General features: G+C 61.9%; 40 protein-coding genes (2 of these 40 only partly in view). 18 read left to right on the top strand and 22 right to left on the bottom strand.

Going from position 1 to position 57,671, the window contains the following annotated elements; genetic code table 11:
• On the bottom strand, positions 1-961 hold the 5' portion of the coding sequence (locus tag Pan216_RS17980; RefSeq protein ID WP_419192680.1) for an MFS transporter. Its footprint begins 326 nt before the window's first position; the window shows 961 of its 1,287 coding nt (coding positions 1-961); it begins with the start codon at positions 959-961; its stop codon lies off the left edge, out of view.
• Positions 962-1,111: 150 nt separating this feature from the next.
• Positions 1,112-2,011, bottom strand: a complete 900-nt coding sequence (locus Pan216_RS17975) for a tyrosine recombinase (protein ID WP_145259981.1) — start codon at positions 2,009-2,011, stop codon at positions 1,112-1,114.
• A 188-nt stretch (positions 2,012-2,199) separates the two neighbouring features.
• On the opposite strand from Pan216_RS17975, the gene Pan216_RS17970 reads away from it, so the two are divergent.
• Positions 2,200-3,162, top strand: coding sequence for a UDP-glucuronic acid decarboxylase family protein (locus tag Pan216_RS17970; protein WP_145259979.1), 963 nt, complete (start codon positions 2,200-2,202; stop codon positions 3,160-3,162).
• Positions 3,163-3,248: 86 nt separating this feature from the next.
• Here Pan216_RS17970 and Pan216_RS17965 read toward each other — a convergent pair whose 3' ends face one another.
• Complete coding sequence (locus tag Pan216_RS17965) at positions 3,249-3,452, bottom strand: hypothetical protein (protein WP_145259977.1); 204 nt, start codon at positions 3,450-3,452, stop codon at positions 3,249-3,251.
• A 353-nt stretch (positions 3,453-3,805) separates the two neighbouring features.
• Here Pan216_RS17965 and Pan216_RS17960 point away from each other — a divergent pair, with 353 nt between their 5' ends.
• Positions 3,806-4,804 carry a 3'-5' exoribonuclease YhaM family protein gene (locus Pan216_RS17960; RefSeq protein ID WP_145259975.1) on the top strand — a complete coding sequence of 333 codons (999 nt, stop codon included), beginning with the start codon at positions 3,806-3,808 and terminating at the stop codon, positions 4,802-4,804.
• A gap of 8 nt (positions 4,805-4,812) precedes the next feature.
• Here the strand turns inward: Pan216_RS17960 and Pan216_RS17955 are convergent, their stop codons facing one another.
• The 5 genes from Pan216_RS17955 to Pan216_RS17935 form a co-directional block, all read right to left on the bottom strand.
• The gene (locus Pan216_RS17955) at positions 4,813-5,313 is read right to left on the bottom strand and encodes an NUDIX hydrolase (protein WP_419192679.1); all 501 of its coding nucleotides are present in this window, start codon (positions 5,311-5,313) and stop codon (positions 4,813-4,815) included.
• A 36-nt stretch (positions 5,314-5,349) separates the two neighbouring features.
• On the bottom strand, positions 5,350-5,637 hold the full coding sequence (locus Pan216_RS17950; protein ID WP_145259971.1) for a hypothetical protein: 288 nt from the start codon (positions 5,635-5,637) through the stop codon (positions 5,350-5,352).
• 118 nt (positions 5,638-5,755) lie between these two features.
• Positions 5,756-6,154 carry a hypothetical protein gene (locus Pan216_RS17945; protein WP_145259969.1) on the bottom strand — a complete coding sequence of 133 codons (399 nt, stop codon included), beginning with the start codon at positions 6,152-6,154 and terminating at the stop codon, positions 5,756-5,758.
• A gap of 195 nt (positions 6,155-6,349) precedes the next feature.
• Positions 6,350-8,776: a DnaB-like helicase C-terminal domain-containing protein gene (locus Pan216_RS17940; protein WP_145259967.1), complete on the bottom strand. Its 2,427-nt coding sequence runs from the start codon at positions 8,774-8,776 to the stop codon at positions 6,350-6,352.
• A 519-nt stretch (positions 8,777-9,295) separates the two neighbouring features.
• The gene (locus Pan216_RS17935; protein WP_145259966.1) at positions 9,296-15,631 is read right to left on the bottom strand and encodes a hypothetical protein; all 6,336 of its coding nucleotides are present in this window, start codon (positions 15,629-15,631) and stop codon (positions 9,296-9,298) included.
• An 830-nt stretch (positions 15,632-16,461) separates the two neighbouring features.
• Between Pan216_RS17935 and Pan216_RS17930 the strand changes: the two genes are divergently transcribed.
• The 11 genes from Pan216_RS17930 (at position 16,462) to Pan216_RS17880 (ending at position 36,205) form a co-directional block, all read left to right on the top strand.
• The gene (locus Pan216_RS17930) at positions 16,462-17,772 is read left to right on the top strand and encodes an excinuclease ABC subunit UvrC (RefSeq protein WP_145259964.1); all 1,311 of its coding nucleotides are present in this window, start codon (positions 16,462-16,464) and stop codon (positions 17,770-17,772) included.
• Between the two features lie 206 nt (positions 17,773-17,978).
• Complete coding sequence (locus tag Pan216_RS17925) at positions 17,979-18,389, top strand: type III secretion system chaperone family protein (RefSeq protein WP_145259962.1); 411 nt, start codon at positions 17,979-17,981, stop codon at positions 18,387-18,389.
• Between the two features lie 357 nt (positions 18,390-18,746).
• Complete coding sequence (gene polX, locus Pan216_RS17920) at positions 18,747-20,468, top strand: DNA polymerase/3'-5' exonuclease PolX (protein WP_145259960.1); 1,722 nt, start codon at positions 18,747-18,749, stop codon at positions 20,466-20,468.
• A 255-nt stretch (positions 20,469-20,723) separates the two neighbouring features.
• Positions 20,724-23,201 carry a S41 family peptidase gene (locus Pan216_RS17915; RefSeq protein ID WP_145259958.1) on the top strand — a complete coding sequence of 826 codons (2,478 nt, stop codon included), beginning with the start codon at positions 20,724-20,726 and terminating at the stop codon, positions 23,199-23,201.
• Between the two features lie 421 nt (positions 23,202-23,622).
• The gene (gene nusA, locus Pan216_RS17910) at positions 23,623-25,083 is read left to right on the top strand and encodes a transcription termination factor NusA (RefSeq protein WP_145259957.1); all 1,461 of its coding nucleotides are present in this window, start codon (positions 23,623-23,625) and stop codon (positions 25,081-25,083) included.
• Positions 25,084-25,381: 298 nt separating this feature from the next.
• A complete protein-coding gene (infB, locus tag Pan216_RS17905) occupies positions 25,382-28,273 on the top strand; it encodes a translation initiation factor IF-2 (RefSeq protein WP_419192678.1) in 2,892 nt (963 codons plus the stop codon).
• Between the two features lie 611 nt (positions 28,274-28,884).
• Positions 28,885-29,334, top strand: a complete 450-nt coding sequence (gene rbfA, locus Pan216_RS17900; protein ID WP_145259952.1) for a 30S ribosome-binding factor RbfA — start codon at positions 28,885-28,887, stop codon at positions 29,332-29,334.
• Between the two features lie 201 nt (positions 29,335-29,535).
• A complete protein-coding gene (locus tag Pan216_RS17895) occupies positions 29,536-30,321 on the top strand; it encodes a hypothetical protein (protein WP_145259950.1) in 786 nt (261 codons plus the stop codon).
• 214 nt (positions 30,322-30,535) lie between these two features.
• On the top strand, positions 30,536-31,834 hold the full coding sequence (locus Pan216_RS17890) for a glucose-1-phosphate adenylyltransferase (RefSeq protein WP_145259948.1): 1,299 nt from the start codon (positions 30,536-30,538) through the stop codon (positions 31,832-31,834).
• Between the two features lie 213 nt (positions 31,835-32,047).
• Positions 32,048-34,873 (top strand): glycosyltransferase family protein, encoded by a 2,826-nt coding sequence (locus Pan216_RS17885; RefSeq protein ID WP_145259946.1) that lies wholly within the window; start codon positions 32,048-32,050, stop codon positions 34,871-34,873.
• A 135-nt stretch (positions 34,874-35,008) separates the two neighbouring features.
• A complete protein-coding gene (locus Pan216_RS17880) occupies positions 35,009-36,205 on the top strand; it encodes an FHA domain-containing protein (protein ID WP_145259944.1) in 1,197 nt (398 codons plus the stop codon).
• A 362-nt stretch (positions 36,206-36,567) separates the two neighbouring features.
• On the opposite strand, the gene Pan216_RS17875 is transcribed toward Pan216_RS17880, so the two are convergent.
• The 8 genes from Pan216_RS17875 to Pan216_RS17840 all read right to left on the bottom strand — a co-directional run bounded on the left by Pan216_RS17875 (position 36,568) and on the right by Pan216_RS17840 (position 44,242).
• The gene (locus Pan216_RS17875; RefSeq protein ID WP_419192677.1) at positions 36,568-37,047 is read right to left on the bottom strand and encodes an RrF2 family transcriptional regulator; all 480 of its coding nucleotides are present in this window, start codon (positions 37,045-37,047) and stop codon (positions 36,568-36,570) included.
• Positions 37,048-37,099: 52 nt separating this feature from the next.
• Positions 37,100-37,540: a hypothetical protein gene (locus Pan216_RS17870; protein ID WP_145259940.1), complete on the bottom strand. Its 441-nt coding sequence runs from the start codon at positions 37,538-37,540 to the stop codon at positions 37,100-37,102.
• Between the two features lie 329 nt (positions 37,541-37,869).
• On the bottom strand, positions 37,870-38,484 hold the full coding sequence (locus Pan216_RS17865) for an RNA polymerase sigma factor (RefSeq protein WP_145259939.1): 615 nt from the start codon (positions 38,482-38,484) through the stop codon (positions 37,870-37,872).
• Between the two features lie 258 nt (positions 38,485-38,742).
• A complete protein-coding gene (locus Pan216_RS17860; protein WP_145259937.1) occupies positions 38,743-40,116 on the bottom strand; it encodes a hypothetical protein in 1,374 nt (457 codons plus the stop codon).
• 28 nt (positions 40,117-40,144) lie between these two features.
• Entirely contained in the window at positions 40,145-41,896 is a 1,752-nt protein-coding gene (locus Pan216_RS17855; RefSeq protein ID WP_145259935.1) for a serine/threonine protein kinase, read from the bottom strand.
• A 13-nt stretch (positions 41,897-41,909) separates the two neighbouring features.
• The gene (locus tag Pan216_RS17850; protein ID WP_145259933.1) at positions 41,910-42,542 is read right to left on the bottom strand and encodes an FHA domain-containing protein; all 633 of its coding nucleotides are present in this window, start codon (positions 42,540-42,542) and stop codon (positions 41,910-41,912) included.
• Positions 42,543-42,732: 190 nt separating this feature from the next.
• A complete protein-coding gene (locus tag Pan216_RS17845; RefSeq protein WP_145259931.1) occupies positions 42,733-43,533 on the bottom strand; it encodes a hypothetical protein in 801 nt (266 codons plus the stop codon).
• Positions 43,534-43,717: 184 nt separating this feature from the next.
• A complete protein-coding gene (locus tag Pan216_RS17840) occupies positions 43,718-44,242 on the bottom strand; it encodes a hypothetical protein (RefSeq protein ID WP_145259929.1) in 525 nt (174 codons plus the stop codon).
• A 265-nt stretch (positions 44,243-44,507) separates the two neighbouring features.
• Between Pan216_RS17840 and Pan216_RS17835 the strand changes: the two genes are divergently transcribed.
• On the top strand, positions 44,508-45,992 hold the full coding sequence (locus tag Pan216_RS17835) for a transglutaminase-like domain-containing protein (protein WP_145259927.1): 1,485 nt from the start codon (positions 44,508-44,510) through the stop codon (positions 45,990-45,992).
• 483 nt (positions 45,993-46,475) lie between these two features.
• Positions 46,476-47,078: a hypothetical protein gene (locus Pan216_RS17830; RefSeq protein ID WP_145259926.1), complete on the top strand. Its 603-nt coding sequence runs from the start codon at positions 46,476-46,478 to the stop codon at positions 47,076-47,078.
• Positions 47,079-47,340: 262 nt separating this feature from the next.
• Here the strand turns inward: Pan216_RS17830 and tnpA are convergent, their stop codons facing one another.
• Together tnpA and Pan216_RS17820 are read right to left on the bottom strand one after the other, a co-directional pair.
• Positions 47,341-47,793 (bottom strand): IS200/IS605 family transposase, encoded by a 453-nt coding sequence (gene tnpA, locus Pan216_RS17825; RefSeq protein ID WP_419192676.1) that lies wholly within the window; start codon positions 47,791-47,793, stop codon positions 47,341-47,343.
• A gap of 1,071 nt (positions 47,794-48,864) precedes the next feature.
• On the bottom strand, positions 48,865-51,315 hold the full coding sequence (locus tag Pan216_RS17820) for a multiheme c-type cytochrome (RefSeq protein WP_419192675.1): 2,451 nt from the start codon (positions 51,313-51,315) through the stop codon (positions 48,865-48,867).
• Between the two features lie 478 nt (positions 51,316-51,793).
• On the opposite strand from Pan216_RS17820, the gene Pan216_RS17815 reads away from it, so the two are divergent.
• On the top strand, positions 51,794-53,167 hold the full coding sequence (locus Pan216_RS17815) for a dipeptidase (RefSeq protein ID WP_145259922.1): 1,374 nt from the start codon (positions 51,794-51,796) through the stop codon (positions 53,165-53,167).
• A gap of 260 nt (positions 53,168-53,427) precedes the next feature.
• On the opposite strand, the gene Pan216_RS17810 is transcribed toward Pan216_RS17815, so the two are convergent.
• The 4 genes from Pan216_RS17810 to Pan216_RS17795 form a co-directional block, all read right to left on the bottom strand.
• Entirely contained in the window at positions 53,428-54,513 is a 1,086-nt protein-coding gene (locus Pan216_RS17810; RefSeq protein ID WP_419192674.1) for a phosphotransferase enzyme family protein, read from the bottom strand.
• 209 nt (positions 54,514-54,722) lie between these two features.
• Complete coding sequence (locus Pan216_RS17805; RefSeq protein ID WP_419192673.1) at positions 54,723-55,808, bottom strand: phosphotransferase enzyme family protein; 1,086 nt, start codon at positions 55,806-55,808, stop codon at positions 54,723-54,725.
• A gap of 394 nt (positions 55,809-56,202) precedes the next feature.
• Complete coding sequence (locus tag Pan216_RS17800) at positions 56,203-56,397, bottom strand: CDGSH iron-sulfur domain-containing protein (RefSeq protein WP_145259916.1); 195 nt, start codon at positions 56,395-56,397, stop codon at positions 56,203-56,205.
• Positions 56,398-56,411: 14 nt separating this feature from the next.
• Positions 56,412-57,074, bottom strand: coding sequence for a site-2 protease family protein (locus Pan216_RS17795; RefSeq protein WP_145259914.1), 663 nt, complete (start codon positions 57,072-57,074; stop codon positions 56,412-56,414).
• Positions 57,075-57,211: 137 nt separating this feature from the next.
• Here Pan216_RS17795 and Pan216_RS17790 point away from each other — a divergent pair, with 137 nt between their 5' ends.
• Positions 57,212-57,526, top strand: a complete 315-nt coding sequence (locus tag Pan216_RS17790; RefSeq protein ID WP_145259912.1) for a hypothetical protein — start codon at positions 57,212-57,214, stop codon at positions 57,524-57,526.
• Positions 57,527-57,609: 83 nt separating this feature from the next.
• On the top strand, positions 57,610-57,671 hold the 5' end (the start) of the coding sequence (locus tag Pan216_RS17785; protein WP_145259910.1) for a hypothetical protein. The gene runs 385 nt beyond the window's last position; only the first 62 of its 447 coding nucleotides appear in the window; it begins with the start codon at positions 57,610-57,612; its stop codon lies off the right edge, out of view.

Genomic DNA, 57,671 nt, shown 5'->3' with positions numbered 1-57,671 from the left:
CGAGTAGGGTGCTTGCACCCGTCGTCGCGATGCGTTGGCTCGCCATCGTCTTGCTCATGCGGCGAACGATTCCCCCTTGGCAGATGGTCAGGATCAAGCCGACGTACGCGAAGAGGTAGAAATTCGACTGATCGTCGAGACCGAACGCGTCGAGCGTGAGCAGGGGCAGCGTGCTCTCGAACTGGGCGAACGCGAATGTCGTCATCGCGAAAATGAGAAGCAACGCCCCCATTCCGGGCAGTTGCAGGGCTCGTCGCAGATGCCGCTGGTCGAACCAGTGATGTTCGGAAGTGCGTCCACCCTTGGGGAGCGACTCGGGAAGCACGAAGATGGCGAGGACCAGTGCGAGTCCCGACAGGCCGGCGGCGGCGTAACCGGGCCACGGACTCATCGACGACGCGGTCGCGTCCGCCTGGGGTTGCGGAAGCTCACTTTCGACGAGGACTTGATCTTCGGTCACCGGCAGCTCGACGACGGTTCCCGGTTCGAGCAACAGGGCCGAAGCGCCGAGGATCGGCCCGAGCGTGAACCCGATCCCGAAGGCGGCACCGATCAGGGCCATCCCCGCGGTTCGGCGCTCGGGAGGCGTGACGTCCGCGATGTAGGCTTGGGCGGTCGATATCGTCGCCCCGGCGATCCCCGCCCCGATACGCGAGACGAACAAGAGCGTCAGGTTCGCGATGGAGGAGGCATACCCGAACAGCGCGTAGAAGACGACCGAACCCGCGAGACCGAGGATGAGAATGGGCCGGCGTCCAACCCGATCGGAGACTCGTCCCCAAATCGGGGCGAAGAGGAACTGCATCGCCGAGAAGCTGGAGAGAAGAAGACCGAGAATTGCCGGCCCGGCCTCGAGAGCCTTGCCGTAGCGTACCAGGATGGGCATGACGATGCCGAAACCCAGAAGGTCGATCATGACGGTGAGGAAGACGATTCCAAGGGCACGGCGGCTCGCGGTCACGGGAGATCCTTGCTGACTGGTTGGTGGTCGATCGCACGCGGAGACGTCAGGCGATTGCGCCCGCGTTCGCTCCGCTGGAGGAGTTCTTCCAACGCTGTTCGGTGGTATCGGTGCATTGTGGGGAGGCTAGGGGCGAGGAACAAGCGTTTGTCACGCTCGAGGGTGAAAGCGGGAGTGAATCTTCTTGAGGCGACTGGAGTCGACGCGGGTGTAGTGCTGCGTGGTGGCGATGTTCGCGTGCCCCAAGAGTTCCTGGATGTGACGCAGATCGACGCCCCGGGAAAGCAGATGAGTGGCGAAACTGTGTCGCAAGGTGTGGGGGCTGACGCGATCACCCACGCCGATGCGCCGCGCGTACTTCTTAACAAGTTTCCAGATGTCGACGCGGGAGAGGACCTTGCCACGTTTGGAGAGAAAGACCTCCTCGGGCTCGCTCTGATCGCCGACGAGGGCCGGACGGAGTCGACGAAGATACTCCTCCAGGCAGCCTTGGGCGGAAGGGCCGAACGCGACGATCCGCTCCTTGTTCCCCTTGCCCCGACAACGGCAGTAGCGTTCTTCGAGCAAGAGATCGGCGACGCGTAGCGACGCGACCTCGGAGGCTCGAGTTCCGGTGGCGTACATCATCTCAAGCAGCGCACGGTCCCGGTAGTAGAGTCGATCTTGCGGTCGAGGGGAGGCGAGGAGTTCGTCGACTTGGCGATCGCTGAGGACGAAAGGAAGTCGCTCCCAGAGGCTCGGGCGGTTGAGAAGCTCGGCGGCGCTGGCGGTGATGTGACCATCGAGGACCAGGAACCGGAAGAAGACTTTCAGCGAGGCGACGTGGCGGGCCACGCTCGGTGGCGCCAGCGATTCACCGTTGAGAAAGTCGAGATAGTCGCCGAGATGGACGACGGTCATGTCGGCCCAACGAGCGACAGAAACAGTTTCGAGCCACTCGAAGAACCGGACCAAATCGCGCCGGTAAGCGTCGACGGTATTGTCGCTGAGCCCACACTCGTGGCGCAGGTAGGTCTCGAACAGCGATGCGGAAAGGCTGGTATTGATCACACGATGAGGATCGTCGGATCGGTGGTGTCGACTTGCCCGGAAGCGGGCGTTCGACGCTTTGGAGTTGGTGGAATAGGTTGAATCGGCTTGCTTTTGCGAGTTGTACCGCCTATCCCAGAGATGAATCGCCTGGGAAGGCGGACCCGATCCCGCCGAAAAGCGCCGCAAGGTCTCATGGGCAGAGGGACATGTCCAAACGCAAACGCATACTCGTCACCGGCGGAGCCGGTTTTCTGGGATCTCATCTTTGCGATCGGCTCATCGAGCAGGATCACGAGGTCATTTGCCTGGATAATTTCTTCACGGGAAGCAAACGCAACGTCAGGCACTTGTTGCACGACGATCGTTTCGAGCTGATCCGGCACGACGTCACGAAGCCGATCCTGCTTGAGGTCGATTGGATCTTCAATCTCGCCTGTCCCGCGTCTCCGATCCACTACCAGTACAACCCGATCAAGACGATCAAGACTTCGGTCGTCGGGCTGCTGAACATTTTGGGGATGGCCAAGCGGGTCAAAGCCCGCGTCCTCCAAGCCAGCACCAGCGAAGTCTACGGCGATCCGGAAGTCCATCCGCAGCCCGAGACCTACTGGGGCCGCGTCAACACGATCGGCGTTCGCTCATGTTACGACGAGGGTAAGCGGTGCGCCGAGGCGCTCTGCATGGACTACCACCGCTCCAACGGCGTCGACGTTCGCATCGTTCGGATCTTCAACACTTACGGCCCACGAATGGCGCTCAACGATGGACGGGTCGTGAGCAACTTCATCGTCCAGGCACTGCGAGGCGAACCGCTGACGGTGTACGGCGATGGTACCCAGACTCGCTCGTTCTGCTATGTCGACGATTTGATCGAAGGCATCTTGCGGTTGATGGCGTACGAGGGGGAGCAGTGTCACGAGCCCCACAACATCGGCAACCCCGGCGAGTTCACGATGAACGAGTTGGCCGAGATGGTCAATGAACTGGTGGGGAGCACGCAGCCGATCATCCACAAGCCGCTTCCCTCGGACGACCCCAAGCAGCGTCAACCCGACGCGTCGCGGTCGAAGAAGAATCTCGATTGGGAGGCTCGCGTCGCGCTGCGTGAGGGGCTCTCGAAGACGATCGAGGACTTTCGCAAGCGATTGGCCGAAGAGGACGCGGCGTAGGCGATCCAGGTTCCTGAAGAGCATCCGTGATCGGAATCACCAGGGCCGCTCGTGTCGCTCGGCCCCCGGAGGGATTGGATCCCGGCTCAGTAGATCGGAAGCTGGAAGGCCTTGCCGATCAGGACATCAATCCAGATCGCGGCCATGAGGATCGCCACCGGGATGAGTCCCAGACGCGTCCACTTTCCCATTCCCGAGGTCTTCTCCTGAAGCGTCGCGCTCACGGCGATGTATCCACCGATCAGCAGGATCGAACCGGCGAAGGCGAGCGCTGCCATAGTCGCAGGCATGGTTTCCGTACCTCCTAGTTGGTCGCACTGTCCCAAACAGATGTGTCTTTTCGTGGGCGCTCGGTTCACGATTCCTCGCGAGTTCCGTCGAACGCCTCAAGCGGATTTCCCAACGCTCCATGGCGTCGGGGTGATGCATCGTAGTGGCGACCCAAGTGGGAAGTCGAGATGCCGAGGCGAGATTTCCCCTCTCCAATGACAACTCGAGGTATGACCGAAACGCTTGTGATGATTAGGCACCCTCTCACGCCGAGGAAGGCTGGGTTTTCGACCCCAAAGAAGGTAATCTCGGGGAGCTGATTGAGTCATGGGGATCGTGACGACTGGATAGCTTCCGCCCTTCGGAGGGGACTGTGGTAGAGAAGGTGATTCTCGGTGAGATGCGGCCCGGGCAACAGGGCGACTTCTTCGTCCTGCTGGTCGAGAAGACCCGCCGAACGACGCGCGACGGCAAGCCGTTCTATTCGCTTCGCTTTCGGGACCAGACCCGTTCGGTGAGCGTTCCGGTCTGGGAGAATAGCCCCCTCTTCGAACCTTGCGAGGGGGAGTGGGAGTCGGGGCAGCACTTTAAGATTCGCGGCGTCTACTCCGAACACGAACGCTACGGATCGCAAATTGATATTCAGAACATTCGCCCGGCGGTTCCCGAGGACGCGGCCGATGGCTACGATCCCGACGCCTTCGTGCACTCGACCCGATTCAACGTCGACGAACTCTTCGACCAGATGATCGCCGATGCCGAGTCGATCGGCGATGAGCCACTACGACAGCTCGTCCTCGGCCTGCTCAAGCGACACGAGGAGGAACTCAAGAGCTGTCCCGCGGCCTCGAGGAATCATCACGCCTATCGTGGCGGCTTGATCGAGCACACCGTCTCGGTCGTCGCGACGGGCCGCTACCTCGCGGAGAAGTACCAAGCGTACTACCCCGATCTCGAGCCGCCGCTCAATGCCGACCTGATCATCGCGGGCTGTCTGCTCCACGATATCGGCAAGTTGCGTGAGCTTTCCTGGGGGACGGAGACCGCGGCGTACACGATCGAGGGAAACCTCATTGGTCACATTCTCATCGGACGCGATATGATTCGCGAGGCGGCCGCGGAGATTCCCGAACTCAACCCGGAGCTGCTTCAGTACCTTGAGCACATCATCCTTTCCCATCAGGGGACGCCGGAATGGGGTTCGCCGCGCGAGCCGATGATGCCCGAAGCGCTCCTCGTTCACTTCGCCGACGACGTTGATGCCAAGATGAACATCTTTGTCGGGATTCTCGACGCCGCCGACGGTTCGACCGAGTTCACCGATGGCTCGAACGTCCTGAGGCGCAAACTGATCAAGGCGCGAAAGGTGTGATGTCGGCTCTACGATGAGGTTCGCGAATCGAGGAGTAACGGCTCGCGTGGCACACGTCCTTCCGCGAGCTGCATCAGGAGACCGACGACTCCCTGTGGCATCACCGGGAGTATGCTCTCCGGCAGCTCGTCCAGTTCCCACCAGCGATGTCCGACGACGTAGAGGCGTTCTTCCGCGTTCAAGCCACTGTCGTCAATCTCCGCCACCTGCGTCGTTGCGACATAGTATCGCTCGCGAAAAAGAGTCTCCTCGCCCTGGATGAGAAAGGAGCGTTCGCGAACCGCTACCTGGGAACCCAACTCGATCGCCAAGCCCGTTTCTTCCATCAGCTCCCGACGAGCGGCCGTCGGATAGTCCTCGCCGGGTTCAACCCCGCCCCCAGGCGTCGCCCAGTACTCGATGAGCCACGGCCGAAGCGGATCGGGTGGCGAGGAGTCGCGGTGACGAAAGAGGAGAACCCGTGATCGGGGATCGAAGAGGATCACGCGGACTGTTGGTCGAACGTTCAATGCTCGCAACCTTCCGGGACGCTTCGGGTTCAGGATTCACTTCGAGGCGTTTCGGCGGTCTCGCCAGGTGTGGACGAGCACCACGATGCGGCGGGAACCGCGTCCGAACCAGTAGAAGACGACCGTTCCGACGACAAAGATGCCCACGCCGGTCATGATCGTGTAGCGGTGAATCTTGCCCTCGATGATCGCTTCGAGGATGCCGGTGGCGATGCCGATCACGCCTAACAGCACGGGCATGCCGAGCAGGTAGAGAAGAACACAGCCCCAGCCGGCAAGCTGCTCGCTTTCCTTGGGATCGATTTGTTCCGAGTCGTCGAGCATTGGCAAATTCACTCGCTTGAGGGGACGCGCAATCTCTTCGGCGGAAATCATACGGAAGCGCGGCCGGAAATCTTGTCGGACGACTTGCTGACAGGTATCCGCCGGGAATCGCCTGTTTTCAAGTTGCCGTGAAAGGAGGCCAGCGTTCGCCGTCGACGAGGACGTCCTGGATGGTCTCTTCGGGAAGGCTGCCACGCAGACTGCTGGCGAGTCGTTGCTTGCCGACATTGGCTGGGGAGAGCCAAACGGAGAGTCCACGGCTCGAACGCCACCGCGTCGACTCGTAGGAGGAATCCTCCTCGCTCTCGTGGGTGGATAGTTCTTCCTCATGTCGCAGTGCCAGTGGCTTGGGGAGTTCGCCCGCTTCCAGATCGAGCAGGGCGTCCTCATCGATAACTGCCCGGAGGCCGACGTCGCGCTGTTCGGAGCACCAGCGGGAAAGGGCTTCGCCGAGAACCTTCAGTTGGTCCGGAAACGCGTCATTGCGGGGAACAATGAAGAATTGAATCGCCTGCATGGATGAATCCCGATCCTTGGGGAAGATGGTCGATCATGGCGCGACCCGCGCGAGCGTGGATGGCAGGGAACGAAGCCTCGGAGGTCCGTCTACCTCGAGGACTCATGAAGATACCGTCGGCGGCTTGTCAGCCAGTGTTGACGCGGCGCGTCAAAGGCGGGCCAATGGCCCACCCGACTCCCTGATCGTTGTAAGTTAGCCGGCATCGTCGGCATTGTCTCGGATGAGGAGGTACTTTCCGATCAAGTAGAGCGAGGCCCAGGAACCCGCCGCGCCGAAGGGATTTTTGAGCGCTCCGACTTCAAAGAGCGTGGTGTCGGGGACATCGTGCGACTTTTCGGCGCCAACGCGGTAATCGGCCGCGTAGTTGAGCAATCCGAGGACGAAGTCGGCCTCTTGATCCGAACCGTCTTCCCGGAGGTTGGCGAGGACCGGGCGCGCGCCACGAATGATGTTGATCGAGTCCTTGAACCGTTCGGTTCGGCCGACCTTGGTCCGGACATCGGCCGGCACGGTGTCGTAGGCGATCTCGGTTCCCGCGACGACGGGAGCGTAGACTTCGCTGGAGAGCGACTTGAGCCGTCGAGAGATTGCGACCATCTCCTTCTCTTGCCCGCCGGCATTGGAAGAGGGGGCGATTCGCTGGAGAAAATCGACGAAGATGCCTCCGATCGGCCCCTTTTCCTTGAGCATGCGGGCGTAGGCGGCGATCTCGTCGACTGTCCAGGCGGGACGATAGACGATCTGGATCCGGCCTTCCCAGGAGCGAAGCCGTTCCTTCGCTGCCGAAAGGGACTTCGGATCGGGCCACTCCGACTTGAGTTCCCGCACCGACGGATCGCGGAGATAGCTGGCGATCTCGCCGACGCTCCATCCGTCGCCCGCCTCGACCGACAATATCGACAGGAGGCGATGGTAGATGCGCACCTCGGGCTCCGCCGCGGTGTAGAAGATGAAGGAATCGTCCCGACCCGCGTCGTCGGACATGCGCATCCAGTTGGCCAGAAGCCCGATAAGGAACGCGGTCTTGCCATGCCCGGGACGCGCCGCGACCAGCGAGAGTTCCCCGGGCTTGAAGCGAATGTCCAGCGTGTCGAGCGCCCGCCATCCCGAGCGAGAGCCGGTCGGGCCCTCGGCACTTTCGCGATCGAGACGTTCGACCGAAAGCGCCAAGGGAGCTTCCTGGCGGACCTGAACCGCCGAGAGATCGACGGAGACCTTGTGGGCGAGCTTGAGCACGTCGATCTCGGGACGCGACAGCTTCAGCAAGGCGTCCCGCAGGACCTTGTCGACATGACGGCGGACGCCATGCTGCGTGGCGAGGTCGACGAGGTGCTCGTACGCATAGCCGGTGCGCTCGGCCGCGGAGCGCAGCAAGTCCTCTCGCTCCAAGATCGCCCATTCGCCGCGGAGCGATCCGGTGTAGTCGAGCACTTTTTCGATTGCTTGGCGCCGTTGGATCTCCCCACTCTCGGGTGAGACGTCGCCCATCATTCGCAATCCGCAGTAGACACTGCTGCTCACCGAGCGGCTCAGATGCTGCTTCCATGCCCCGATGCCCGACTCGACAACCAGGCGTTCCGGATCGAGGTGGTTGGGGAGGGAAGGGGCGACGTAGGTCATGATCCCCGCGTCGGAGAGTCGGTTGAGCGACTCGAAGAGGGCGGTGTCGCCTCCTCGTCCCGATTCGAAGCAGAGAGTGACGCTGCGAACCTTGTGACGTTTGAGCGTTTCGACTTGGGGGCGCGAGAGTTCTTCCTCGCCGCTAGCGACAACTCGGGTATCGCCGCGCGCTTGGAGGATGAACGCGTCGAAGACGCCCTGGACGAGGACCAAGTCCTTGTGTCGATGCCGCAGCGACAGATTGAAGCAGAGCGGAAAGGCGCGCGCGGCGTCGGGAGTCGCGAGGCCGGTGCTCTTGGTCGTTCCCTTCGGGGGACTCTCGCCGGGCCAGCGGGCGTAGAAGGTCACCGGGCGACCGTGCTCGTCGGCCCAGGGGACGATGATGTGATCCTCGAACGACTTGTCGAGCAAGCCGACGTTGTCGATGTCCTCGGAGGCGTGGGCATCCTCTTGGAGCGACTGGCGAACTTCGGCGACTTTGCCGAAGAGGCCGAGCTGAAAGTCCTGAATTTCATCGTCGGAGAACCCGCGCGCGTCGCGCAGGTAGTTTCGCATCGCCTCCCCCTGGGGAGACCAGAGTCGACGCTGCCCGTCGGCGATTACCGACTCGAGGATCGCGTGGCGTGACTCGCGCCGCCTGGCTCGTTCGACGACATCCTCGCGGAACGGCTTTCGTGGCATGCTGACGCCGGCGGCTTGGGCCAGACGTTTGACGGTTTCGAGGAATTCCTCGCTCGTCTTGGGCGTGGAGCCTTTGTTGACGTACCCGACGAGGGAGACGGTGTGGCCGCACTTATTGATGCGGTAGCACTTGAGGACGTACCCGGACTTGTAGACCGAGGCGTCGCGAAAGTTGCAGCGAGGACAACGAACGTTGTAGTAGAAGCCCTTGTCGTTGGGTTCGAGGTCCTTGAAGACCGTCGCGCGATCAAGGACGGGAAAGACCTTGCGATCGAGGAACTCGATGAGTTCGTTCTTGCCGTAAACGTCCTGTTTCAAGGAACCGATCCTTTCTCGTTGCTGGCTCGTTGGACGCCAACGTCCGAGGTGCAGCCGGTGGTCCGCGAGACTCGAGGCGGAGGCGCTGCCGAGTGGGACGTTCTGGTGTCAGCTCGTTGTGACCATGGTAGTCCGTCGGGCCTGGGAGAAGCCACCGTCAAACGACGGTCGATCGCGGAATCCCGGTCCGACCCAATCGTCGGCCGATTCCACCCGCGTTCACCTCGACCGTTCCGGTCCTCCTGGGTGGAGCGACATCGCCGCTCCGATCGGGAGAACGTTCCGTTGGCAGAGACCCCGCCAAGCCTACTAGCAGCTTACCGGATGAAGGGATTTGGGTGCGACCGTCGTTTCCATTCCGAGCAAAACGTTGCGCGGTGTCGGGACGGTTCTAGGGGTTCTAGCGAGTCCGCGCCGTGAGTGGAGGAGAGCTTCGCGCGGCGAACGAAAAAAGCCCGTCCCTCCATGTGGAGGAACGGGCTTGGTTGGACGTCGGTCAGATCGACCACGCGGGAGCCATTAGAGCCCGAACGTGGTTTCCAGGCCGAGTTTCTCTTCCTCTTCCTCGAGGATGATGATCCGCGGGGTGACCATCAGCATCAAGCTTCGCGAGATACGGGCACTGGCCGCATTCTTGAAGAGACGGTTGACGTACGGCAGCTTGCTCAGGACCGGCGTGCCGAATTCGTTGCGAGCTTCCTGGTGCGTCTTGAGACCACCGAGGAGGATCGTTCCGCCGTCGGGCACGTTGACGGTCGTCTGAACCGACTGGACCGCGACGGTCGGCAGTTCGATCGTCGCCGTCGCCGTTCCCGCCGATCCGACGAGTCCCGAGCCACCCGCGGTCGCCCCGACTTCGATCTGTCGCGTCGAGCCAGGCTCGATCGACTGGATGAGCGGGATGACCTGGATCCGGACGAAGCGTCGGTCGGCCGACACCACCGCTTGGACCTGGAGGGTCGTACCGTCGTTGATGACGCTGACGGTCGGATCGAAGGCCGCCGCCCCCGCGGAGATATTCGAGGTCGCCCCCGTGACGAACGGCACCTGACGCGAGACGATGACGCTGGCGGTTTGGCCGTTGAACATCGTCACCTTGGGAGCCGTCACCAAGTTCTGGCGACGATCACCCTGGACGGCTTCCATCAGCAGGAAGACGTCGATGTCGTTCAGGAACGCGATCCCGAAGTTGGTACCTCCAAGGGTCGTGTCACCCAAACCGGCCAGAGCAGGGACCGTTGCCTGGGCAAAGGACGACTGCGAGACCGGGATGTTGAAGTTCTGCAGGAAGTTACCCGACGGATCCCGACCGACCGTCACGCCACGGACATGGTTGCCATCGGCGCGGGCGGTGTTGCCCGGTCCCGCGGGGGCCACGTTGTTGGCATTGACCAACGGCAGTGGGTTGCCCGGAGGGCTGAGCTGGTTGGCAGTCGGATCGGACTGAATGATCCAGTCGTCGTTGTTGTTGTCGAACGTCACGTCGAAGTCGATACCGATCCGCTCGAAGAACTCCTCGGTCACGTCGACAAAGCGAACCTCGACGGTGATCTGCAGGTCCTGGAGACGACGCAACTGCGTGAACATGTCGGCGAGTTGCTCGTGGACCTCCTGGGTCTGGGTAACGACGAAGCTCCGGTTGGGTTCGAAGTACCCGATGGAACCGAGTCCACCATTCTCTTCCCAGGTGTCGGTCGCGATCGTGGTGCGGATGAGCTCCATGACGTCCTCGGCGATGTCCTCACCGGTGTCGCCCTGGCCGAGACCACCCTGGCCGCCGCCTCCGCCGCCGCCGCCGAAGCCACCGCCTCCGCCGCCGCCGCCGAAGCCACCGCCTCCGCCGCCGCCTCCACCGAAGCCGCCGCCGCCTCCACCGAAGCCGCCGCCACCTCCGCCCAAGCCGCCACCGCCTTGGCCACCGCCGCCGAGAGCACCTTGACCGGCGTTGCCGCCGCCAAGAGATCCCGCCAGACCGATGCCGCCACTGTTGAAGTCGATGATCGGGATGACGAGGTCCGCCACCGGGTAGACTCGGGTGACGAGCTCGCTTCCGGTTTCCTGGGCATCCGTGATGAGGAGCACCTCATCCTGGATCAGGAACGTCAACTCCATCGGCTTGAGGATCAGCCGCAACGCACTCTTCAGGGAGACTCCCTGGAGCGAGAGCGTCACGGGGACATCCGGATCGAGCCCGAGGATATCCAGACCGTTTTGGTCGAGCACGATGTTCACGCCCGTCGAGTCCTGGAGGAACTCGACCGCGTCACGAAGCGTCGTGTCCTGGAAGTCGATGTCGATCGGCTGCTTGAGAGCCTGTTCGATCCGACGGGTCGCTTCGCTCTTCTCGGTCAGGTCGACCGCGTCGCGGTACTTCGCCCGCAGCGTGGTCAGGTCTTCCCAGAACTTCGCATCGGGGAAGTCCAAGGGTTCGGCGTCCGATCGCGGAATCGAAGCCTTTTCGACCTCGTAGATCGCTTCCCAGAACCCTTCCTGCTTCTTCTCCTCGACCTCGTTGATCAGGAGATAGTGCCGCGCGAGTCGGGCACGCCACAGGGCGGCGTGGCCGAACACCTCGTCGGGGTCGATCTCGGTCACTTGGTAGGCGACCGTCTCGGCCTCCGAGAAGCGCCCCTCGTCCATCAGGGCGTTGAACCGCTTGCTGAGCTCCTTGATCTGCTGCTGCTTTTGCAGGTCGATCTGCTCCTTGTTAAGCTGTCCCTCGACAATGGACTCGGAACGACGTTGCGCGATGTTCTCGATCTCCAGCCGCTTACGCTGGTTCTGGTAGTCCTGGATGCGGCGATCGAGCTGGCGGACCAGCGGTTGGGTCAGCTCGGAACTGAGGGCTGACTCCTTGATCGTCGCACGGGTCGACTCGAGCAGCGCGATGGCCGACTCGGGTTCGCTGGTGAAGAGCTGGCCCGCCCGGGTCAGCGAGTTGATCGTCTCCTGACGCAGTTTCTGGGCGAGCACCCGTTCGCGTCGGATCGACTCCTGGATCAAGTCGCGATCGGAGGTCGTCCGAGCTCCCGGGATCGTGGCGCCGGGAGCGGTCCCGGTCTTGGCCGTACCGCTGGGAGCCGGGGCCGGGGCCGTATCACTCACGCTGGCCTTGCCCTGCGTGAAGCGAGTCGGGAAGTCGTTGGCTCCCATCGCCGGACCACCGATCGGAAGTTCCGTGGCCGGTTGGAATGCCGGTTGACGATCCGCGATGCTGCGTCGACCGGGCGTCGACGAGGTCGGCACCACGTCGCGGTCCATCCCCTCGGGCGTCCGCTTGGACGCGACGCTCGGGATCGGCTCGCTCGCACCAGCCGCCTCGACCGGAATCATGCTCTCGCCCTTGGTGCTGGCGGGGGCCGATTCCTTGGCCGGCTTCGCCACAGGCGTCGTCGCGGCGATGGACGTCACGACTTGCTTGCTGACTTCCGGCATCTTGGCGACGCTCTTGCTCGTTTCGACCACCTTCTCGACCGGGGCCGAGGTCTTGTCGACCTTGGGCAGAGTCTTCACACCACTCATCGAGGCGACGTCGGACGTCGTTCCCCCCTTCGAGGTGTCGGCGACCTTGTCGACCTTCGGGAAGGTATCGAGCTTGGGCAGCGATTCGGTTCGCTTCGGCGTCTTCGCCTGGGCGATCGCCTGCTCGACCTTGGCCGTCGTCTCCGGCATCTTCGGCGAAGGCGTGCTTGCCTTCTTCGAGAGCCCACCGAAGATCGGCGGCGGCGGAGGTAGCTCCGCGACCGACATCGTCGACTTGGCCGGCTTCGACTCCACCTTGGCGACGGTCTTGGTCTTCGGCGACTTCGTCGAAGCGACGGTCTTGGTCTTGGAAGACGTCATCGTCGGGGCGACGGTCTCGGTCTTGGAAGACGCCATCGTCGGGGCGACGGTCTCGGTCTTGGAAGACGCCATCGTCGAAGCGACTGTCGTCTTGACCGGCTTGGCCGTCTTGTTCGCGACCGCCGTGGGAGGAGCGGGCAGCGAACTCGTTGTCGCGAAGCCCGGAGCCTTCTCGGTCACCGGAGTCTTCGAGGCAACGCTCGTCTTGCTCGGCGTCTTGGTCTTGGTCGACTTGGTGGGAGTCTTGGGCTCCGCCTTGGCGACGCTGGTCGCTTCGGCCTCGTTCTCCTTGCCACCGAAGATCGACTTCATCGAGCCGATGCCGGTACGGACCTTCGACTTGCCCGAGCGGGCGAACCGTCCGAAGAGCGATCCCGATTCCTCGGTCTGCTCCTTTTCGGTCGCCTTGGGGGCGGGAGTCGTCGTCTTGGGCGTCACCTTCGCGACGCTGGTCGTGGCCGGCTTGGATTCCTTCTTTTCCACCGGGGTGCTCGGCATCTTCGCGGGGCTCTTCGCCTGGGCGACGAGCTTGGTCGAGGAGGTCGAGACCTGCTGGGGAGCCTTGGGCTCGAGCGAGACGACCGGTTGGACCGTCTTCGCCGCGGCAGTCGCGTCGGTTTGAACCGGAATGCGGCTCGCTCCGCTCTGTCCCGTCATGTTCGTCGCGATCGCCGTCGACGTCGGAATCGGTTTGACGGGAGTCGCGGACTTGGGCAGGGCCGAAGTCGTCCGCGTTGCGACCGGGGTGGCCGGCTTGGTCGTGCGGGCCGAAGCCAATGCGGTCGACGGTGTCGCCTGGCCGGTGGTGATCATCGACGAGAGATCCGCGAGAGCCCGCCGTTCCGTCGCGTCGAACGAATTCGAGTAGCGAACGGCATAGGTGAGGTAGACCTTCGCTTGAGTCTTCTCGCCACGATCAATCGCTTCCTTCGCCTTGTTCAGTAGGGCGAGTCCCTTGTTACGGTTGTCGACCTTCTGAATCGTCTCGAGCAATGTGTCGGCTTCGCCGTGCATGTTGTAGTTGCCCGACTTCAGCTTCATCGCGAGGCCGTGAGCCTCCTGAAGCTTGCCGGCGCGGATCAAGCTCTCGACCTGCGTCTTGATCGCCGCCCCCTCGGGGTTGGAAGCCTTCCAGTCGCTCGTCGGCTTGGTGGCGCTGGCGAGCGAAGCGTTGCTCGCGGGCATTGACGTGGCCGGTGGAGCACTCGTCGGCGTGGTCTGGGCCAAACCGGCGTCCGTACGCTCCTGAAGTTTCCGTTTGATCTCGACGAGCAGATCCTCGGGCTTCTCCTCGTCCTTGCCGAGAGGCGCCTTGAGCACCGCGGCAAGCTGCGCCTCGCGGGCGGCTTCCTCAAGGAGACCGACCTTCATCAGTCGACGGGACCGATGCATGAGGTGCCGAGCCTGGGCGACCCGCCGTTGGACCGACTGGGGATCCTTACGATCCTGCGTCCGCTTGCGAAGGGCGGTGTGGGCTTGAAGAATCCGCTCCGGAGAATCCTCGAAGTCGGCGAACGTGACGTTCATCGCCTTGGCACGTTGGGCAAGCGCGACCGCTTGCGGGTACTGGCCTTCGTTGAGGGCCTTACGCGCCTCGCTGACCAACTTAATGGCCTGCTGCTTCTTCGGCGAAGGCGCGGAAGACGCCGTCGCCTTCGCGGCGGTGTTCATCGCGTTCTTTTGCTGGCGAGCGAACGCCAAGCCCTTGCGGAGCTGGCTCGACTTCCAACCGAGGTTGGCGTCCTTGCCGGCGAGGCTCTCGGCGCTCTTCAGATACTGCTCGGCCTGATCGAGCTTGCCTTGACGCAGGCTCGACTCGGCTTGAACCAGCAACGACTGAGCTTGCTGGCGAGCCTTCTCCGGGTCGACGTTCTTCGGCGTCGGCTGTCCCGAAGCGGGCGCGGCGCTCTTCATGTAACCCAGGAGCTTGTCCGGCGTCTCGTCGAAGGGCCGGTACATCACGTTGAGCTGCTTGGCTTGCAAGCAGAGGGTCCGTGCTTGGTCGTACTGACCAGCTCCCATCTGTCGGCGGGCCTCACGCAAGAGGCTGAGGGCTCGCTGACGGTTGATTTCGTTGGAGGATCCCGCCGCAGCGATCGACGGCGAGGAGTCGCTCTTGCGAATGGAGGTGCCGCGCGGAGCGGACGACTCGGCTTCCTCGGCAGGCGCGCCGTTGGACGGCTTGGCCTTCTTGCCATCGGAGTAGCCTTGAGTCTCCTTGCCGTCCGGCTGCTGCTGGCGAGCGACTTCGATGTCGCGAAGCAGCTTGTCGGGCGTGTCGCCGAAGAGCCAGTAGCCTTGGTAGCGCGAGGCTTCCTTGGCGAAGCGTTCGGCTTGCTCGAGATGACCCTTGGAGAGCCATTCGCGGCCGTTGGCGAGAAGTTCGCGTGCCGCGGTCCGCGTCATCGTCTCCCCCTGGGAGGGAATCGGCGGCGTCGGCACCATCTCGGCGTGGGAAGCCGCTTTGATCGAGCTCTCCTCGACCTTCGGCTTTTCCACGGTGACGGTCTCGCTGTCATCGCCACGACGGCGGAAGACATTCGACCAGAAGCCTTGCTTCTTGTCACCCCGCAGCTCCTCGCCGAGGGCGTCAACGCGTTGGCGTTCCTCCTCGGAGAGATAGCGATTCGCGGTGACTCGTTTCACGAGGTTGAAGGCGGTGGTGTGATCCCCCGCCTTGAACGCCCGTTCGGCCTCACCGAGCTCGGCTTGAGCTTGGGCTCGGGACTGCAGGGCGGCACGCGTCCTGCGTTGAAAGTCATCCAGGACTTCTCGGTCCTTCTCGGAGAGACGCGTCGCGCCCTCTCGAGCCGCGCGGAATGCACGGGCCGACTGTTCGTAATCGCCTCGGCGGAAGAGCCGAATGCCTTCCCGCAGTTCCACTCCCGGTTCGGACGTGTCGGCAACGATCCTCGTCTGGGAGGGTTGGCTGGTCTGTGACCAAGCGAATTCAGTCGCCGACAGGCCGACGCACACGCTTAACGCGGAGGCGAAGAATCTTGCTCGTCGCAACGCCGTCACCCTTTCAATTGTCCCCAAGCACTCTCGTTGAACTGGAGCACGACGAAACGCCAGCCTGGGGCCAAGCGATCGCCCTGATACCCCGCTCCTGTCGTGGTCGGTTTCCCCCGAAGCAAACCACGACTGATCCAAGGTCCAATGCGCGTCCCGGGTGTCGGCTTCAAGTGGCGAGTTCAGCGGAGAGGACGGTCCTCTCAAGGAGAGGGCGCACGGTCGCTGAGTCGCGTGGTGTGTTGCAGTTGGTTGTGGGGCGGATAACTCTCCAAGTTTTTCCTGTCAACAGCGGTTGACGCCCTTTTCCCCGACTTGGCGAGCATTTCTGAAAGTTAAAATCAAGCTCCCTCGCGGAGTGGGACAAGTGGCGTGGAGAAGGTGGTTGGCGAAGGAATATAATGTCTCGGCGACTTTGGGCCCTACGTGGAAAACGCCGACCTCAACGACTCGGCAAGAGCGCGTCGACGGGCAAGAGTCACTCCTGTAGGTCAGGCCATTGCCTGACATGGGGTGGACTCCTGTGGTGGCCGATCTAGGCTTAAACGTTTCCCCTCACCCTGTGGGAGAGGGGTTAGGGGTGAGGGGGGCGCATACGCGAGCTACCCTTAATTCTCCGGGCCGGATTCTCCCTCGCCCGGCTCACGACGTTCGCCGACCTCTCCCCAAGGAGAGGTGAGAAGCACCCGACACTTAGAGCTAGATGGACCCGTAGGTCAGGCCATTGCCTGGCGTGAGCTGAGTCTTGTCAGGCAATGGCCTGACCTACGATGGGACGTTTCCCCGCACGCGGACAACTGCAAGGAAAGCGAAAAGACAACGTGGCGGACATGGCCAGCGATCGGCGCACGCCGAAAGAAAAGGCACGCGACTTCCCCGACGGACCGGGCGTCTATCTGATGAAGGATAAGCGCGGACGCGTCATCTACATCGGCAAGGCCAAGAACCTCCGTAGCCGGGCGTCGACTTACTTCACCGAGGCCGCGGCCCAGGATCGCCGCACCGCCGACATGGTGCCGCTCATCGCCGACATCGACTTCCTCAATACCGACAGCGAAGTCGACGCGCTGCTCATGGAAGCGCGGCTCATCAAGGACATCCAGCCGAAGTTCAACGTCGAACTCAAGGACGACAAGTCCTTCCCCTACTTGCAGATCACCACCAACGAGGACTTTCCCCGCGTCGAGTTCACGCGCGAACCGGCCGATCGCGGCGTCAAGCTCTACGGCCCCTTCGCCAGCGCCAAGTCTCTGCGCGGAGCGATTCAAGTGTTGCAACGCGTCTTCAAGTTCCGCAACTGCACGCTCGACATCGACGCCGACGACGAGAAGTGGAAGTGGTACCGTCCCTGTCTGCTCTTCAACATCAACCAGTGCACGGCGCCTTGCAATATGCGGATCAGCAAAGAGGAGTATCGCAAGGACATCCAACGGCTTCGTCTCTTTCTCGACGGCAAGCGCGACAGCCTGCTCGACCAGATGCGAAAGGAGATGAAGGAGGCCGCGAAGGAGCTCGAGTTCGAACGAGCCGCCAAGTTGCGCGACGAGATCCATTCGCTGGAGACGCTCAACCTGCGCGGCGACCTGGAGACCCACGAGCAACCCGAGGTCTTCTACATCGACCCGAAGAAGGGGCTCGCGGGACTTCGCAAGGTGCTAAAGCTCTCCTCCGAACCGAGGACGATCGAAGGGATCGACATCGCCCATCTCGGCGGATCGGAGACGGTCGCGAGTCTCGTCACCTTTCTCGACGGCATCCCGTTCAAGCCGGGCTATCGCCGCTTCCGCATCAAGACGGTTGGGGGCGTTGACGACTTTCGTTCGATTGCCGAGGTGATCGAACGCCGCTTCCGTCCCGAGCGTGAGGAGGAGTGGCCTCGGCCCGACTTGATTCTGATCGACGGCGGCAAGGGGCAACTCAGTGCCGCGCTCGACGCCTTCAAGCGAATTGGCGTCTCGCCTCCCGAGATCCTCGGTTTGGCCAAGCGCGAGGAAGAGATCTTTCGTCCCGACGAGCCCGAACCGATTCGCCTAAGCCGACACAGCGCCGGCTTGCGACTTCTGCAATCGGTCCGCGACGAAGCCCATCGCTTTGCCCGGCACTACCATCATCTCTTGCGATCGAAGAAGACCTTGGGGTAGCCGACCGTTGATCTCCTCGTTGCCGGCAGCCAATCGATCAACAAGCTGTTGGAGCAGGGACGCGAACCTCTGAGGCACGCGGGACATTCCAGGCATGGCGCCGCTTAATATGATGAGACGATGGAGTCATGGAGTTGAGACCACCCAAGCCCGACGTCGCCCGCGAGTCGTGGAAGAGACCGAGATGTTCGTGAAGGAGATCGATCATGATCGCGCCGGCGGGAGGGATGGACAACGCCCGGCTTGGGCTGCTGATCGAAGAGATGGGTTTCGAGATCGAAGGAGAGCAGGGGGCCTGGCAGTTCACCTTCGCCGATCGAACCTTGATCGTTCTGACCGACGACATGCACGACCGGATGAGGATCATGACGCCGGTCGCACGAGAGAACGAGATCGCCGAGGAGGAGTTGCGGGTGCTGTTGTCGGCGAACTTCGATCGTGCCCTCGACGCTCGCTATGCCCTAAACAAAGGGCTGCTGTGGTCGGCGTTCTTGCATCCACTGGGAACGCTCTCCGACGAACAGTTCCGCGACGGCATTCACCAAGTCGTCACGCTCGCCGACAACTACGGCACCAGCCACGCCAGTTCCGACCTCATCTTCGGCACGGAGGATTAGGGATTCAACCACGGCTAAAGGTCAGCTTCTCTTCACCTCTCCTTGGGGAGAGGTCGGCGAATGAAGTGAGCCGGGTGAAGGGACGAGCGACTTGGTGGAACAGGGCGAATTGTTGAAGAAGAATCCCCTCACCCCTAACCCCTCTCCCAGTGGGAGAGGGGAGCAAGAGACTAGCTCTCCCAGTGGGAGAGGGGAACAAGAGACTAGCTCTCCCAGTGGGAGAGGGGAACAAGAGACTAGCTCTCCCAGTGGGAGAGGGGAACAAGAGACTAGCTCTCCCAGTGGGAGAGGGGAACGAAGTTGGCCGTCAACTACGCCTAGGGGACGCACCGCTTGCGTCATGAAAGTCCTTCACCAATGAATCGCAAAGAGATTGCCAAGGTCCTCGATGAGTGCGGCACGCTGCTGGAACTGAAGGGCGAGAATCCCTTTCGGGCCAATGCGTACCACAACGCCTCGCGGGCGATCCAGCGACTCGAAGGTGATCTCGACGATCTGCTCGAACAGAAGAAGCTCGGGAGCGTCAAAGGGATCGGCAAGACGATGGTCGAGAAGGTCGAGGAACTGGTCGAAACCGGTTCGCTCAAGTTTCTCGAGAAGCTTCGCGGCGAAGTCCCCTCGGGCTTGGTCGAGATGTTGCGGATCAACGGCTTCGGACCCAAACGCATTCATCAAGCGTACAAGGAACTAGGCGTCGACAGCGTCGAGAAGCTCAAGCTGGCGGCAAGCGACGGCCGGCTCGCGGGCATGAAGGGATTCGGCAAGAAAACGGCCGAAAAGGTGCTCGAAGGGATCGCTTTTCTCGACGAATCGGGCCGCCGGGTGCTCTATCCCGTCGCGCGGGAACTCGCCGAGCGGGTCATGGAGGCCCTCGCGGGGCATCCGGCGATCAAACGGATGACGCTTTGCGGGAGTCTGCGCCGCGGCCGGGCGACGATCAAGGACATCGACCTGCTCGTTGCCAGCGACGACTCCGAACCGATCATGAAGCAGTTCGTCGAACTCCCCGATGTCCGTCAGATCGTCGGTCACGGCAGCACCAAGTCGAGTGTCGTCCTCGACAACGGCATGGCATGCGACCTGCGTGTCGTCGCCGACAAGCACTTCCCCTTCGCGATGCACTATTTCACGGGCAGCAAAGAGCACAACGTGGCGATGCGGGCTCGGGCCCAAGACTACGGGCTCAAGCTCAACGAGTACGAGCTCGCCGGCGAGAAAAAGAATATCGCGTGCAAGGAAGAAGAGGATATCTTCGCGGCGCTCGATCTCGACCCAATTCCGCCCGAATTGCGTGAGGATACGGGCGAAATCGCCGCGGCGGCGGACAAAAGTCTCCCGAAATTGCTCGAATCGGGCGATTTGACGGGGATCTTTCATTGCCACACCACGGCAAGTGATGGCGGGGCGACGCTCGAGGAGATGGCCGCCGGGGCGAAGGCGGCGGGGTTTGGCTATTTGGGACTCGCCGATCACTCGCAAACCGCCGCGTATGCCAATGGGCTCTCGCCGGAACGGGTGCGCGAGCAGCAGAAGAAAATTGACGCGTTTAATGCCAAATCGGACGGTTTTCGGCTCTTTAAGGGGATTGAATCGGACATTTTGGCCGATGGATCGCTCGATTATGATGAGAAAACGCTCGAATCGTTCGACTACGTGGTGGCGAGCATCCACCAACCGATGAACATGAGCGAGACGGAGATGACCGAGCGGATCTGCCGCGCGATCCGGCATCCGCGCTGCACGATGATCGGCCATCTGACCGGTCGGCTGCTCCTGCACCGAGACGGGTATCCGCTCGACGTCGAGACGATTCTTCGCGAGGCCGCCAAGCACAACACGATGATCGAGATCAACGCCCATCCTTGGCGGCTCGACCTCGATTGGGTCAACTGCAAGCGGGCCAAGGCGCTGGGCGTCAAGGTGGCGATCAATCCCGATGCCCACAGTGTCGAGGGGATCGACGACACCAAGTATGGGGTCTTGACCGCCAGGCGGGGATGGCTCGAAGCCGGCGATGTCTTCAACACCTTGCCGGTCGACGAGATCGCCAAGCGGTTGAGGGCGGGCAAGGACGGGTGAGCGGCTGCAAAAGTTTTCACGTTTCTTGGAGGTTGGACGTCCGCCAATCGTCTCGAACGCGAATCCCATAGTAGCAACTTGTCCAATGCAATCGTTTCATCTCGGCCGTGACGTGACGTAGAGTGTCCTTGCGGGCAGCCATGTTGTCGATGCAAGCGGCCCAGGGATGTTGATCGCGGTGGCGTTTGGCGGCGCCCGAGCGAACGCGGAACATATCGTTTCTGATCGCCTTCCTGGGAGCGAACCGTCGGTCCGATGTCGCCTCTTGTCCTGAGTGCCTGGCTGCTCACCATTCCGCAGATGACCACTGCCGAGTCAAGTTGGCTGGAGATGCCGCGCGTCTGGGCGGTCGTTGTCGCCATTGAGGAATACGAGGACCAGCGCATTCCCGGACGTCGTTTCGCACGGCGAGACGGCGCCGAACTCTACGATGTGATCACGTCGCCCTCGATCGTCGGAGCATCACCCGATCACGCGTGGCTCTTGACCGATCGCCCCGACGCCAAGCGGGGGGCCCTCCTCGCGACCGCCTCCAACCTGCGTGGCGTGCTGCGAACCATCAGTCGTCAATCGGGACCGCATGACATCCTTCTCCTCTCCTTCAAAGTCTCGGGGATTCCCAGTGGCTCGGAGTTCCGTTGGCTGCTCCACGGGACCGACTTTTCGCGACTGTCCGAGACGACGATTCGATCCTCGGAACTCAAGGATCTCATCGAGCACGTTCGTTGCCATGACGTCCTGACGCTCGCGGACGTCTGTTTCGCGATGCCGGCTCGCGTGCTCGAACGCCAAGCGGCGCTCGCGGACGCGAACTGGCCGGGGCTGTTCAAGGGACTGCTGGGACCAAGGCGGTTCGTCTTCAGCGCCAACGAGGCCCACGATCCGTGTCCCGTTTCCACCGACCATCGGGAAGGGCTTTTCGCTCACACCGTGATCGAAGGACTCAGCGGCAAGGCGGACACCGCCGGCGAGGAACCGGATGGTTGGATCACGGCGGCGGAACTCTGGGACTACCTCGCGAAACAACTTCCCGTCGCCGCTCAAGAGACCGTCGGGACTGATGCCAACGCCATCCCGGTTCTGTTTGGCGGGGAGCAACCTCCCTATGTGCGGATCGCCCGACACACCGAGGTGTGGCCACAACGACGCAAGCAGCTCGGGGATCTACTCGAGGCGCACCAAGCGGGCCGAATCGACGCGGAGACCTACGCCGACGGGGTGCGTCTCCTGCGGATGATGCCTCGATTCGACGAGGACCGCGAACTTCGCCGCGACTACGAACGTTTTTTGGCGGGAGAGTTGAAGGGCAAGGATCTCTCCGATCAGCGTTTGGCGCTGATTCGACGACGTCACTATAGCCCCAACGACGCGTTGCAGTTCGCGACCGATGTCTTGGAAGCGCGCAACCGAATCGAGGATGATTACGTTCGGCCCGACGTCGCGAACTGGGCGTTGGAGGTCGGGATTCGTGGTCTCTTGCGTAGCGCGGGCGAGGAGGTCCCCACCAGTATCGAGAAGCGACTCGCGCAGCGCGACCAACTGAGCGAGGACGACTGGTTCGATCTGCTGATGCAGACACGACTCTATCTTGGGACTCGCGACGACTTGCCGGGGCGGACCGCGTTGGATCTACTTCTCGCTCGGATGCTCGAGTCGCTCGATCCCTTCTCGCGTTACTTGACGCGCGAGGACTTGCAGGAACTTCGCCGCAAGAACGAGGGGCACTTCGCGGGCATCGGCGTCCTGCTGGGCGAGGACGAGAAGAACCATCAATTGCGGGTAGTGACTCCCGTGCTCGGCGGGCCGGCGTTTCGTGCCGGGCTGCGGGCGGGAGACCGAATCGCCGCGATCGATGGCCGCAAGGTGGCGGAGATTCCCTACGAGCAGGCGCTGGATCTGCTGGAGGGACGCAAGGGGTCGACGGTGACGATTTCGGTGCTTCAAGAGGGAGAGGCCGAGCCGAAGTCGATGACGATCGAGCGCGGCCCGGTCCAAATCGAGAGCGTCGTCGGCTTGCAGCGCCGTCCCGATCACTCGTGGGACTACTGGCTCGACAAGAAGGACGGGATCGGCTATGTGCGGCTGACCCGTTTCGCCAACGACACGCCGCAACAACTCCGTCGCGTCCTGAGCAATCTTCGGCGTCACGGACTTCGAGCGCTGGTGCTCGATTTGCGGTTCAACCCAGGCGGGCTACTTGAGTCGGCGACCGAAGTTGCCGATCTCTTTCTCGATGACGGACTCATCGTGGACATACGAAGTAGGACGGGTCGGTCGCGTTCGATCGAGGCCCATCGTTTTGGCACGTACCGCGACTTGGCCCTGGTCGTGATGATCAATCGCGAGAGTGCCAGTGGCAGCGAGATCGTGTCGGCGGCCTTAGCGGATCATCAGCGCGCCAAACTGGTGGGCGAGCGGAGTTTCGGCAAAGGGAGCGTGCAGGAGTTTCGAGATTTGGAGCGAGGGGGCGGCCTCAAGCTGACCACCGCGACCTTTCACCGTCCCAACGGAGCCAACCTCCATCGCTTTCCGGAGATGGGGCAAGAGGAGACCTGGGGCGTGCGACCCGAGCCGGCCTTGGAGCTCCCTCTCTATCGCGAGGACGTCGCCCAGCTTGAGGACATGCTCGAGGATCAGAAGATCATCCGACGTAAGCCCAATATTGTGAACCACCTAGAGAATGACTCGCAGCTTCGGCGAGCGCTGCGGGCGGCGCGAGTGAGTTCTCGTTAGGAGCCAGGTGGCAGGGACGTTCGTCGCTACGTGCGATTGGCGGCGAATCGCCTGTCGCGTCGACTCGATCGAGACCGATGGCGGCCGATACTCCTTCCTGGTTTCTCCATGCTTCCGCCCTAAAATGAGGCTCCCAAATTCTGCGCGGATCTGTATGATACCACTCAGGTAAGGAGATGATCCGTGCTCACGGGCTCTAGCCCGAGGGGGCGACGCGCAAGTGGGATCAACGCCCACTTGTTCTTTTTCATGGCCATCCTCTTCTTCGAAGACGTGATGCGAGGAGCCGGTGGATACGCTCTCCTCGCGGGTTAGGGCTTGAGCCAAGTGGCCACGTCCCGGGTTGGCGGTGTTGGAAGACACCGACGATGAGCTTGTTGGAAACGAATGCCGAGCCGGTTGTTGGCGTTGGGGGAAATGAATGAACGCCGAATTGTTGCGAATTGTGGATAGTATCCACCGCGACAAGAACATCGATCAGGAGATCGTCTTCAACGGCATCGAGTCGGCGTACATGACCGCCGCACGCAAATATTACGGCGAAGAGTCGGATATTGAGGTCGTGATCGATCGCGAGTCGGGGGCTATCACCGCCACGCACGACGGTTCCCCCATCACGGCCGAGGAATTGGGTCGGATCGCCGCCCAATCCGCCAAGCAGATCATGATCCAGAAGATCCGCGAAGCCGAGCGGGATGCTCTCTACGACGAGTTCCGCCAGGAGCGGGGGACGATCTTCACCGGCGTCGTGCAGCGGGCCGAGGGGAGCGTCGTCACCGTGAATATCGGCAAGGCCGAGGCGCTCTTGCCGCGAAGCGAACAGATGCCGGGCGAGACCTTTCGGCCTGGCGAACGCGTTCGGGCGGTCTTGATCGAGGTTCGCAAGAGCGGTCAGCGGGTCAAGCTCATCCTCTCGCGGACGCACCCCGATTTCGTGCGTCGTCTCTTCGAACAAGAGATTCCCGAAATCGCCGAACACATCATCGAAATGAGGGCGATCGCTCGCGAGGCGGGCTATCGAACCAAGGTCGCGGTCAGCAGCATTGATAGCAAAGTCGACTGTGTCGGCGCTTGCGTCGGCGTCCGCGGCAGTCGTATCAAGAATGTCTTGGACGAACTCAACGGCGAGCGGATCGATATCATTCGCTTCAACGAGTCGAACCAAGTCATGATCCCCAACGCCCTGGCGCCCGCGCAGATCGAAGAAGTTCAGATCTACATGCGGATGGGCCGGGCGATCGTGCTTGTTCGCGAGGACCAGCTTTCGCTCGCGATTGGCAAGCGTGGGCAGAATGTTCGGCTCGCCTCAAAACTCGTCGGCGTCGATATTGAGATCATGACCTTCGACGAGTTGACCGAAGAGATTGAGCGGGCCGAGGCGACGCTCTCGGAACTGCCCGATGTCTCGGAGGATGTCATTGACTCGCTGATCGAGGAGGGAATTCTCTCCTTCGACGACCTTTCGGTGATCGAAGTCGAACAGATCATGGAAGTGACCGGCCTGGTCGAGTCGGAAGCCGCGAGGATTGTCGGGTTCGCGGAAATGAAGGCCGAAGAGGCCCCGCAGGAGTCCTCGAGCCGCAGTTCCATGCTCAGCGCTCCCTCGGCCTCGCCGACTAGTTCGCCATCGTCCTCTTCGGGATCCTCCAGCGAGGAGCCCAGGGCCGAAGGGCTGCTTGAGGAGACTCGTCCTCAGGAGGCTCGCGTTCCCAGCGTCGACGACCTTTTCGGTGGCGACCCAACCCCCGAAAAGCAAGAGGACGAGAAGAAGATCACCGCGGCTCAGCTCTTCGGGGACGACAAGCCCAGCGAGGAGCCGGAGACCGCGTCAGAGTCGCCTTCCAACACGGAAGAGGCTCCGGAGGATTCACCCGCCTCGTAACGATGATCGCTTGATCGTTTCGACGAACCCGTCGAGGCGACGACGTTTGATGACGCCCGCCGACATGTGGTTCGCGACGGAAACGATCGGTTGTCATCCGGAGAAGCATGGCACTGGAGCGATGGGCTCCTTGAATGGTGAACGACATGGGACCATTGGTCACACTGGAGATAGGCTTGCACGAAAGGATGCCGATCGGATGAAGGCGTCATGAGAACGGCAAGCTTTTCTGGGACGAAGTATCGTGAAGCCCGTTTCCCAAGGGGGGGACGGTGATGTAACAATTGAGGGGTGCTGTTTGAGCAAGGATAAGGTCCGAGTCTATCAGCTTGCTCGAGAGCTTGACGTGGAAAGCAAGGATCTCATCGAGCTGATGAGGTCAGCCGGCATTGACGTCAAGAATCACATGACGACACTCGACGCCGAAACGCGTCAAGTGACGCAGGATCTTGTCGCCGGTAAAGTCTCTCCCGAGCGGATTCGAGGTTCGAGCCCACCTCCTCCTCCCGCGGCGAAGCCGAAGGCGAGCAGCCCCGGGGAGAGCATCCCCGCCCCACGCGCCTCCCGCGTCACGCAGATCCCTCGCGGGAAGCAGAAAGAAGACGACGAGGAAGCCGTCGACGAGGGTGCGGGTCAGGAGACCCCTTCCCAGACTGGGTCGCCGGAACCGGTTCCGGTGCCGGTCGAGGAGATGGTCGCTCAAGAACCAGAGAAGGTTCCCGAGCCCGAACCGGAGCCCACGCCCCAACCCGAACCGGTCGCTGCCGAAGCGTCCACACCGCCAGAAGAGGTGGCTGAAACGACTACGAAGAAGAAAACGAAGTCCCCCGAGGACACTCCTCCGAGCCAGGAATCGAAGCCGGAGGCCGCCGAAGAAAGGCGCGTGCTGCCCAAACGCGGTTCGGGCTCGTCGGCGATTCCCGATCCCAACGTCGCCAAGCCCAAGAATTTGGGTGGTGGCCAACAAGGTGGGGGAGCCGGCCAGCGAGGTGGCCAGCGCGATCGACGTCCTTCACGCCCCACGCCCCTGGTTGGTGGACCGCTCACCGCTCCTCCCAAGCCCGAATCCCAGGCGGAGAAAAAGCCGGCCGTCGCCGCGCAGAAGCCGGTGATGCGATTGCCGGCCGATGCTCTGCGAAGTGGACAGTTCACGCCGCCTCCCGCGGTTCCCGCCGATGCCGCTCAAGCCAAGAAGGGCAAGGGAGGCAAGGAGGGCTTCGACGAGGAGAAGCCGGTCAAGCGGGGTCGCGGCGCCGGTGGTGGCGCGGCGATGACGGGCCGCGAGGAACGTCAGCGACGGCGCCAACGCTCGGCCCAACACCGTTCGTTCGACGTGGAGGACGATGACGGTTCGTCGCGTCCCAGCCGGGGATCGCGACGTCCCCGACGCTCTATCCGACACTCGGCCGAGCAATCCGGCCCGGTCGTTCTCGAGCAACCGATCACCATTCGTTCCTTCTCCGAGGCGGCAGGCATCCGGGCCAATGAGATTCAGCGAAAGCTAATGAGTCTCGGGGTCATGGCCACCATCAACCAGGCCCTCACCGACGAGGACGCCGAGATGGTCGCGATGGAACTCGGACTCGAGATCCAGTTCAAGCGTGAACAGACCGTCGAGGAGTGGCTCGAGAAGGAATTCGTTCCCGGAGAGGACGAGGCGGAAAGCCTCGCTCCGCGGCCACCGGTCGTCACTTTCATGGGACACGTCGACCACGGCAAGACCTCGCTGATGGACCGGATTCGCTCCACCGATGTCGCCGGCGGCGAGTCGGGAGGCATCACCCAACACATCGCGGCCTACCAGGTCAAGACCCACACCGGGTCGGGACTGGTGACCTTCCTCGATACCCCCGGCCACGAAGCCTTTACCGCGATGCGGGCTCGCGGGGCCGACGCGACGGACATCGTGGTCTTGGTCATCGCGGCCGACGACGGGGTCATGCCGCAGACCGAGGAAGCGATCAGTCACGCCAAGGCCGCCAACGTCGGCATCGTCGTCGCCATGAACAAGATGGACTTGCCGTCGGCGAACGTCGAGAAACTGCAACAACAGCTCTCGCAGCACGGCTTGATCCCGGAAGAGTGGGGTGGAGACACCCTCATGATCGGAACCTCCGCGACGACTGGAGACGGCGTCGAGGAGTTGCTCGACTCGATCAGCATTCTGGCCGAGCTCAAGGAACTCAAGTCGAACCCCAATCGCCCGGCGACGGGGCTCTGCATCGAAGCCTCCTTGAGCGAGGGGCTCGGCGTCAAGGGAACCGTCCTGGTGCAGCACGGAACTCTTCGTCGGGGCGACGCGATCTTGTGCGGGTCGGCCTTCGGCCGCGTGCGGGCGATGTTCGACGATCACGGGAAACCGCTCGACGAAGCCGGTCCGTCGACGCCGGTCGTGCTGACCGGTCTCGACGAAGTGCCTGACGCGGGCGAGAAGTTCTTCGTTCTCGAGGACATCACCCGGGCTCGCGAGATCGCCGAGGAGCGTCGTCAGCGGGCCCAAGCCGAGTCGCGGACCAACCGCGAACACGTTTCGCTCGAGACCCTGCTCGACAGCTTCGACGAGCGAAAGGTTCAAGAGCTTCGGGTCATTCTCAAGGCCGATGTCCGCGGTTCACTCGAGGCGATCAAGAAGGAATTCAGCAAGTTTACCCACGACGAGGTCCGCGTCCGAATCCTCCACGAGGGCATCGGCGGGATCGGGGAAAGCGATATTCTACTCGCGGACGCCTCCGACGCGATCGTGATCGGTTTCCGCGTCGTCGCGGACGATCGTGCCTCGGCCCTTTCGTCGGAGAAGGGGGTCGAAGTCCGTCGCTACGAGATCATCTACCAGGTCAGCCAGGACATTCGCGACGCCCTGGAAGGGATGCTCATACCCGACACCAAGGAGGTGCAGCTCGGCCGTGCCGTCGTGCAGCAGACCTTCACCATCAGTCGTGTCGGGACGGTTGCCGGTTGCCGCGTGATCGAGGGGAACATCGACCGCAACGCGAAGATGCGGATCATTCGCGAGGGGACGATCCTCGGCAGCTATCCGATCGACTCGCTGCGTCGCGTGAAGGACGATGCGAAGGAAGTCCGCGAAGGACTCGAGTGCGGTATCAAGTTGGCCGGGTTCAACGATGTCAAGCGCGGCGACATCCTAGAGGCCTTCAAGATCGAGGAAGTGAAACGAACGCTCGATCAGTAGCGCTCGTTCCAAGGACGCAACGCTCGATCAGTAGCGTTCGTTCCAAGGACAACTAGGGTGGGTCTTGACCCACCAGGCGATCCGGAAAACCAGGGGCGAGTTCCATTGAGGGAAGTTTGCCCGGAGACCTCTTGCGTGCTTCGCACGCCCAGGTAGCGAAGCAACCTGGGCTAGCCGAGAGAGTCAGCAACGCGGGCCCGTGGCCCCAACAAGAGTAGGGTGGGTCTTGACCCACCAGGCGATCCGGAAAACCAGGGGCGAGTTCCATCGAGGGAAGTTTGCCCGGAGACCTCTTGCGTGCTTCGCACGCCCAGGTAGCGAAGCAACCTGGGCTAGCCGAGAGAGTCAGCAACACGGGCCCGTGGCCCCAACAAGAGTAGGGTGGGTCTTGACCCACCAGGCGATCCGGAAAACCAGGGGCGAGTTCCATTGAGGGAAGTTTGCCCGGAGACCTCTTGCGTGCTTCGCACGCCCAGGTAGCGAAGCAACCTGGGCTAGCCGAGAGAGTCAGCAACACGGGCCCGTGGCCCCAACAAGAGTAGGGTGGGTCTTGACCCACCATCGGCGCCTGGACAGGCGATGGCGACGCAAGGACCGCTCGGAGAAGGCTCATGACTCGTCGAACCGAGCGCGTTGGCGAGATGATTCGCCAGATCGTCAGCATGTCGCTCTTGACCGGCGTGAAGGACCCGCGCGTCCGCGACGTGACGGTGATCCGAGCGGAAGTGAGCGGCGATCTGCGTCACTCGAAGGTCTTCGTCTCGATCATGGGAGACGAACGGCAACAGAATCTCGTCCTGCATGGACTCAGAAGCGCCCGCGGCTTCCTGCAACGCAAGGTTGCCGATGGGCTTCAGACGCGATACACCCCCGTCATCGAGTTCGTATTGGACGATGGGGTGAAAAAGAGCCTCGAGATGTCTAGGCTCCTGGGGGAGGTCCTCCCAGAAGATTCGGAGCCGGAGGAATCGGACGAGGCCGACGAAGATGACTCGGCGCAGGCCGAGATGCTTGGTGGAGACGACGCGGCGGAATCGGTCCGCGATGCTCCGCCGGAGTGACTTGCTCGAAGCGTGTCTTCGTCGGTAGGTAGGACTCGACGACTGTCCGGAAGGCTCTCCTCGAGCGTGATGTTCCGCATGCGGGCGGAGGGTTCCCGATCGAGGAGCCAAACTTGTTTCAGGTGACGCGTCGGCGCTGACTTTTCTTCGAATCGGTCGTTGGCCCGCGTTGTACATCGACTTCAGGGACGATAGGCAGCGATGGTGGCACCCAACAAACAACGCATCCTCACCAAGGTCTTGGCGCAGCTCTCCAAACGCTACTCCGACGAAGTACCGAAGGAGATGAGGGTACTCGACCATCTCCTCCTGGCGACAATCCAGGAAGGGATGTCCTTTAGTCGGTCACTTGGGTGCTATCGCGGCCTTCTTTCCGGCTTTCACGATCTCAACGAGTTGCGTGTCAGTCATCCGCACGAGTTGCAGGATCGGCTCCAGGGAGTGCCGCGCGGCGAGGAGAAAGCCAAACGGATCCTGAAGATCCTGCAGTTTGTCTTCGAGACGACGTACACCTTCGATCTGGAGTCGATGCGCCGCAAACCGCTCAAGCAGGCCCAGAAGCAGCTTTCAAAGATCGCCGGCACCACCGACTTCGTTGTCTGCGCGACGGTGCAGCGCGCTCTTGGCGGACATTCGATGCCGGTCGACTCCCCGATGTCCTCGATCCTGGCCGAAGTCGAACTGATCGAGGAAGAGGATCAGCTCGATCGCGTCCGGGCGGCGCTGGAGCACTTGGTGCCCAAGGCGAAGGGCCAGCAGTTCTGCATCTACGTCAGCGAATGGGCCGCCGACGACGAGAAGGAAGCGATCACGGACACCATTGCGCCGAAGCGGTCCGGCAAGACCGGGGGCGCTGGCAAAACCAGTGGCGCCGACAAAGAGTCCGCCGCGACCGAGGCGGAGGAGAACGGCACCAAGTCCGGGACGCGAGCCAAGACCGCACCCACCAAAAAGAAGGCTCGGAAGTCCTCCGAGCCGACCTCCTAGACAGCCACCTCGTCCCTCGCATCCCCAATGGATTGCTCGTCGTTTTTCCCACTTGTCGTCCGCTCGACCATGCGCCTCGACGGGCTAATGGGGTTGTTCAGCGGAAATGCGCGAACCTTTTTGTGGTGTTTGCCATTGTGTGCTTGAAGCGCGGCGGCCCCCTTCCCAACAATAGCTGCGCAGGCCTATTCTCAGACGCGATGGAAGTCCACCCATGCACGACCTACGGTCCGACCGAACGACGCTCGCCATCATCTTGGGCGGAGGTCGCGGTACGCGGCTCTATCCCTTGACCAAGGTACGGGCGAAGCCCGCCGTTCCGCTTGGCGGAAAGTATCGCTTGATCGATGTTCCGATCAGTAACTGCCTCAATAGCGGCCTCAACAAGATGTACGTGCTGACGCAGTTCGAGAGCGCCAGCCTCCATCAACACGTCCAAGGCTCGTACCAATTCGATCGCTTCGGCGGCGGCTTTGTCGAGATCCTCGCGGCCCAGCAACGCTTCGAAGCAGGGGGTTGGTACCAGGGGACCGCCGACGCGGTCAGGCAGAATCTCGTTCACTTCGGGCACGACTGGGACGAGACGCTGATCCTATCGGGCGATCAGCTCTACCACATGGACTTTCAGAGTCTCCTGTCGACCCATCGCCGGACCGAGGCCGACATCACCATCGCCGCGCTGCCGGTCACGGCCAAGGAAGCTCCCTCCCTGGGCATCGTCGGTGTCGACAAGAACGGCAAGATCAACACCTTCACCGAGAAGCCGCCGACGGAGGAACTCGCTGGGCTCGAGACCGACGACGAACTCTTCAAGGAGTTTCAGGTCCAAGCCGACGGTCGACCCTACCTGGCGAGCATGGGCATCTACGTCTTCAATCACAAGCTTCTATGCGACGAGTTGACCCAGCACGACTTCGTCGACTTCGGAAAGAACCTCTTTCCCGAAGCGATCAAGAAGTACCGGGTCCAGGTCTACGTCTTCGATGGCTACTGGGAGGACATCGGAACGGTCGGTTCCTTCCACGAGGCGAACCTCGCGCTCGCTCGGACCCCGCCGGTCTTCAGCTTCAACACGCCGCGGGGACTGATCTACACTCGGCCGCGGACCCTGCCGGGAACGATCGCCGGTAGTATCTCGGCGCGGGACTCGATCATCGCCGATGGCTGCGTCGTCGGCGACTCGGTCCTGGAGGAGTCGGTGCTCGGCATTCGCAGCATCATCGGGACCGATGTGAAGCTATCGCGAACGCTCGTGATGGGGGCCGACTACTACGAGACCGACACCGAACTCGAACTCAATCGTCGGATTGGCCAACCCGACATCGGCATCGGCGACAACGTCGAGATCGAGGACGCGATCGTCGACAAGAACGCCCGCATCGGGTCGGACGTGATCATCAAGAATCCCGACAAAGTCGAGCCGACCGAGTCCCCAATGTACACGGTGCGCGACGGCGTGATCTGCATCCTCAAGGGAGCCGTGATCCACTCGGGCACCCGGATCGGCGTCTAATGTCCTAATTGGTGAATTCGTTGCCCAAAAGACTCTCGGGTGTCATGCCCACGGCAAGTCGTGGGCATGCGGGAAGGACACACACTCGCCGTGGGCATGCGGGAAGGACTCACGTTCGCGGAGCGCCGACAAAAGGCGTCTCTCTTCATCCTCCGGAAAATTCTCCCACCAACCACCAATCCTCTTTGACGCGAAGACTGCTAAACTAGCGGGATGCACCGGTTCTGGCTTGGCTTACTGATCGCGGGAATTCCCTTCGCGCTGCTCTTCCACGAGGTCGTTCTCGACGACCAAAACTTCGTCTATCGTGACGCGGGACACTTCTACTACCCGCTCTTTAAACTCTGCGCCGAGCAGTGGCGGGCCGGAAACGTTCCGCTCTGGAACCCTCACGAGAATGGGGGGCAGCCGCTGGCCGCGAACGCGACCTCGAGCGTCTTTTATCCGCTGAAAGTCTTCTTTCTGTGCCAGCCCTACGGATCCGTCTTCAAGTGGTACTTGATGGGACACGTCGTGCTCGCGTGGTGCGCCTGTTGGCTGGCCGCGGTCGGCTTCGGCATCCGTTCTTGGGGAGCGGCGATGGCGGCGACGGCGTACGCCTTCAGTGGCTTCGTCCTCTTTCAGCTTTACAACATCATCTTTCTCTGTGGGGCCGCTTGGTTGCCCCTGGGGCTCTTAGCGATGGATCGCCTGGTGAGGCGGCCTCGGCTCGGATGGGCACTGCTCCTGGCCGGCACGACGTCGCTTCAACTTCTCGCAGGCGATGCCCAGATTGCCTTCATGACCTTCCTGGTCGCGATCCCGTATTTCCTCATCTTCCACTTCGGCGCCAAGCATGGCCTTGGGCTTATCATCGCGCTGCTCGGACTCGGATTCGGGGTCGTGCAGGGGCGGGACCTGTTGGACGCCCTCGGCGAGTCACCCATCTCGAGGCCGAGCGGGTGGTGGGTTGCTGCCGTGATCGCGATTCCCCTGCTGGCTTTTGGGTTGGGCACGACGATCTTGCTTCACGATCGCCGGCAACGCTCGATGGCTCGCTATCGGCCCAGCGTCGGTCTCTTCGTGCTCGCGGCAATCCTTTTGGTGATGCTGACCGCGGTTCAGACGTTACCGACGGTTCAGTTCACGAGCCTGAGTGATCGCGCCGCCCCCGAAGCTCCGCATGAGAGCATCGCGTTCAGTTTCTTCCCCTTGCGGGTGGTCGAACTTCTTCTGCCTTGGACCTTCGGACGTCACGCTCCGCGAAACGCGTACTGGATGCCTTGGTCGAACGTCGCGGCGGGAACGTGGGTTACGAGCATCTACCTTGGCTTGTTGCCCGCGTTGTTGGCGGTCTTCTCCGCGCGACTGTTCGGAGGTGGATGGAAGCGCCAGTGGCTCACCTGGCTGACGATCATGATGTTTTGGCTGTCGATCGGCAAGTTCGGGGGCATCGCCTGGCTGCCGGAACTCTTCGTCGAGCGCGAGTTCAATCCCTTCAATGCTCCAATCGGAGCGGGACGCTACGGGCCGAGCGACGGCCTCTACTATCTTCTCGAAATGACCGTGCCCCTCTTTGGTTCCTTTCGCTACCCAGCGAAGATGCTCGTCTTCTGCACGCTGGGCGTTTCTCTCCTGGCGGGGATCGGGTTGGACCGTCTGCTCTTTCAGCCGTGGCCACAGTTGCGTCGTTTTCTGGTTTGGCTGGCGGGGATCGCGGTCGTGGGGCTGGTGGTGGTGGCGGTTCTTCGGACGCCCTTTCTCGCCGCCGTCGCTCGGTCGACGAATCGCGCGACGATTTTCGGGCCGGTGCAACCCTCGCTGGCGTGGTTCGACTTGGCGTGCTCGTGGATGCAGTTCGCGTGCATGGTGGCGGCATGCTGTTTGGTTCTGGTTCTGCGCGAGCGGCTCGGGTTCGTGACCGCCCTAGTCCTGCTGGTGTTGACGGCGCTGGATCTTTCCGTCGCCGGACAACCGCTGATGTTGACCGACCGGCAGTCGATCCTCGATGAGGAACCGACGATCGTCCGGCTGATTCGCGAGGAAGAGGCGAAGGAGGAGTCGACCGAGCCCTTCCGCGTCTATCGAACGCGTATTTTCTCGCCGCTCATCTGGAACCAGACCTCCGATCCCCGGCGGTTGGTGGTGATGTCGCGTTGGGAGCGCAACACGATCCAGCCGAAGTACGGCGTCCCCTTCGGCATCGACTACACGCATACCGCAGGCACGATGGGGCTCTACGACAACGAGTTCTTCTTCGCCCCGTGGATCGTCGAGACGCCCGAGACGCTTCGGCGACACTACGACTGGCTGCCGCCCAGAATGGCGTACTTTCCGAGGATGGGGATCAACCTTTGGAACACGAAGTATTTCGTGGTGCCGAGCTTCACCAAGTTCGATGACGAGGAACGGGGCGTCTTCACGTTGCTCTTTGGCGCCCGGGCCGTTCCGACGCCGAAAATTGCCGAATCGCCTGGAGACGAGGAAGACTTCCAACTGCTGAGGAACCCCGAAGTCTTTCCGAGGGCGTGGGTCGTGCACACGGCCGACTTTCGCAAGCCGATCCGAGGGTTACGCCGGGCGGACCGCCAGCCGCGGATGGAGGAGTTGCTCTATCGGCCGCTCGATGCCGGCGTGCCTCTGTGGCAAGGAAAGAAATGGGGCACCTATCCTCACGAGTCGACGGTGATGCTCGAGGTCCACGAGCCGTTGGACTACCGGGGCTTCAGCAGCGGGGGCGTGACCGCGCCGTCGGAGCGGGTGCGCTACCGCGCGGTCGCCAGCGATGAAGTCGAAATGGAGGTCACGATGACCAGGCCCGGTTTCCTGGTCATCGCCGATGCCTACTATCCCGGTTGGTACGCCACGGTCGACGATGCCCCAGCGGCCATCCTTCGAGCCAACCGGGCGATGCGGGCGATTCCTCTCGGCGCGGGGCATCATCTGGTCCGCATGCGGTATCGTTCGATCCCTTTCCTGATCGGGGCGCTCTTCAGTGTGGGGGGATTGTTTTTCTTGGGGAGCTTGGGTGTCCTGGCGTTTTGGCGCGGACGTCGCTGATCGAAACTCCTTTCCTCCATCGACTTAAAACCGTATTGACGTCGAGTGACCCTCTCCCTATCGTCGCCCCGCTAACAAGGGCGCGCCTGCAAGCCTGAGCGCGAGGCCCACCGGTTCGATTGGGAAAGGTCGTCAATGAATTCGGATTCGAGCACGGCCGAATCCTATTGTCTGGTGGGTCGAAACGGCGAAATCGCGGGAATGCGGTTTACGCTGTCACCGGGAATGACCATTGGTCGGATGGTCGGGTCGGACCTCTTCTTGCCCGATCCGAACATCGGTCGGTTGCATTGCCTGGTGGAGGAAGCCGGTGAGGGGCTCTGCCTCGTGCTGGCTCACCGTCGCGGGGAGGTTCGCATCAACAAGACCTCCGTCCGGCGGCAGCCTCTTCATCCGGGGGATAGGATCGATGTCGGTCGCTTCGAACTCGGCGTCGAGGTCCTCTCCAACGACGACTCGTCGCCCATCTCGGCGCCAGCCGCGCCGGTCGGTTTGTTGCCGGAGCCGATCGAGAACGGTCCCGTCTTGGCCGCCCGATTGCACTGTCGGCAGATGGTCCAATATCCGGAACTTGCCCAGTCGTTCGGTCAGGAACTCGAGCCCTTGGTCCAGGAGCAGGGTGGTCGCTTGATCCTGAGTGATCCGATTCACCCGCGCGTCGTCTGGGATTCCTCCGTGGAGGCGTCTCGCGGGGCCCGTCTTCGCCGGAGCATCGCCACCGCGTTTCAGCTCCATCGCTACCTCCATCTACGGACGCGCGGCGAGGCGAATTTCTCCATCGGGATCGGGGACGGAGGCGTCGGAACGATGCCGAACGCGTCCGCGGTGTGGGGGGAGGGGGCCGATCGCGCGTTGGCGCTGGCCCTGACCAGTCAAGCGAGTGCGACAGTGCTTGATCGGGGACTCGAGGTGCCGGAAGAAGTCGTTGGCACCGCTGACGCGACCCCGGCGTCGTCCTTCCTGGTGGGAGGAATGCGTCGCGAGGGAACGGGACGCCGTCGCAAGCTGACGATGGCACTTCCCTGCACGGTCTCCAATGGCGGGCAACAAGTCGAGGGGCTGGTCGCTCGGGCCTCCTACGATCCCGAGACGCTCCTTTGTTCGCTGACGGTTCTCACGCTCCACGCGGTGGATGCGGGGGAACACCCGGAACTGATCAGCGCGAATGGGGCCGAACGGCTCAAGTGCTATTGCGAGTCGTGCCTGGCGGTGAACAACCCGTCCGGGCTTCGGCTACGATTCGAAACCCGTTGCACGCACGAACAGCTTTCGCAATTTTTCGGCTTCTCCATGGAGGAGACCGACCTGCGGCAACGACCGCTGGCGGCGTAAGTCAATTCCGTCCGACTCCCGAACGCGCGGAGCCGACCAACCACCGTTTCGTCAACTGCTCGTTTCCGGGAGAGGTCCTACTTCTCTCCCAGCGGGAGAGATCGACCTGGTTCCCCTCTCCCAGCGGGAGAGATCGACCTGGTTCCCCTCTCCCAGCGGGAGAGATCGACCTGGTTCCCCTCTCCCAGCGGGAGAGATCGACCTGGTTCCCCTCTCCCACAGGGAGAGGGGAAGGAGCGTCTCCTTGACAGCGCGACGAACCACCTCCGAGAGGCTCATGATGCACGCGACGTTGGCCAAGGGATCAATTCGTTTCCCATGACTCAGTCGGCGAACCAGCCATCAGAAGAGGGAGCCCGTTCCTAGGAACCGACTTTGCGGACGTTGTTGGAGTTGTTGCTGTTGTTGGAGCGTCCGATCGTTGGAATGATCGCTTGGGGAGCCTGCTCGCCGGCGATGTCGTCGACGGTGACGGTGGCGAGATACTCCATCATGCGCCGTTGTGACTCGCCGAGCACGCGCTTGAGCCGACAGTCGACTTCGATGGCGCACACGCCAGTCGAGCGGAGACAGTCCAAGAGGGCCGGTGGCCCCTCGAAGGTGTTGATCACCTCGGCGATCGGGATCGACTTAGGATCGCGAGCCAGGATACTTCCTCCTCCGCGACCTCGGCGGGCCTGAACGTAGCCTTGACGGCTCAGTTCCTGAATCACCTTGACAATGTGGTCGTGTGAAATGCCGAAGTAGGTGGCGATCTCTTCGGCGGTCACGGTTCGTCCCGTGTGCCAGCAGAGGTACATCAAGCACCGCAGGGCATAGTCGGTAAACAGATTGAGCTTCACATTCACCCCTTGCACGGCTTTGGCGGGCGTCCTCCGTGACTCGGGGCAACGATTAGCGATTTCGGCGAGGTAGATGTCCGACGCTGGTCTCAAAGAGTCGGCGTCGACGACGATCATGTTCCATGTCGGACGACGGGCGAGTCTCCACGGTGGAGCTCAAGTCGTCCAAGTTCGCCTGACACCAACGGCAGCCGATGACGTCCAGATGAAACCGCACGTAGTCGGTTTCCTCGGGCGCCAAGGCCTGAAGTAAGTAGGCACCAAGACGCTCGCGTGTGGGACACGTCAAGCGGTGCCTTCGCCAAATCGTTGCCACCGAGTGCTCGCCGGGATCCATGTCCTGGGTCACGTCGCGAAGGGCTTCGCGCCATTCGCTGCGTGTGCGTAACATCTGCTCGACCCGAGCAAGCTCCTCGTTGGACAGGGCTTCTTCCAGATACCCAACCAGCGCGACGCGGTTGGGACCGGAATCACAAGTAAAGCCGTGACCCATGATTTCATACCTGAGGGGGAAAGTTTGCAAATTGCATACCGCAAGTCCGTCTCCGAGCCCGAACTGCCCTAAGTGCGGTCCTTATCGTACCGAATCTCTTCGATCGGCGGCCGACTTCCTCGGCAATCTGTTCTTTTGGCGGGGAGATTGCAAGTGCTGACGGCAACTGCTGCCCAACTTCGAGGCGAAAATTGCGGGTTTCTCGCTTCCGTTGGCGCCCCTACGAAACGACTATCGCGAATGGCACGCCAACTGCCCCTCCACTCCTCCTGAATCGGGACGCGACGCGGTCAAGATTCGGGCGGGAACGGCCGAGTCGGGAAGGGGAGTCAGCCCTCCTCCTCGGGGGGACGCGAACGACGGGCGAGGCTCTCGATGACCTGGAACTTGTAGTTGGCGACTTGCTGTTCGGTCATCTCCAAGTAGCCGGCGACGTCCTTGTTGGCCCAACCTGCCAAAAACAGGAGTTCCACGCACTTGATTCGCTTGAAATCACCACGATGACGCCAGCGATCAAGGAGACTTCCCAGCGCGTCGCGCAGCCGCACCTCCTCACCCGCCATCCGTTCGGCGCTAGCGGCGATACTCGAGGCTCCGCGAATCCGTCCCTCGGGCTCGAACCCGTCCTGAGAGTCGGTGGCCCGGAGATCTCCCAAAAGGGCGAGCGGGTGACGGCCCGCTTTTCGAAGCTGATCCCGAATCTTGTGGGCGGCGATCGTGAAGAGGTAGCTCTCCAGATCGCGTGAGGAGTCGTAGTGAGGCAGGCTACGCAGGAAGCCGAGAAAGGTCTCCTGCAGGACATCGTCCGCAGCCGTCTTGTCGGCCAACCGCGCGCGGATGAACGAACTCAGACGGCTCTCGTAGAGGGAGATGAGCTCTTGCCAAGCCTCCTCGCTCCCCTCGCGAATTTTCTCGACAAGCCACGCGGTGGTCGTTTCGGTCATCGACCGCTTGGTTCCTTAATTGTGCTTCGGTCCCGTTGGAGATGGTTCATCGCCATCATAGCGGGGGCATGCCCACGCCGCCAGGCGGTTAAAGGCAGCGACGCGTCGTCGTGCTCTCGTCTTGCTTTGTGCTCCCACTCGTCGAGCCAGGGGCGCCAAGCCATGCTGGCGGTCTTGGCTTGGGCCGCTTCAATCAACGGACAGCCACCCAAAGAGAGGCTCTCTTCGTTCGCCCTTGACCATGGGAACGGAACTCGCTCAACCCACATCGACCAAGCGTCGGCCGGTGCCGAAGCGGAGAAAGATCGCGGCGCCGCCGAGAATCATGATCGCTCCGAGATACGTCTCGGCCAGGTGCAGTGTCCGAATGCGGTTGCGGTAGCGGAGGAACGTCTCGTGGGCCTGCTCGATTCGGTTTTGTGAGATGTCGGCGACGAGCGTCACCTCCTTGAGTGCGATCCCCTTACTGGGTGTGTCGGTGACTTGGCGCTTGGTGACAATGTCCTTCGCGATCCATTCGAGCGACGGTGTCCACGTTCCCGTCCTGGTTCCGGTTTCCAGAGACACCGCCGAGGCGACCAGTTTGGCGACGCGCCGAAGCTGCTGCAGATCGGCTTCGTCGAGATCGGCCCTTGGGTCGGCCTCGACGAGATAGGTCGAGACACCCGTGTGGAACATGAGCAGACGGTTGTCGGGATCGATCACGACATGGTGACCTTCCTCGGCCGGGTCGATGCGTTTGAACTGTTTGGGGGGACGCCGCAGCGCACGCAGCGCCGCTTTGTCGTCGGAAGTCGATTCGAAGTAGCCCGCCTCGGCATCGGCGGGAGCCGTCTCCTCCGAGGATGCGGCCGCCGCACTCGCGGGGAACGCCGCGGGACCAGCCGTGACCGAGGCCTCCCGGTCCAACCGCTTCACGGAGGAAGACTTTTGCGAGAGCGTGATGTTCCCTGACGAGTCGACATCGACGGCGGCCGCCGGAGCGACTTCCGCGGGGCGATCGGGAGGAGTCTGTTGGCTTGGTCGTCTCGTCGTGGAGCTTGCGGCCTCGGCGCGGTGATCACGGCCGGGTTCCGAGCGACGCACGCTAACCGTGAAGTAGCCGCCGACGAGGAAGATCGCGAGCAGGATTCCCAGCGTGGTCATGATCGGCGCCGCCCAGGAACTTGGGCGACGGTCGCGCCGAAGGCGATGCGGGCCGTTGGCGAACGAGTCCTCATGAGCGTGCGGACCTTGTTCGTGGCGAATCGGCTCGCCCGTGAATCGTTTGAAGAGATAGACGCCGGTCGCGATCGCAATCGCGAGCGGGGCGATTCCGATGAACAGAGGGGCGCCGATGCCAAGGAGTATCAACGGCAGCACCGAGACGACGAGGACGCCGACGACGCCGAGGCCGATTCCCAACGAGGTGGCCGCCAGGCGGACGAAGACCTGCGGCAAGCTCTCCGGAGACGGAGCGGGCGGTGTCGACGGCGCTGGGGGGAGACCGTGGACAACGGCCCGCTCCGCTTGGGGGGCTCGAGCAGGGGCGAAATCATCGCGACCATCGTCGTCGTGCGTGCTGACCAAACACAGCATGCCTTTGAACAAGGCGGCCGCCGCGATGGTCGCGCCAACGATGAACAGAATCACCAGGACAAGTCCGCTGAATACCACTGGATTACCCTCCCGCCGGGCGACGGCGTCGCTTCATCGTCTCGAAGGGACTGACCCATTGGACGATGACCGCGGTTGACGCGAGCAGACAGCCGAACCAAAGGACTTCCGGCCCACGCTGCATCAACGCGGCGATGACCATTCCGAGGCACGATGGCCAGATCACCCAACCGAGGCTGAAACGCTCGGCTCTCTTCGGACTGACCAGCCGCGACCAATTGGGCAACGAGAACGAGAGCCCGAAGAGGGTCGCGTAGACGAGCACCATCGGGATGACACTTTTGAGTCCCTCCTGCGAGAAGGGGTTCTGACCCAGGGCCAACGGCACCGGTAGTTGATGATCGATCCAAATGTTGATGCCGGCCGCGAGCACGCCTAGGCCTAGGCCGAAGATCAATAGGTTGAGCCGTCTGGCCGCGCGGTCGGTTTGGCGAAACCGCCACCAACGCGCGAAGACGAGCAGGCCCCAACTCGCCGTGCCCGACATCACCGCGAGGGTCAGGTGGTTTTTGAAGTACTCGGTCACCTCGGGAACGCGATTGTGGAAGACGATCTCGTACGTCAGCGCGATCGCGGGCATGACGAACGACAGCACGCCCGCCAGAAAGAGTGACCAAAGCGTGTTGGAAAGTTCGCGCCGCGTCGCCTGCGGAGTTCCCGGCAGGGGAGGCAGCGTGTTGGCCAACGGTGACGGAAACCGGCCGCGTTCGCGATAGGGCGTCGTGCGGCCGAGCCCTTCCTCCTTCTTCTTCTGCCGCGGAGGCAGCGCGTCGACGCGTCCGGCTCCGGCGAGTCCCAAGCCCGCCGCGACGGCGTCGCGCAGTTCACGCGCCGTCGCGAATCGTTCGCCCGGCTCCTTCGAGAAGGCCTTGGCGAAGATTGGTTTGAGCGACTTGTCGAGTCGCCCCAGATCGGGCTCGGCGGTCAGGTGCTTCATGAGCACTTCGGCGGAGGTTTCGCCGTCGAAGGGAACGTCGGCGGTGATCATCTCGTAGGCCATGATCGCGACCGCGTAGACGTCGACGCTGCGACCGTAGTTGCCCGTGGAGACCTCCGGAGCCATGTAGTGGACCGTTCCGACGCTCTCGGTCTGACCACTGCGGCGCGACTGGGTGATGAACTTGCTCAGTCCATAGTCGCCGACCTTGATCACGCCATGCTCGCTGAAGATGTTCGCGGGCTTGAGGTCGCGATGCACGATCCCGTGGTCGTGCAGATAGTCGACCGCCGCGGCGATGCCGCCGAGCCACTCGAGGACCTCATGGCGATCGAGCGATCCGTCGGCTTTGTCGAGACGAGTTCGCAAACTGTCGCCGCCGAGGTGCTCCATCACCACCCAGCTCTCGCCGGCGGCGTTCTCGCGGACATCGAAGATGCTAAGAAGATTGGCGTGTTTGAGATTCAAGCATTGAGCGATGCCGCGGCGTTCGACGTCGAGGTAGCGCCGGATCAACTTGAGGGCGACCTCCTTGCCGCCGTCGCTGATCGCGTAGTAGACTTCGCCGAACCCTCCCACGCCGAGGCCGCGTTTGATGGTGTAGCCGTCCAAGGGGCGGGCACCCGACTTGTACGTGAACTCCATCATCGCTTTACCTTCTTTTGGCTTTGCCAAGGGAGCCGCCTTCTCGACGGTGGCGGGCATCTCGGGTACCTCCGCGACAGGCTGTCTGAATGGATACTTCCACGGATGTCTCTTGTGATCGGCGGCGACTTCGCTCTTGGTTCGCGGCCGCATCTTCGGAAACCGACAGATCACCTCTCGCTCCGTCCTATCGTCCCGTTTCGTCAACGGACTCGAAACTGAAACTGCCCCAGTCGGCCTCGACGTGGGAACGGGGCGTCAATGGTCCGGCCCTGTCGTGGGAAACACCATCGATCACCAGAGGCGTCTCCGATTGTACCCAGTAGCGATCGTGCTCTCGTCGGATGAAGACCGACGCGGGCCAATGGGTTCGTATGTGAGCGTCCGGATGATCGGCCAACAGGCATAGATCGCCGAGCAGCAAGACCGCGTCGAGCCCCAAGGGCAAGCGATGGTGACTCTCGATCTCCAGACGTGCGGTGGTGCTCCAAGGCATCGGCTGGCGATACTTGAGCCGAACCCCCTCCATCGTGATCTCATCGCCGTCGTGGAGGAGAAAGCTCTCTCCCTTCTCGCCGTTGACGCTCGTAGGAGCGTGGGCGGTGAGCACGACGCCGCTCTCGTCCCGCTTGATGTCGGCGTGATGTTCGGCCAATCCGCCCATGATGGCGATGTCATTGTCGGAGCACCCGAGGTTTCCCACGCGGAGTTCCGTCTTGGTGAAGGTGAGAAATCCACCTACCGCGTCGATCCACCAGTGGATCCGCTCCGGCCAACCGATCTCGTCCAGCGCCGTCACCTTGCGACCTCGTGCTTGCATCCCCTTGTTCCAGGTTATGCCAGCCAGACACCGCTCGACAAGGGAGTCCCGTCGTGGCAGGCCGAAAGGGGCTCGCCGACCCTTTCGACCTACCGGGAATCCAGAGTGACTGACGGGACTACTCATCGTGCCGACCCTCGACGTGATCCTCGCGACGTTGCTGGCCCAAGTCGCTTCCGGTTGACCTCGATTAGATGGCGGCCTGGTGCTTTTCCGAGCTGCCGTGGTCCAAACCGAAGTGACGGTCGATCTGCTCGTCCAAGTTGGACGGGGGGAGATCTTCCACCGGGATCCGCTTGATCAAGTCGCCTTGCTGCTCGGCCAGACGGGTCTCGACGGTGAGCCGATCATTGAGCTCATCGATGAGCTGCTGGGTCTGGGAGAGCCGGCTATCGTCGATGACGAAGCGATTGGCGGTCTTCGTCGCTTGAACGAGCGTGTGCTTGGCCTCGAGGGCGGCAAGCTCCGATTCGAGCGACTCTTGAGCCGCGACGAGTTCATCGAACTTCGACTGAGCGGCGCGAAGGGCCTCTTCCCGGGAAGCGAGTGTCGCCTCCTTGGTTTTCAGAGCCTCCTCGGCCCGCTTGTAGGAGGCGAACCGCCGGTGCAGTTCCGCCTTCATTTCGTCGGACGAGTACGAACGACCACTGACGACGTAGACATTTTGACCCTTGTTCAGATGATCGCGAAGCGAGAGAATCGCGATCTTCTCTTGGTCCAGTTTGGTCGAAATCTGATCAATCTCGCGTCCCAAACGGTCGATTTTGACCTCTTCCTCGGCGATATTCTTCATCGCCTTTTGCACATCCGGGCCGAGTTCGCTTGCGAGTTGGCGCGCCCGACGGATCTCGAATTCGATCGGAACCTGTCCGAAGACATAGCGTTGGACCTCGGCGACCCCGGTACGGGCATAGCTGCCGACACTGGTGCCGAACATGAGGTAACTTCCGACCGTAAGCAGGCCGATGCCGGCCAGAGCCTTGCGAATCATCGTCGTCTCCTTTGTTTCGTGAAGCCGGTCCGCGCCGATTTCCATTCGCGACCAAGGCGTGGCGCTGGACGTGCCGACACGGTTGATTCGCCGGGCATTGGGAGATCTTGGGAGAAGTTCAGAAAAATGTCAGGAAGGAGATCTGGAGAGGAATTGGAGTGGTAAGCAGTTTCGGTGTATAGGGTTAGGTGTTCTCGTTTGGCTGGCCCGCGCGCAGATCCTCGCAAATCGCCTCGAACGCGTCGCGATAGCGGAGCGAGGTCATGTGAATGTGCTCGCCATCGCTGATGAGGGGAAGATTTTCGTCCCGATCGATGCTCAATCGGCGCAAAATCGCCTGAAATCGGGCCAAATTCTTCCCATAAACGAAGAAAATCTTGTGTTCGTCGAGCTGAATCTCGACCGGAATCTCCGGATCGATGACCGCTAAGCTCAGGCAGCCATCCTGCATGAACGACTCCGCGAACGTGTGGCAAGTGCTGATCAGGTTCCCAATCGCGACGTGCTCGAGCACCACTTCTCGCGGCTCGTTCGCCGTTCCGTCAAGACCGTGATGCGAGCCCACCACGACATCGACCTCATCGGAAAGTCGCGAGAGCATCGCGATCATGACGTCGAAGAGATTTTCCGCAGAAATGCTCGCCGCGAGCATCAGGATCTCGGCGTTTCCGCTGGAATAGGTATCGACGCGGAACCCTTCCCGAGGCACGATCCCTCCACGCGGAGCCGGTCGGATCGCTCCGGTGAGCTCGAATTCGCCGAATCGCAGATGTGTTCCGAGCGGATCGCTCTTGGGAGATTCGTTCCAAGAGCTGACCGGCCCTTCTTGACCCGTCAAAGTGTCCCTCGATAATTCGGAGAGCGGTCTTCGTCAATCATGGGCGACTCTTGCGACGCTACACCATCGCAAGGCTTGCCCGCAAGTTCCATTCCGGGCTTCCCCTGGTCAATCGTTTTCCAAGAAGGAACTCCCCATGCGATTCTTGCTGGCCTTGATTCTTTTGGCTCCCACTCCGCTCCTCGCCGCGGAGACTCGGCCGGCGGGCATCGCGGACGAATGGGATGTCGCTTACATCGGACCGGTCAAGGTCGGTACTCTTCATACGATCGTCGATCGCCGAGATGCTGGCGGCCAAATGATTGTTCATGTTCGCCAATCGGTCGACCTGTCGATCAAGCGATTCTCCGATCGCATGAAACTTTCGATGAAGACCGATTCCTACGAGTTGCCCGATGGACAACTCTACGCCTTCGACATGGTCACGCAAATGGCAACCCAGGCCCAGCGGACCCAAGGACGGCTCGGCGATGGAGGCGACCAGTTCCAACTCACCATCCAAACTCCGGGCAAGAACGAGACCGTCTCCATCCCTTGGAGCAAGGAGGTGCTCGGTCCTTACGCTCCCCAACGACTGCTTGCCGAGAACCCGCTCGAACCGGGCGAGGAGTTGAGCTTCAAAACCTTTCTCCCGGAACTCAACGCCGTCACCACGACGACCCTCAAGGCCAAGCGGCGCGAAGAGACGACGATGCTCGACGGCTCCAAACAAGAACTCCTGCTGATCGAGGCGACGCAGGACAAGGTTCCCGCCACGATGACGATGTGGGTCAACGACAAGGGGCAGGCTCTCAAGACGACGATGCCGATGGGGGGGCTCGCGCTGACCGTCTACCGCGTCAGCCGGGCCGAAGCCCTCGAAACCCCGACCACCGGCGACGTCGACCTCGGCTACGAGACGCTCGTCAAGCTCGACAAGAAGGTCCAACGAGCCCACGACACCAAGTCGATCACTTACCGCCTCCTCGGCGACGATGCCGACACCTTGACGTCGATCCCCGAGACCGATGCCCAAAAGGTACTCGGCCGCGACGAGAAGTCCGTTCGGCTCAAGGTCAGTCGCCAGGTGCCGCCCAAGGATCAACGAACGATCGACGATTCGGTCGCGACCGAGTACCTCGAGGCCAATGCCTTTATCCAGTCGGACAATCCCGAAATCGCCAGGATCGCCAAGGATCTCGTCGGCAATCAGCCCGATCCTTGGAAGAAGGTGACCCGGCTCGAGGAATGGGTCGACAAGAACATGACCAACGTCGCGTTCAATATCGGCTTCGCGACCGCCGCCGAGGTGATCCAGACGCGCAACGGCGACTGCACCGAGCACGCGGTCTTGCTCGCGGCGCTCTGCCGTGCCGTCGGCGTCCCGGCGCGAGTCGCGATGGGGCTGGTCTATCTCGAACGGACGCACGTTCTCGGCTACCACATGTGGACCGAGGTCAACATTGGCGGCAAATGGTACGCCGTCGACGGCACCCTCGGTCGCGGCGGCATCGGTGGCGGTCACATCAAACTCGCCGACGGCAGCCTCAAGGGCTCCTCCGCGATGCAGACCTTCATGCCCATCTTCAACGTCATCGGCAAACTCAAGGTCCAAATCGAAGACGTCGAACAGGTGCAGTAGCGGCCAGTTTAATTAGTGTTCGTCGCGTGGGATGTGGCATCGTGTAGGGTGGGCCTGAGACCCACGAACGGTCGGGAACGATGACATGCGCTGATCAACGCCATGGCTGCCTTCTGATGCCGTGCATCAAACGGCGGTTCGCAGGAAGTGCCAACACTGGCCAGAACACCGTTGCCGTTGGACGGATGTCGCGACACGACGCCCCCAGCCGCGAAGGCGGCGGCATCACGTAGCCTCGCACGTGAGTGCGAGGAAACCGAACCAACAACATCCCTGAGCCCTGAATGGGCGATACCTTCCCGTGGATAACTCGCCGATGTCGCCCCTTCAGGGCTCTGTATCCCTTTGGCGTTGGTTAACCTGGGGCTTACGCCGCCAGGCTAGGTGATGTCGCCGCTGCGCGGCTGATGAATTCCCATCCAACAGGCGGTATGCTGAAGACGTGAAACGAGGACGTCGCGAACTCCCAATGGGCGTCCATTCATGACCTTTGCACGCCTCAAGACGTACGTTGTTGCGGCACTCCTTGCCGTCACGGTTGTCGTCGTTGTCGAGAAAACAGGAATGCGTGGCTTGGCGGCTTGTGCGCTCGCGGCCGTGGGAGCTGCGATCGGTGCCGAAATCGCAAGGGAGTCGTCATTCCGGACCGTTGAGCCCCTCCTCGTGTCGATCGGCGGCGCCGTCGCCAGTCTATTCGCCGGCGCAAGCGAGCTCCCGAAGTTTCCCTCCGACGGCAAGATGTCGCAGCCGATGAATCTGTTGGTCGGCGTGCTCGTGAGCTCGATGGCATGGGCGCTGGTGATGCGCGATCGGAGAGTCCATCATCGGGGGAACCTGCTGATCCTGCTTCCGTCGTTGTTGCTGGCGGGATTGTTCGTCGGGGCGATGGTTTGGGGATTGGGCTGGATCACCGGCGAGATTCATCCGTTCGACTACGCTCTCTACTTCAAGATCTTCCTGGCCGTCGGCCTCGTTGGCGGGCTTCTCGCGACGATTCCGTACCTGGTCGAGTGGTTCTTGGCCGAGAGAGGAGACGTTGGGAGGACGACCGAAACCAACACGCCAACGCCGAGTGAGAACGTGTAGCTGCAGAACGGGCGCCGCCGACCGTCTCAGCTCCGTAAGATGTCATCGTCTCGTGTCATGAGTCGTTCACCTATCTCCTAAGCCGCGAATGCGGTGGCATCACGTAGCCTCGCACGTGAGTGCGAGGTCACCGAACCAACAACATCCCCGAGCCCCGAAGGGGCGACATCACGTAGCCTGGTGGCGTTAGCCCCAGGGAAAATGAATCGACCTCGGATCCGAGCCCCGAAGGGGCGGCACGGATATCGGCCTGGGAATCTCTCTACCCCAACATGAATCGTTCGTCGAACTCGATGTGATGTTTGCGTAACAACTCGCGAAACTCCTCTTCGAACGAGCGAGTCCGGTGATGTTCCGCCTGATTCCGAATGTAGGCATCGACGACGTCCACCTGCGATTCGCTCACCGTGAACGCGCCGTAGCCGCGTTGCCACGACAACCTGCCGCGACTTTGTCCGCGTTCATTGAGCCAACGGGTCGAATTTGATTTCACCGTTTGCAGCAAGTGAGAAATCGGAAGACTTGCCGGAAGACGCACCAAGAGATGAAGGTGATCGGGCATGCCGCCGATTTGAAGTTGTGAGCCCTCCAGGTTGCGAATGACGCCGGCGGTAAACGCAAAGAGTTCATCACGAATCGACGCGTCCATCCAGGGATATCGATCTTTCGTGCTGAAGACGACATGGTAGACGAGTTTCGTGAAGGATCCGGCCATCGTGTTCTTCGCTCCCGATGTCGCCCCTTCAGGGCTTGGAATCAACGGTCGTCCGAATACCTGGGGCTTACGCCGCCAGGCTAGGTGATGTCGCCGCGTTCGCGGCTCAGGCAAACGACGGGAGCGACTTGCTACCATCCTGTCCGGACCGACGATCCGACGAGGAGCGACTTGCAACCACCTCGTCCAGACCGACGGTCTTTTCCGCTCGATGGCCGGTATCGGTTCAATCCTTCTGATAGCGTCTCAAGGTCCAGCCGGCGATCGGCTCTCATCCGCTGTGACGAAGAGAACGCCGACGAGGACAGGGAGAATGTTCAACACGGAATAGCTCCTACTACCTTGCCTGATCTCGCGATGAGACCTCCGTCTAAACTCTGATCGCGAGAAGGGATGCCGTCAAGGTCGTATGGGTGAATTGTCTCATTCTCGAGGTTGGGGGAATTGCGAAACGCCGTCGTTGCTATTCACTCCCTCAGCCGCGAAGGCGGCGGCATCACGTAGCCTCGCACGTGAGTGCGAGGAAACCGAACCAACAACATCCCTGAGCCCTGAATGGGCGATACCTTCCCGTGGATACCTCGCCGATGTCGCCCCTTCAGGGCTTTGAAACAATGGGCGCCCGATGACCTGGGGCTTGCGCCACCAGGTTGCGTGATGTCGCCGCTGCGCGGCTGATGAATTCCCATCCAACAGGCGGCATGCTGAAGACGTGAAACGAGGACGTCGCGAACTCCCAATGGGCGGCAGATCGTGACATTCAGCCGGCCCACGACGCTCGCCGACCTCTCCCCCAGGAAAGGTGAACCTGGCAGCGAGCAGCCCGTTGATCTATTCGACGCCGACTTCGAACGGTGCTTTCTACCAATCTCGGCGTCAACGAATCTCGACGAATCTACCAATTCGCCTCCGTTTCTATTCCTTGATCTTGGCCAACATGGCTCGTTCTCGCCTTGGCTCACTCAAATCAACGGACTGCTAGGAATAGACCAACCGCCGTCGACATCACGTACCTCAATGCAGGCGTGGGGATGACGCCCGTCGCGATTCGAAACATGGCTCGATGGAGCGCTACGTCGATCCCTCGCGATCGCCCTCGAAGAGGGGGCGGATGCGGCGACGATGGTAGATGGCTCCGCCGATGGCGAGCATCGGAATCAGTGCGACGATTCCGAGTTGCAGCCAGGCACTCATCAAGACGACTTTGTGAACGAGTTGGTCGTGCTCAATGTTGGTCTTGGGAAGCTGGCCGGTGTACTTCGCGACGTGATGGAGAAAACTGGTGGCCAATGACTGGTTGGGAAGCTCTTTGTGACAGGCAAGGCACGTACCCTCGCGACTGATGTGGAGTTGTTCCTCGCGCGTAAAGGCTCGCGAGAGTTGAAAGTGGTGCCCGACCGTCGCGACTTGATTTCCCTGCTCGTCGACAATCCGCGACCAGTCGTGATCGAGGTTCTCGATCGCTTCCATCTGAGGCTGGTACTGCTTCGGAAGGATCTGCTTGTCGGCCGTCTCGAGATCGACGACGTGCTCCTCGTTCCAGGGACGGGTTCCATCAATCCCTAGTCCCAAGGCCTTTTTCGAGGCGTGGCAGGACTCGCACGAGCGAGCCTGTTTCGTGGTCGTGTGGGGTTGGGTCGGGCTCATGTCGATCGAGAGTTGCCCTTCCTCGCTGCGTTCGAGCCCCGGATCGACCTTGTAGATGTGGTTGACGAGAATCGGTTCGCCGTCCTCGCCGATGATGGTGACCGAAGGCTGGCATCCGGGGGCCAGTGGCGTGACGCGACCCTCGCCGTTGATGCCGAGCATCGGCTCTTCCCAGCGCAAGTACGATCGCTGCTCGGTCACCTTGCCGGGGATGATGGTGTCGTAGCCTTCTTCGCCCCGGTCGGCGCGATGGTCCTTCTCCTCGTGCTTGCGTCCCGCGGCGACCCAGTCGAACCCCTTGAGCGACTCCAGGCACTCGGGGCACTTGTGCTTCTGCGAGAAATCGACCTTCACGTGGCAACCGTAACACTGGGGCGTCCAGCTCGAATGGCAGGCGTAGCACTCCATCCGGTCGAGGTGCTTGGCGACGCCGCCCATCGCCACGGTCCCTTCCTGACTGACCTTCTTTTCCGCGAAGAGCTGTTTCAGGGTTTTGATGCGGAGGTCCTTGCCCGCCGCGGTATGGACGATGACCTCGTCGCCATCGCGGACGACGTTTTCGTAGGGATTGCCCCGCGCGGTGAGCAGATAGCCGTCGCGAGCGTCGTAGATGGTTCCCTGATGGGTATGGTCGAGTTGCCTGGTGGCGACGCCGCGCGCCGAACCGCTTGCGGGCTTCATCGCGAATTCGTCCATGAACCCGAGCGGCAATTCCCACGGATAGCGATCGGGCGTCCCGTGACAGTCGGCGCACTCGATCTGCACCGAGGCCAGGTTGGCCGCCGCCAGGAAGCCGTCACTGTGGACGTCGTTGGAGGTGTGACAATCTTGGCACGTCATCCCCTTCTGGTAGTGGATGTCCTGTTCCATCGCGATGTAGTGCTTGGTGTGAAGCGCGGGCTGGGGGCCGCCATCGGCCGCGTAAGGCGAGTGGTAGGGCGTCTCCATCAGGCCTTGAAACGACACTCCGATGCGCTTGCCCCGGTCGTGGCACGTGGTGCACGTCTCGACTGGAATCCCGCTGTAGGTGGTCTCGTGAACGGTTACCTTGGCGTCGCGGGTTCCCTGGATCGTATGGACGAGCATGTGGCCCGTCGCCTCGCGGTTGATGGTCGGATCGCCACCTTCGTAGAAGCCCTCGTTGCTGTAGGGCGTATGGCACGACGAGCAACCGATGCCGCGAAAGTCGCCACGCTTCTGGCGTCCCTTGACCGCGTGGTGGCAACGCTGGCACTCTTGCCGGATGTACGTGAACGCGGCGAGGGTCGGATCCTCCTTGAGGCGGTGGAGTTCGTCGAACCTGAGAGCCTCGGGAAGGGGTTCGTGGGCGTCGACGAAGACGTCCGGTTCGATCTGTTTGAGACGTCGCATGTAGTCGCGATAGATGTCGGTCCCGAGCCTGGCCTTGGGATCGCTGGGATTCTTCACGGCATAGTTGGCCCAACGGTGCTGATAGCCTGTCAGGGATCCAAACGCCCAACAGACCCCTTGGATCTTTCCGGCCTCGGTCATCATCAGGCTGGTCCATTGAACGTCGACGTGCTTCTGGTGGCACTGGCCGCAGGTGTGCTGATTGATCCACGGACTACCTGGAGCGGGATAGAAGTCCGTCGCGTGAGCCCCACCATGGGCGATGGTCTTGTCCTTGGTTTCTTTGGGATCGCCGCCGTGACAGACGATGCACCCCGCGGAATCGCCCAGGAGTCGGCCGCGATCCATGATCTGCCGCATCATGGGCGAGTTCGGATCGCGGATCAGTTCGATGCCGGCATGGCACTTCATGCAGCCGGAGTTGGCCGCTTCGGGGAAGTGCTTGATGATCGGGTCGGCCCCGCGCGACATGCTGGCCGAGAGCGACAGGAGCGAGAGTGCCACGACGCGAAGGTATCCCCGTGAGGGAAACAACACACGTGCATTGATGCGTGAGACCGCAGCCGTGAACAAGACAATCGCTCCATGTCGAAAGGGAGAGGCGTCACGTCGTCTCCATGGGCTCGTCGACCCACGCGATTCGAGGCGAAGAAAGCGGCGACGCGGAATTGGCCACTGTGATCGGCGTCGCCACGAACGTCAAGCCCGGCTCGGCGGAGAATGCGATGGCCGGGGCTCGGTTGGTCCTCTCGAAGACCTCGTTGTCGCCCGTCGATGGTGCCTGAAGAGAAATCGCCTTGGCGCCGGAGAGGAGTGACATCTTGGTACCGCCCCGGAGCTAGTTCTCTCGAAACGAGTCACCGGCGATTTCTCGTGCAATCGGGGCTGGGTTCGACCACCATGGGGGCCAACCTACCGGGAAAACCTCACCGTCGACCCTCGCCGGATTCGCGGTCGACCTCACTCAGACGAGAACCCCACCATGCAGACTTCGGCCAAGCCGCTCGTCCGTCGACGTTCCTTTCTCCAAGCGAGTGCCGTGGGCACCTTCGGCACGCTGTTGGGACAATCGGCACGAGGGGCGAACAGCCGAGAGGTCTGGCAAACCGGCAACGAGACCATCGACGAGCCGAGACGGATCGGGATCGACTTGCTCAAGCCGACCAAGGCCCAACTCGAGCGAGCGTGGGAACTCCACTCCGGCTCGCTCGTTTTCGAGTCCTATGGCTTCTCGCCCCGACAGGCGATCGACGGGACTTGGTTCCAGGAAGCGGCCGACGAGGGGGCCTACGACGAGGAACTGACCGACATCCGCGAGGGGTCGATGATGAACCGCGCCGCCACCGATCAACGCGAACGCGAAGAGTTTCTCCACGCCTTTCGGGCGGCGGGCGTCGATTGCGTCTTTCAGAACGCCGGCGAGGAGGGCAACGACCCGATGCGACTGCTCAAGCGGCTGGCGCACTTCACCTACCTGACCGATCGGCTGAAGCCGACCCTCTCGAAGGCCGTCACCGCCCGGCAGGTGAGGGAAACGTTCCAAGCGGGCCAGATTTCTCTCTGCTTCACGGGTAACGGCGTTCCGCTACGACAGCGATGGCGCGACGTCCGCGATGAGCTTGGCCTCGTTCGCCTCTTCCACGAACTCGGTATCCTGATGATGCACCTCACCTACAACCGGAGAAACCCGCTCGGCGATGGTTGCGGGGAACCCAACGACGCGGGGCTGAGCGACTTCGGACATGCCGGCGTCGCGGAGATGAACGAGGTTGGCGTGATCGTCGACGTCGCTCACAGCGGTTGGAAGACGAGTCTCGACGCGGCCAAGGCGTCGACAAAGCCGCTCGTTGCCAGCCATACTACCTGTGCCGGACTCTATGAGCATTTTCGTTCGAAGCCGGACAACGTCATCAAGGCGATCTGCGACACCGGCGGCTATGTCGGGATCTGCGCGATTTCGCGTTTTCTCGGCGGGAAAGGGGATCTGGTCCGTTTCCTCGATCATGTCGACTACGTCGTGAAGAAGTTCGGCCCCGACCACTGCGCGATTGGTACCGACGTGGCGTACACCTCGCGGCACGGGAAAGCGGAGAGCACGAAGATTAAGAGACGTCCCGGAGGCCGTTCGGGCCTGGCGCTACGGCGGAACCTCTGGGAGCATCTCTGGCCCGAGGACAAATACAGCAACTCGGCGGCGGATCGTCAGAGCCTCGCTTGGACGAACTGGCCCCTCTTCACGCTCGGGATGGTGATGCGCGGCTATTCCGATGAGACGATTCAGAAGATCTTGGGCGGCAACGTCTTGCGTGTGCTCGAGGCCAATGTCAGTGCGCGACGAACCACCGCGCCGCGGTGATGGCAAGGCCTAGTCGGTTTGCCCGACTACAAGCGGCTCAAGGACCGCTACCGCCCGCGAGGTGGTGAAGGCGTTTGAGCCTCACGGGACGGGCCGACGATCGCGATCATTGCCGACTCGTGGCTCGGGCGAGGCCCGCGAGAAGCCCATTCATCGCTCGAGTGGGGTAAAAAAGTCGCCCATGCTCGCGACGAGCGCGAACATGGGCAACCGCAGGGATGGGGCTTGTGGGGGACTTTCGTCCCGTTGAACGATTCGGCTCAGACGTCCGTCAGGTCGATCGGAGCAATTCGCTCGTCGCTTAGGAGTGAGCGGCCCATCCCATCGACGACCGGAATGTAGTCCTCGAGCGGCATGTTGAGCGACGCCGCCCATTTCTTTGGCTCCGACGCGGAGTTCATGTAGTCCAGCGCGAGCCGTAGTCGCAATAGCGGTTCCGCGAGTCGCAGTTCCTCGGGTTCGAGCCGGGCCTCGTCGCGGTACCCTTCGATGAGCAGCTTCCAGAAACGTCCGGCTTGGCTGCCGTCGATGATCGGTTCCTCACCCAGGGTGTGGACGTACTGTGCATGGAAGGCGACGACGAGGTCGTAGAGCTTCCAGCAGTACATCGACTGATCGAAGTCAAAGAGGACGAACTCGTCGTCGCTGACGAGAAAGTTCTCCGGCCAGATGTCGCCGTGTACCAAGAGGTACGAGTCGTCGACCTTGGTCGTTTGCAACCGGGCGAATAGTTCGTCGATGCGGGCGACGACTTTCTCGTCGAAGAGGTCCGGACGCCTGCCGCGAAGGACGAGTTCGGGAAGCTCGTGCCACTGGTAGCGTTTCGGCCCTCGGGACTGGAAACGCTTCGACCAACGATGGACCAACCCGATCGTTCGTCCCCACTGGCGAATGAGTTCCTCGTCCCAACGTTCCAGACGGCTACCTTCGAGCGTCGTTCCGTCCAGTCGCTTGAAGCACGCGAGATGGAACGGACGCTCGTTGTTGATGATGGAGACGACCGGCTTGCTCGAACGGGCCTCGATCAGCGAGGCGACGGGAACACCGACATCGTCGAGAAAACGAATCCACTCGAGTTCGGCGCGAACTTGTTCCTGGGAGCGATGGGCGTTGGACGTCGCGCGGACGATCACCGCTTCGCCATCCTCGTCGTTGGCGGCGAAGACGACGTTCTGTCCCGGGCGAACCAGTTCGCAGGTATCGAGATTGATCCCCCACTCGTCGACCAGGGCGTTCTCGAACTCCGACCGTTCCCGATGGGTATCGTTCAAGTGTCGGCGAACCGACAGAGTCGGTAGCCCGAAGACCTCCTCGGACGCGAGGAACTCCTTGGTTGGTAGAATCATGATGGACCTCCTCCACATTCCCGAGACCGGGATCTCTGCGCGTTGCTTGTCGTTGGCTTGGTGTGTCGAGCCGGTGGCTTCTCCGCTGACCGCCGGTTCTGCCAATTGGTACGCCCGGCAACGACCCCGTGTTGGACATTGACGCGAAGGATTCCCGATCTTCACAATCGCGGCGTGACCACCTTGGCCAAACGGGATCCCCGGCGTCGTCACAGCTCCGCGAGATCGACGGGCAAGAGCGGTTGATCGCTCAAGAGCGACTCCTCCACCTGCCGCATCGCGCCGAGGTAGGCCGACTCGGAAGTCCCGGCGATGATCGCCCATTTGCGGGCTTCAGGTTTGGAGACGAGGTAGCAGACGGCCTGACGCAGTCGAAGTAATGACTCGGCGAGCTGGAGTTCCTCCCGATCGAGTTCGGCCGCTTCGCGATAGCCGTCGAGTAGGAGACGCCAGAACTCCTCGACCGAGAACCGATTGAGTTCCGGACGAATGAAGTAGGAGAAGACGTACTGCATCTGGAAGGCGACGAGCAGGTCATAGAGTCGCCAGCAGTACATCGACTGATCGAAGTCGAACAGGATCAGGTCGTCATCTCGCATCAGGAAGTTCGACGTGAACGCGTCGGCGTGGATGACCTGATAGGACCGTCCCCGCGGGGTTCGTTTGAGTCGGGCCACCAACTCGTCAATGCGTTCGAGAACGCCGGGGTGGTAGAGGTCGTGGTGCTTTTCGCGAAGTCGCCACTCCGGCTGCTCGTGCCAGTGGTAGCGCGATTGGCCAGTCGGTTGGTAGCGCTCCGTCCAGCGATGCACGCGGCCGATCATCCGCCCCCAGAGTCGAATGAAGTCATCCGTCCAACGCTCCGACGACTCGTTGGACACGATCGTGCCGTCGATGCGGTGGAAGCAGGAAACATGGAAGAGTTCACCCTCGTCGTGAACCGAGACAGCGAGTTTTCCCAACCGGGTCTCGATCGGGATGCCGACCGGCACGCCGACCAGGTCGAGCCATGCGACCCAGTCGAGTTCGGCTTCGAGTTGTCGCAGCGAACGGTGGCTTGGCGAGGTCGCGCGAACGATGACCGAGTTTCCCTCCCTGTCCCGAGCGGTGAAGACGAGGTTCTGGCCGTGGCGCAGCGGACGGCATGACTCCGGATCAATCGACCACTCGTCGCGTAGGACAGTGTCGAAGTCTCGAAGACCGCGACGATTTGCGGGCCGTGGCACACGCCGAACGGGCTCGCGCAGGGAATCGGGGTGGTGAAGTGGCAGCAGTTTCGTGGCCGACATGATCATCGCTTGATCCTCCGACGATGAGGCCCCGCCGACGAAAGAATGGGCGTGGCTCGACGCGGCGCCGAGGCTTCTTGTCCTCGCCGTACGGCTGCTGCTACGAATTTCGCGCTGCTGGCGTTTGGGGTTTGGGTAGATCGAAAATGTGTAGGCATCGTGAGGGGCGCGCGCGCGTTCGGAGAGAGCCTTCAGGGAAATCGGAGCGTCGACGGGGCGAGCACGTCCGGAGGGAGCACGCGAGCTTGTCGTCTTGAAGGGGAAACGATGGTGTTGGGGACGGGAAGAAGTGAACAAACGGGTGTTCGTGCCCCTTTCCGAGCGAAAGGAGCACATCGGTTGGCGGGCGCCCCCTTGTCAAAGGGAGCTTCGAATCGTTAGGGTGGGGAAGAGGTGGCGCCTACTCTTGCCAACCTTCGCGGTTGTGGGTGCCGTCGCAGAAGGGCTTGTTCGCGGAGAGCCCGCAGCGGCACAACGCGCAGTTGGTCTTGCCTTCGGGCAACTCGATCGGGTTGCCTTCACTATCGGTCAGGGAAATTGGTCCCTCCACGAGGAGCGGACCATTGGGACGACAGCGAATCTTTACATCCGGCATGCTTGCTTTCTCCATCAAGACATGAAATTGACTGTTCGAAGCAAAATGTCTGTAGCGGAGATGGCTACGGGAGCAATGTATCTGACTCCTCCGAGAACGACGAGTCCCATCACGAGGAGAATCCCCGTGGAAGAGGGAATGCTCAGGTACGAATAGGCTAGCCGATTGGGCATGAACGCAGCGAGCACCTTGGAGCCGTCCAGCGGCGGGATCGGGATCATGTTGAAGACCGCCAGGACGAAGTTGAGCATGACCGACTGAGCGATGATTCGCAGCGCGAGTTGGGGAGCATGATCGTTGAAGTAGCCGAACAGCGGCACCGTGTTGATCAGGAGTGCCAGCACCACCGCGATGAGGACGTTGGTGATCGGACCGGCGATCGCGACCAGCATCATGTCGCGTTTGGGTTGGCGAAAGTTCATCGGATTGATCGGTACCGGTTTGGCCCCACCGAAGACCATGTTGCCGCTGCTAACGATGTAGAGGACCAGAGGCAGGGCGATCGTCATCACCGGATCGATGTGAGGAATCGGATCGAGGGTGATTCGGCCCAAGCGACGCGACGTTGGGTCACCGCACCAATCGGCCACGACGGCATGAGCGATCTCGTGCAAGACGACCGAGTAGACCAAGATGCCGATAACGACGAATCCGATGACGTAATCCGCGGGGATCATGCTGCTCCTTTTCCTGCTTTGATCGGAAGCTGTTCTTTCTAGAAACCCGGCGAAAGGCGTCCCGAGGATCTGGCATCGAGTCCGGGGCCGACGTGCGAGGGCAACTGACAACGACCGAGTTCGGGAGAGTTTGGATCATGCGTAGCGACGACAGGGAGAGGGACTCGTGGTCGACGATCTCCTCCGACGAGAGGCCATCGCCGTGGTACTCGCCTCCCTCCTGGGGATTCGCCGTGGCGGTCGTCGTCCTGATCCTCCTCGCGGTGTTGGCCGTTTGGGTTTGCAACTGGCGCGAGCGAGACGCGATCGAACGGTCCCGCGACGAGGCCGAAACGCCGTTCACCGCCATCGATCCCGCCGAGTCCGAGGCTGTCGAGGGATATTCCTCGATCGGCCTTCGCGAGCGTCGCGCGGAGAACTCCTTGCTTGCGGTTCCCGCCGACCTATTCTGATCAGTGGGCCTTGGGATGCGGTTACGGCTGATGAGCGGCACGACATTGGAAAATGTTGGCCCTCGCCACAAAAGGAACGACTCATGCGCGACTTGGTCAACCTCCGGATGGAACGCTTGGTCTATGTCGGTGGGATTGCTTTGCT

Origin of the sequence: Kolteria novifilia (genome assembly GCA_007748055.1) — a bacterium.
Lineage (GTDB): Bacteria > Planctomycetota > Planctomycetia > Kolteriales > Kolteriaceae > Kolteria > Kolteria novifilia.
The sequence above is the reverse complement of the archived record's forward strand: the minus strand, read 5'-3'. Positions and strand labels throughout refer to the sequence as shown.

Bases quoted from the DNA above. Each gene is read 5' to 3' on its own strand.
- Pan216_RS17970 (WP_145259979.1), top strand. From the start codon at position 2,200: ATGTCCAAACGCAAACGCATACTCGTCACCGGCGGAGCCGGTTTTCTG.
- Pan216_RS17965 (WP_145259977.1), bottom strand. From the start codon at position 3,452: ATGCCTGCGACTATGGCAGCGCTCGCCTTCGCCGGTTCGATCCTGCTG.
- Pan216_RS17950 (WP_145259971.1), bottom strand. From the start codon at position 5,637: ATGCTCGACGACTCGGAACAAATCGATCCCAAGGAAAGCGAGCAGCTT.
- Pan216_RS17945 (WP_145259969.1), bottom strand. From the start codon at position 6,154: ATGCAGGCGATTCAATTCTTCATTGTTCCCCGCAATGACGCGTTTCCG.
- Pan216_RS17930 (WP_145259964.1), top strand. From the start codon at position 16,462: ATGGCCAGCGATCGGCGCACGCCGAAAGAAAAGGCACGCGACTTCCCC.
- Pan216_RS17925 (WP_145259962.1), top strand. From the start codon at position 17,979: ATGATCGCGCCGGCGGGAGGGATGGACAACGCCCGGCTTGGGCTGCTG.
- polX (WP_145259960.1), top strand. From the start codon at position 18,747: ATGAATCGCAAAGAGATTGCCAAGGTCCTCGATGAGTGCGGCACGCTG.
- Pan216_RS17915 (WP_145259958.1), top strand. From the start codon at position 20,724: ATGTCGCCTCTTGTCCTGAGTGCCTGGCTGCTCACCATTCCGCAGATG.
- nusA (WP_145259957.1), top strand. From the start codon at position 23,623: ATGAACGCCGAATTGTTGCGAATTGTGGATAGTATCCACCGCGACAAG.
- rbfA (WP_145259952.1), top strand. From the start codon at position 28,885: ATGACTCGTCGAACCGAGCGCGTTGGCGAGATGATTCGCCAGATCGTC.
- Pan216_RS17895 (WP_145259950.1), top strand. From the start codon at position 29,536: ATGGTGGCACCCAACAAACAACGCATCCTCACCAAGGTCTTGGCGCAG.
- Pan216_RS17890 (WP_145259948.1), top strand. From the start codon at position 30,536: ATGCACGACCTACGGTCCGACCGAACGACGCTCGCCATCATCTTGGGC.
- Pan216_RS17885 (WP_145259946.1), top strand. From the start codon at position 32,048: ATGCACCGGTTCTGGCTTGGCTTACTGATCGCGGGAATTCCCTTCGCG.
- Pan216_RS17880 (WP_145259944.1), top strand. From the start codon at position 35,009: ATGAATTCGGATTCGAGCACGGCCGAATCCTATTGTCTGGTGGGTCGA.
- Pan216_RS17870 (WP_145259940.1), bottom strand. From the start codon at position 37,540: ATGGGTCACGGCTTTACTTGTGATTCCGGTCCCAACCGCGTCGCGCTG.
- Pan216_RS17865 (WP_145259939.1), bottom strand. From the start codon at position 38,484: ATGACCGAAACGACCACCGCGTGGCTTGTCGAGAAAATTCGCGAGGGG.
- Pan216_RS17850 (WP_145259933.1), bottom strand. From the start codon at position 42,542: ATGCAAGCACGAGGTCGCAAGGTGACGGCGCTGGACGAGATCGGTTGG.
- Pan216_RS17845 (WP_145259931.1), bottom strand. From the start codon at position 43,533: ATGATTCGCAAGGCTCTGGCCGGCATCGGCCTGCTTACGGTCGGAAGT.
- Pan216_RS17835 (WP_145259927.1), top strand. From the start codon at position 44,508: ATGCGATTCTTGCTGGCCTTGATTCTTTTGGCTCCCACTCCGCTCCTC.
- Pan216_RS17830 (WP_145259926.1), top strand. From the start codon at position 46,476: ATGACCTTTGCACGCCTCAAGACGTACGTTGTTGCGGCACTCCTTGCC.
- tnpA (WP_419192676.1), bottom strand. From the start codon at position 47,793: ATGGCCGGATCCTTCACGAAACTCGTCTACCATGTCGTCTTCAGCACG.
- Pan216_RS17815 (WP_145259922.1), top strand. From the start codon at position 51,794: ATGCAGACTTCGGCCAAGCCGCTCGTCCGTCGACGTTCCTTTCTCCAA.
- Pan216_RS17810 (WP_419192674.1), bottom strand. From the start codon at position 54,513: ATGATTCTACCAACCAAGGAGTTCCTCGCGTCCGAGGAGGTCTTCGGG.
- Pan216_RS17805 (WP_419192673.1), bottom strand. From the start codon at position 55,808: ATGATCATGTCGGCCACGAAACTGCTGCCACTTCACCACCCCGATTCC.
- Pan216_RS17800 (WP_145259916.1), bottom strand. From the start codon at position 56,397: ATGCCGGATGTAAAGATTCGCTGTCGTCCCAATGGTCCGCTCCTCGTG.
- Pan216_RS17795 (WP_145259914.1), bottom strand. From the start codon at position 57,074: ATGATCCCCGCGGATTACGTCATCGGATTCGTCGTTATCGGCATCTTG.
- Pan216_RS17790 (WP_145259912.1), top strand. From the start codon at position 57,212: ATGCGTAGCGACGACAGGGAGAGGGACTCGTGGTCGACGATCTCCTCC.